General features: G+C 37.5%; 53 protein-coding genes, 1 other RNA gene, 1 pseudogene and 2 other annotated features (1 of these 57 running past the window's edge). Of the genes and pseudogenes, 48 read left to right on the plus strand and 7 right to left on the minus strand.

Features of this window, described 5'->3' with window-relative positions; all coding sequences use genetic code 11:
* Nucleotides 1–129 precede the first annotated feature (129 nt).
* Nucleotides 130–202, plus strand: a sequence feature (ribosomal protein L21 leader region).
* Nucleotides 203–215: 13 nt separating this feature from the next.
* The 7 genes from rplU (at nucleotide 216) to pheA (ending at nucleotide 4,546) form a co-directional block, all read left to right on the plus strand.
* The gene (rplU, locus tag KGI01_RS04325) at nucleotides 216–524 is read left to right on the plus strand and encodes a 50S ribosomal protein L21 (RefSeq protein WP_141273599.1); all 309 of its coding nucleotides are present in this window, start codon (nucleotides 216–218) and stop codon (nucleotides 522–524) included.
* Nucleotides 525–546: 22 nt separating this feature from the next.
* Nucleotides 547–888 carry a ribosomal-processing cysteine protease Prp gene (locus tag KGI01_RS04330; RefSeq protein WP_141273601.1) on the plus strand — a complete coding sequence of 114 codons (342 nt, stop codon included), beginning with the start codon at nucleotides 547–549 and terminating at the stop codon, nucleotides 886–888.
* Nucleotides 889–901: 13 nt separating this feature from the next.
* Entirely contained in the window at nucleotides 902–1,195 is a 294-nt protein-coding gene (rpmA, locus tag KGI01_RS04335; RefSeq protein ID WP_068452291.1) for a 50S ribosomal protein L27, read from the plus strand.
* 160 nt (nucleotides 1,196–1,355) lie between these two features.
* A complete protein-coding gene (locus KGI01_RS04340) occupies nucleotides 1,356–1,892 on the plus strand; it encodes a Spo0B domain-containing protein (protein ID WP_170214725.1) in 537 nt (178 codons plus the stop codon).
* 3 nt (nucleotides 1,893–1,895) lie between these two features.
* Nucleotides 1,896–3,185, plus strand: a complete 1,290-nt coding sequence (gene obgE, locus KGI01_RS04345) for a GTPase ObgE (RefSeq protein WP_141273605.1) — start codon at nucleotides 1,896–1,898, stop codon at nucleotides 3,183–3,185.
* 20 nt (nucleotides 3,186–3,205) lie between these two features.
* Nucleotides 3,206–3,661, plus strand: a complete 456-nt coding sequence (locus KGI01_RS04350) for a transcriptional regulator ThrR (RefSeq protein ID WP_068452300.1) — start codon at nucleotides 3,206–3,208, stop codon at nucleotides 3,659–3,661.
* A 15-nt stretch (nucleotides 3,662–3,676) separates the two neighbouring features.
* The gene (gene pheA, locus KGI01_RS04355) at nucleotides 3,677–4,546 is read left to right on the plus strand and encodes a prephenate dehydratase (protein WP_141273607.1); all 870 of its coding nucleotides are present in this window, start codon (nucleotides 3,677–3,679) and stop codon (nucleotides 4,544–4,546) included.
* A 39-nt stretch (nucleotides 4,547–4,585) separates the two neighbouring features.
* On the opposite strand, the gene KGI01_RS04360 is transcribed toward pheA, so the two are convergent.
* On the minus strand, nucleotides 4,586–5,119 hold the full coding sequence (locus KGI01_RS04360; protein ID WP_141273609.1) for a transcription repressor NadR: 534 nt from the start codon (nucleotides 5,117–5,119) through the stop codon (nucleotides 4,586–4,588).
* 192 nt (nucleotides 5,120–5,311) lie between these two features.
* Here KGI01_RS04360 and ruvA point away from each other — a divergent pair, with 192 nt between their 5' ends.
* The 9 genes from ruvA (at nucleotide 5,312) to KGI01_RS04400 (ending at nucleotide 14,502) form a co-directional block, all read left to right on the plus strand.
* On the plus strand, nucleotides 5,312–5,932 hold the full coding sequence (gene ruvA, locus KGI01_RS04365; protein WP_141273611.1) for a Holliday junction branch migration protein RuvA: 621 nt from the start codon (nucleotides 5,312–5,314) through the stop codon (nucleotides 5,930–5,932).
* Nucleotides 5,933–5,945: 13 nt separating this feature from the next.
* On the plus strand, nucleotides 5,946–6,950 hold the full coding sequence (gene ruvB / locus KGI01_RS04370; protein ID WP_141273613.1) for a Holliday junction branch migration DNA helicase RuvB: 1,005 nt from the start codon (nucleotides 5,946–5,948) through the stop codon (nucleotides 6,948–6,950).
* A 19-nt stretch (nucleotides 6,951–6,969) separates the two neighbouring features.
* Nucleotides 6,970–8,016, plus strand: coding sequence for a tRNA preQ1(34) S-adenosylmethionine ribosyltransferase-isomerase QueA (queA, locus tag KGI01_RS04375; RefSeq protein ID WP_068452317.1), 1,047 nt, complete (start codon nucleotides 6,970–6,972; stop codon nucleotides 8,014–8,016).
* A gap of 3 nt (nucleotides 8,017–8,019) precedes the next feature.
* Nucleotides 8,020–9,165: a tRNA guanosine(34) transglycosylase Tgt gene (gene tgt / locus KGI01_RS04380; RefSeq protein ID WP_141273615.1), complete on the plus strand. Its 1,146-nt coding sequence runs from the start codon at nucleotides 8,020–8,022 to the stop codon at nucleotides 9,163–9,165.
* A gap of 45 nt (nucleotides 9,166–9,210) precedes the next feature.
* A complete protein-coding gene (gene yajC, locus KGI01_RS04385; protein WP_068452329.1) occupies nucleotides 9,211–9,489 on the plus strand; it encodes a preprotein translocase subunit YajC in 279 nt (92 codons plus the stop codon).
* Nucleotides 9,490–9,776: 287 nt separating this feature from the next.
* A complete protein-coding gene (locus KGI01_RS13800; RefSeq protein WP_156422332.1) occupies nucleotides 9,777–9,935 on the plus strand; it encodes a hypothetical protein in 159 nt (52 codons plus the stop codon).
* A 16-nt stretch (nucleotides 9,936–9,951) separates the two neighbouring features.
* Entirely contained in the window at nucleotides 9,952–10,248 is a 297-nt protein-coding gene (locus KGI01_RS04390; protein WP_141273617.1) for a post-transcriptional regulator, read from the plus strand.
* Between the two features lie 169 nt (nucleotides 10,249–10,417).
* On the plus strand, nucleotides 10,418–12,703 hold the full coding sequence (gene secDF / locus KGI01_RS04395) for a protein translocase subunit SecDF (RefSeq protein ID WP_141273619.1): 2,286 nt from the start codon (nucleotides 10,418–10,420) through the stop codon (nucleotides 12,701–12,703).
* A gap of 113 nt (nucleotides 12,704–12,816) precedes the next feature.
* A complete protein-coding gene (locus KGI01_RS04400) occupies nucleotides 12,817–14,502 on the plus strand; it encodes a S8 family peptidase (protein ID WP_170214726.1) in 1,686 nt (561 codons plus the stop codon).
* 86 nt (nucleotides 14,503–14,588) lie between these two features.
* Here KGI01_RS04400 and KGI01_RS04405 read toward each other — a convergent pair whose 3' ends face one another.
* Genes KGI01_RS04405 through KGI01_RS04415 form a run of 3 tightly spaced genes read right to left on the minus strand, consistent with a single transcriptional unit; the run spans nucleotide 14,589 to nucleotide 17,568 of the window.
* Nucleotides 14,589–16,622, minus strand: coding sequence for a pilus assembly PilX N-terminal domain-containing protein (locus KGI01_RS04405; protein ID WP_141273623.1), 2,034 nt, complete (start codon nucleotides 16,620–16,622; stop codon nucleotides 14,589–14,591).
* A 3-nt stretch (nucleotides 16,623–16,625) separates the two neighbouring features.
* Nucleotides 16,626–17,117, minus strand: a complete 492-nt coding sequence (locus KGI01_RS04410) for a type II secretion system protein (RefSeq protein WP_141273625.1) — start codon at nucleotides 17,115–17,117, stop codon at nucleotides 16,626–16,628.
* Nucleotide 17,118: 1 nt separating this feature from the next.
* Nucleotides 17,119–17,568: a type IV pilus modification PilV family protein gene (locus tag KGI01_RS04415; protein WP_141273627.1), complete on the minus strand. Its 450-nt coding sequence runs from the start codon at nucleotides 17,566–17,568 to the stop codon at nucleotides 17,119–17,121.
* A 221-nt stretch (nucleotides 17,569–17,789) separates the two neighbouring features.
* On the opposite strand from KGI01_RS04415, the gene KGI01_RS04420 reads away from it, so the two are divergent.
* From KGI01_RS04420 to dtd, 12 genes are all read left to right on the plus strand, one after another.
* Complete coding sequence (locus KGI01_RS04420) at nucleotides 17,790–19,139, plus strand: VanW family protein (RefSeq protein WP_170214727.1); 1,350 nt, start codon at nucleotides 17,790–17,792, stop codon at nucleotides 19,137–19,139.
* Complete coding sequence (locus tag KGI01_RS04425; protein ID WP_141273631.1) at nucleotides 19,136–20,794, plus strand: GspE/PulE family protein; 1,659 nt, start codon at nucleotides 19,136–19,138, stop codon at nucleotides 20,792–20,794. Before KGI01_RS04420 ends, KGI01_RS04425 begins: the two co-directional genes overlap by 4 nt.
* 16 nt (nucleotides 20,795–20,810) lie before the next feature.
* Nucleotides 20,811–21,854, plus strand: coding sequence for a type IV pilus twitching motility protein PilT (locus tag KGI01_RS04430; RefSeq protein WP_141273633.1), 1,044 nt, complete (start codon nucleotides 20,811–20,813; stop codon nucleotides 21,852–21,854).
* Nucleotides 21,851–23,056, plus strand: coding sequence for a type II secretion system F family protein (locus KGI01_RS04435; RefSeq protein ID WP_141273635.1), 1,206 nt, complete (start codon nucleotides 21,851–21,853; stop codon nucleotides 23,054–23,056). Before KGI01_RS04430 ends, KGI01_RS04435 begins: the two co-directional genes overlap by 4 nt.
* An 88-nt stretch (nucleotides 23,057–23,144) precedes the next feature.
* Nucleotides 23,145–23,591, plus strand: a complete 447-nt coding sequence (locus tag KGI01_RS04440) for a prepilin-type N-terminal cleavage/methylation domain-containing protein (RefSeq protein WP_255314734.1) — start codon at nucleotides 23,145–23,147, stop codon at nucleotides 23,589–23,591.
* An 82-nt stretch (nucleotides 23,592–23,673) separates the two neighbouring features.
* Nucleotides 23,674–25,215 (plus strand): pilus assembly protein PilM, encoded by a 1,542-nt coding sequence (gene pilM / locus KGI01_RS04445; RefSeq protein ID WP_141273639.1) that lies wholly within the window; start codon nucleotides 23,674–23,676, stop codon nucleotides 25,213–25,215.
* Nucleotides 25,212–25,994, plus strand: coding sequence for a hypothetical protein (locus KGI01_RS04450; protein WP_141273642.1), 783 nt, complete (start codon nucleotides 25,212–25,214; stop codon nucleotides 25,992–25,994). Before pilM ends, KGI01_RS04450 begins: the two co-directional genes overlap by 4 nt.
* A 13-nt stretch (nucleotides 25,995–26,007) precedes the next feature.
* Entirely contained in the window at nucleotides 26,008–26,751 is a 744-nt protein-coding gene (locus KGI01_RS04455; RefSeq protein WP_141273644.1) for a prepilin peptidase, read from the plus strand.
* 103 nt (nucleotides 26,752–26,854) lie between these two features.
* A complete protein-coding gene (gene recJ, locus KGI01_RS04460; protein ID WP_141273646.1) occupies nucleotides 26,855–29,191 on the plus strand; it encodes a single-stranded-DNA-specific exonuclease RecJ in 2,337 nt (778 codons plus the stop codon).
* Between the two features lie 7 nt (nucleotides 29,192–29,198).
* Entirely contained in the window at nucleotides 29,199–29,711 is a 513-nt protein-coding gene (locus KGI01_RS04465) for an adenine phosphoribosyltransferase (RefSeq protein WP_068452380.1), read from the plus strand.
* A 177-nt stretch (nucleotides 29,712–29,888) separates the two neighbouring features.
* Nucleotides 29,889–32,084 carry a RelA/SpoT family protein gene (locus tag KGI01_RS04470; RefSeq protein ID WP_141273648.1) on the plus strand — a complete coding sequence of 732 codons (2,196 nt, stop codon included), beginning with the start codon at nucleotides 29,889–29,891 and terminating at the stop codon, nucleotides 32,082–32,084.
* 18 nt (nucleotides 32,085–32,102) lie between these two features.
* Nucleotides 32,103–32,540 (plus strand): D-aminoacyl-tRNA deacylase, encoded by a 438-nt coding sequence (gene dtd, locus KGI01_RS04475; RefSeq protein WP_068452385.1) that lies wholly within the window; start codon nucleotides 32,103–32,105, stop codon nucleotides 32,538–32,540.
* A 51-nt stretch (nucleotides 32,541–32,591) separates the two neighbouring features.
* Here the strand turns inward: dtd and KGI01_RS04480 are convergent, their stop codons facing one another.
* Entirely contained in the window at nucleotides 32,592–34,190 is a 1,599-nt protein-coding gene (locus KGI01_RS04480) for an N-acetylmuramoyl-L-alanine amidase family protein (protein ID WP_141273650.1), read from the minus strand.
* A gap of 246 nt (nucleotides 34,191–34,436) precedes the next feature.
* Nucleotides 34,437–34,680: a binding site (T-box leader), on the plus strand.
* A 75-nt stretch (nucleotides 34,681–34,755) separates the two neighbouring features.
* Here KGI01_RS04480 and hisS point away from each other — a divergent pair.
* From hisS to KGI01_RS04545, 13 genes and pseudogenes are all read left to right on the plus strand, one after another.
* Nucleotides 34,756–36,027 carry a histidine--tRNA ligase gene (hisS, locus tag KGI01_RS04485; protein ID WP_141273652.1) on the plus strand — a complete coding sequence of 424 codons (1,272 nt, stop codon included), beginning with the start codon at nucleotides 34,756–34,758 and terminating at the stop codon, nucleotides 36,025–36,027.
* A 15-nt stretch (nucleotides 36,028–36,042) separates the two neighbouring features.
* The gene (aspS, locus tag KGI01_RS04490) at nucleotides 36,043–37,830 is read left to right on the plus strand and encodes an aspartate--tRNA ligase (protein WP_141273654.1); all 1,788 of its coding nucleotides are present in this window, start codon (nucleotides 36,043–36,045) and stop codon (nucleotides 37,828–37,830) included.
* 278 nt (nucleotides 37,831–38,108) lie between these two features.
* A non-coding RNA gene (ssrS, locus tag KGI01_RS04495) (6S RNA) lies at nucleotides 38,109–38,291 on the plus strand.
* An 89-nt stretch (nucleotides 38,292–38,380) separates the two neighbouring features.
* Nucleotides 38,381–40,180 carry a hypothetical protein gene (locus KGI01_RS04500; RefSeq protein ID WP_141273656.1) on the plus strand — a complete coding sequence of 600 codons (1,800 nt, stop codon included), beginning with the start codon at nucleotides 38,381–38,383 and terminating at the stop codon, nucleotides 40,178–40,180.
* Between the two features lie 221 nt (nucleotides 40,181–40,401).
* Entirely contained in the window at nucleotides 40,402–40,749 is a 348-nt protein-coding gene (locus KGI01_RS04505) for an amidohydrolase family protein (protein WP_141273657.1), read from the plus strand.
* A 69-nt stretch (nucleotides 40,750–40,818) separates the two neighbouring features.
* Nucleotides 40,819–41,541: a GntR family transcriptional regulator gene (locus KGI01_RS04510; RefSeq protein ID WP_141273659.1), complete on the plus strand. Its 723-nt coding sequence runs from the start codon at nucleotides 40,819–40,821 to the stop codon at nucleotides 41,539–41,541.
* A 4-nt stretch (nucleotides 41,542–41,545) separates the two neighbouring features.
* Nucleotides 41,546–41,980 (plus strand): SIS domain-containing protein, encoded by a 435-nt coding sequence (locus KGI01_RS04515; protein ID WP_141273661.1) that lies wholly within the window; start codon nucleotides 41,546–41,548, stop codon nucleotides 41,978–41,980.
* Between the two features lie 153 nt (nucleotides 41,981–42,133).
* On the plus strand, nucleotides 42,134–42,403 hold the full coding sequence (locus KGI01_RS04520) for an HPr family phosphocarrier protein (RefSeq protein WP_068452408.1): 270 nt from the start codon (nucleotides 42,134–42,136) through the stop codon (nucleotides 42,401–42,403).
* 1 nt (nucleotide 42,404) lies between these two features.
* Nucleotides 42,405–44,114: a phosphoenolpyruvate--protein phosphotransferase gene (gene ptsP / locus KGI01_RS04525; RefSeq protein WP_141273664.1), complete on the plus strand. Its 1,710-nt coding sequence runs from the start codon at nucleotides 42,405–42,407 to the stop codon at nucleotides 44,112–44,114.
* A 754-nt stretch (nucleotides 44,115–44,868) separates the two neighbouring features.
* Nucleotides 44,869–45,194: pseudogene (locus KGI01_RS04530) on the plus strand (PTS sugar transporter subunit IIB).
* Nucleotides 45,195–45,829: 635 nt separating this feature from the next.
* Nucleotides 45,830–46,051, plus strand: a complete 222-nt coding sequence (locus KGI01_RS04535; RefSeq protein ID WP_141273666.1) for a hypothetical protein — start codon at nucleotides 45,830–45,832, stop codon at nucleotides 46,049–46,051.
* 12 nt (nucleotides 46,052–46,063) lie between these two features.
* On the plus strand, nucleotides 46,064–46,759 hold the full coding sequence (locus tag KGI01_RS04540) for a glucosamine-6-phosphate deaminase (RefSeq protein ID WP_218026239.1): 696 nt from the start codon (nucleotides 46,064–46,066) through the stop codon (nucleotides 46,757–46,759).
* A gap of 133 nt (nucleotides 46,760–46,892) precedes the next feature.
* On the plus strand, nucleotides 46,893–47,657 hold the full coding sequence (locus KGI01_RS04545) for a tRNA threonylcarbamoyladenosine dehydratase (RefSeq protein ID WP_141273668.1): 765 nt from the start codon (nucleotides 46,893–46,895) through the stop codon (nucleotides 47,655–47,657).
* 483 nt (nucleotides 47,658–48,140) lie between these two features.
* Here KGI01_RS04545 and KGI01_RS04550 read toward each other — a convergent pair whose 3' ends face one another.
* Complete coding sequence (locus KGI01_RS04550) at nucleotides 48,141–49,031, minus strand: MerR family transcriptional regulator (protein ID WP_170214728.1); 891 nt, start codon at nucleotides 49,029–49,031, stop codon at nucleotides 48,141–48,143.
* A gap of 206 nt (nucleotides 49,032–49,237) precedes the next feature.
* Here KGI01_RS04550 and KGI01_RS04555 point away from each other — a divergent pair, with 206 nt between their 5' ends.
* The 7 genes from KGI01_RS04555 to KGI01_RS04585 all read left to right on the plus strand — a co-directional run bounded on the left by KGI01_RS04555 (nucleotide 49,238) and on the right by KGI01_RS04585 (nucleotide 56,841).
* Nucleotides 49,238–50,788 (plus strand): phytoene desaturase family protein, encoded by a 1,551-nt coding sequence (locus KGI01_RS04555; RefSeq protein WP_141273672.1) that lies wholly within the window; start codon nucleotides 49,238–49,240, stop codon nucleotides 50,786–50,788.
* Entirely contained in the window at nucleotides 50,775–51,506 is a 732-nt protein-coding gene (locus KGI01_RS04560) for a carotenoid biosynthesis protein (RefSeq protein WP_141273674.1), read from the plus strand. Before KGI01_RS04555 ends, KGI01_RS04560 begins: the two co-directional genes overlap by 14 nt.
* Nucleotides 51,487–52,095, plus strand: coding sequence for a 1-acyl-sn-glycerol-3-phosphate acyltransferase (locus KGI01_RS04565; RefSeq protein ID WP_141273676.1), 609 nt, complete (start codon nucleotides 51,487–51,489; stop codon nucleotides 52,093–52,095). Before KGI01_RS04560 ends, KGI01_RS04565 begins: the two co-directional genes overlap by 20 nt.
* The gene (locus KGI01_RS04570) at nucleotides 52,089–53,174 is read left to right on the plus strand and encodes a glycosyltransferase family 2 protein (RefSeq protein WP_141273678.1); all 1,086 of its coding nucleotides are present in this window, start codon (nucleotides 52,089–52,091) and stop codon (nucleotides 53,172–53,174) included. The genes KGI01_RS04565 and KGI01_RS04570 overlap by 7 nt, the downstream gene beginning before the upstream one ends.
* Nucleotides 53,171–54,580, plus strand: a complete 1,410-nt coding sequence (locus tag KGI01_RS04575) for a phytoene desaturase family protein (RefSeq protein ID WP_141273680.1) — start codon at nucleotides 53,171–53,173, stop codon at nucleotides 54,578–54,580. Before KGI01_RS04570 ends, KGI01_RS04575 begins: the two co-directional genes overlap by 4 nt.
* Nucleotides 54,581–54,710: 130 nt before the next feature.
* The gene (locus tag KGI01_RS04580) at nucleotides 54,711–55,610 is read left to right on the plus strand and encodes an ABC transporter ATP-binding protein (RefSeq protein WP_141273682.1); all 900 of its coding nucleotides are present in this window, start codon (nucleotides 54,711–54,713) and stop codon (nucleotides 55,608–55,610) included.
* Nucleotides 55,603–56,841, plus strand: coding sequence for an ABC transporter permease (locus KGI01_RS04585; protein WP_141273684.1), 1,239 nt, complete (start codon nucleotides 55,603–55,605; stop codon nucleotides 56,839–56,841). Before KGI01_RS04580 ends, KGI01_RS04585 begins: the two co-directional genes overlap by 8 nt.
* Before the next feature lie 30 nt (nucleotides 56,842–56,871).
* Here the strand turns inward: KGI01_RS04585 and KGI01_RS04590 are convergent, their stop codons facing one another.
* Nucleotides 56,872–57,671, minus strand: the 3' portion of a protein-coding gene (locus tag KGI01_RS04590) for a replication-associated recombination protein A (RefSeq protein WP_141273686.1). It continues 487 nt past the right edge of the window; 800 of the gene's 1,287 nt are visible here — the last part of the coding sequence; the start codon falls outside the window, past its right edge; the stop codon is at nucleotides 56,872–56,874.

Consider the following 57,671-nt stretch of genomic DNA (forward strand, 5'->3'; position numbering starts at 1 on the left):
CCAGAAATTCGCTTTTTTCATACAATAAAAAATATTTTGGTTGTTGTAAATAAAAGAATATACGTTATTATACGAAAGTAACTTGACGACTTTAAAACCGTATGGTATTATTTCATATGTTATGTAGCACCCGTGCTACAACCGCACTGACGAGGTTCAAGTATCTTTTAGATCACCTTTGAAGGCGAGTCTGAGTCTATTGAGGAGGTGCAGTTATGTACGCAATTATCGAAACAGGTGGTAAACAAATCAAAGTTGAAGCGGGCCAAGAAATCTACGTTGAAAAAATCAACGCTGAAGCTGGTGAAGTGGTGACTTTTGACAAGGTTCTTTTCGTTGGTGGTGAAGACGTTAAAGTTGGAGCTCCATTCGTAGCTGGTGCAACAGTTACAGCTAAAGTTGAAAAACAAGGTCGTCAAAAGAAAATTACTGTTTTCAAACTTAAAGCTAAAAAGAACTACCGTCGTAAGCAAGGTCATAGACAACCTTACACTAAACTAGTAGTTGAAGCTATCAACGCTTAATTATTAGTGAGGTGAAAAAGTTATGATTACAGTAGAGATTCATAGTAATGAAAATCGAGAATCATATGGCTTTGAAATTTCAGGACATGCCTATTCAGGTGAACCTGGTCATGATTTAGTTTGTGCAGGCGCATCTGCTATTGCCTTTGGTAGTGCAAATGCGATTGGACAACTACTTCAAATTACGCCGGGAATCGAGCAAGGTGAAGAAGGCGGCTATTTATCAGTCGTTGTGGATCCTGCCGATTTAAGTCCTGAACAAGACGCAAAACTGCAAACAATTCTTCAAACAATGGTAACCCAGTTTTATACGATGGTTGCTAGTTACGGAGATTATATCGAATTAAAATATAAAATGCTGTAGGAGGTGGAACATTATGTTATTGAAATTAGACTTACAGTTCTTCGCATCTAAAAAAGGTGTAGGTTCTACAAAAAACGGTCGTGATTCAGAGTCAAAACGTTTAGGCGCTAAACGTGCTGACGGTCAATTCGCTTCTGCTGGTTCAATTTTATACCGTCAACGCGGTACAAAAATTTACCCAGGTGAAAACGTTGGTCGTGGTGGCGATGATACTTTATTCGCTAAAGTAGACGGCATTGTTAAATTCGAACGTTACGGTCGCGATAAGAAGAAAGTTAGCGTGTATCCTGTAGCACAAGAAGCTTAATTTAAAAGTTAAGGACTGCAGTAATGCAGTCCTTTTTTGTGGTGAAAAAACGGTGTTTGCTTCAGGTGCAAATACCGAATTTTTTTCGCTCAATAGAGAAATTTTCATAAAAAATTGTTATACTAACAACAAGAACATCTCGCTAAAGGAGTGTTTACTTGTGATAGATCAGCCACTATCCGTAAATGAAGTGCTTCGGCACATTCAACATGATTTTTTAAATCAATTACAATTAATCAAAATGAATCTGGCTCTAGACCATGTCGAAGAAGCCAATCAACTTGTTGACCAACTCTCAACAAAATATCAACGATTTTCAATTATAAATGGACTGAAATGTGCGCATTTAATCGAATGGCTTCAGACATGTCAGTGGCGTTTTCCTTCTATAACGATTACAATGGAGAGCGATATTTCCGATAGCGCTCCAGCAGAGTGGGACGTTCCTCTGCGTAATTATTTAGAGAGCTCGCTACAGTCTGTACATGAAACAATCGACCCGTTTGTTGAACAAAATTGTCATATCTATGTGATGTCTACGAAACAAAAAGTGGAGGTTGCAGTCGAGATGAAGGGACATTTTGAAAAAAGCGATTTTTCAATCCCGATTCAATCAGAAGATTTAAGTGTAATCCATGAGGAGTATTCAGATACAGTGTGGCGTTATCGTGTCATAGGAAGTAAGGAGGGAAAGTAAATAATGTTTGTCGATCACGTAAAGATTTATGTTAAAGGTGGCGACGGTGGCGATGGTATGGTCGCGTTCCGTAGAGAAAAATTTGTTCCAAATGGTGGGCCAGCAGGTGGCGATGGTGGTAACGGTGGTGCCGTTATCTTCAAAGTAGATGAAGGACTTCGTACGTTAATGGATTTCCGATTCAAACGTCACTTCAAAGCTGAACCAGGTGAGAACGGTATGAGTAAGAACGCACATGGTCGCGGTGCAAAACCAATGGTTGTTAGCGTGCCACCAGGTACAGTCGTAACAGAAGAAGAAACAGGTCGCGTTATTGCGGATTTGGTAGAGCATGGACAAGAAGCGATTATTGCACGCGGTGGACGCGGCGGGCGTGGTAACTCACGTTTTGCAACACCTGCAAATCCTGCGCCAGAACTTTCTGAAAAAGGAGAGCCAGGACAGGAACTTAATGTTATATTAGAGTTAAAGGTATTAGCTGATGTTGGTTTAGTCGGTTTCCCAAGTGTAGGTAAATCTACTCTACTATCAGTCGTATCTTCAGCAAAACCAAAAATTGGTGCATATCATTTTACAACGATTGTACCAAACTTAGGAATGGTTCAAGTCGGGGATGGCAAATCATTTGCAATGGCTGACTTACCAGGATTAATTGAAGGCGCTTCTGAAGGTGTGGGCTTAGGACACCAATTCTTACGTCATATCGAACGTACCCGTGTTATTGTACACGTAGTTGATATGTCAGCCATGGAAGGTCGTGACCCATACGAAGATTACCTAACGATTAATCGCGAGTTAGAGCAATATAATTTACGCTTAACTGAACGTCCACAAATTGTTGTAGCCAACAAAATGGACATGCCAGATGCAGAAGAAAATTTAGCTGAGTTCAGAAAGAAAGTAGGAGAAGATATTCAAATCTTCCCAATCTCAGCTGTTTCACGTCAAGGTTTACAAGAACTACTTTATGCAGTGTATGAATTACTAGAAGTAACACCTGAGTTCCTACTACACGATGATGAAGAGGAAGAAACAGATGCTACAGTACTTTACAAACATGAAATTAAAGGACCAGATTTCGTTGTAACACGTGACGATGACGGTGCTTTTGTATTAAGTGGTGACACAATCGAACGTCTATTCAAAATGACAGACTTTAGTCGTGAAGAATCAATTCGTCGCTTTGCACGCCAAATGCGTGGTATGGGTGTCGATGATGAGCTTCGTCAACAAGGTGCTGAAAATGGTGATACCGTTCGTATCTTAAAATTTGAATTTGAATTTGTAGAATAAACGATTCAGGGGGGAAAAAGATGAAAAATGTAGCGGATCAAAGATATTATTTAGTTCGTGAAGATGTTTTAACAGATGCGATGCACAAAACGTTGCAAGCTAAACATTTGCTACAATCAGGAAGCGTCTCATCTATCTGGGATGCTGTGAAACAGGTTGATTTATCTAGGAGTGCTTTTTATAAGTATCGAGATGCTGTTTTCCCCTTTCACTCAATTGTTCAAGAACGCATCTTAACAGTGTTCTTGCAATTAGAGGATCGTAAAGGTACATTAGCTAGACTTCTTTCTACAGTTACCGATACACATTGTAATGTATTGACAATTCATCAAACAATTCCGATTCAAGGTAGAGCCAATGTAACATTGTCCTTAGACGTGACTGCAATGGATGTTGATTTAGACGACTTATTACAAAGTCTGAAAAAACTTGATTTTGTTGAATCAGCAGAAGTGATTAGTTCAGGCGCGTTATAAGAGGGGGCTTTTGTGTTGGAATCAAAAGAGTGGGAGAATCGCGTGGCTTATCTAGGCCCAGAAGGTACATTTACGGAGTTGGCGACAAAAGAATTGTTTCCAAACGATTGGACAATCCCTTTTAAGACAATTCCAGAATGTATTGAAGCAGTTGACTCAGGACAAGTCGATCGTGCAGTGGTACCCGTAGAAAATGCTTTAGAAGGTACAGTACCACTGACGATTGATTATTTATTCCATGAGGCAGATTTGTATATTGCGGCAGAGGTATTGTCGCCGATTGAGCAGCATTTAATGGTACATAAAGACCATGCAGCGCATTATAGTGAGATGGAGCGCGTATATTCGCATCCCCATGCCCTTGCGCAGTGTCATAAATTTTTGCATTACCATTATCGTTCTGTACCACTAAGTCAAACGACTTCAACAGCAGCAGCGGCACAATATGTGTCAGAACATCCAGAGAATAATATCGCAGCAATTGCGAATATTGCAGCGGCGAAACAGTATGATTTGGCAATTGTAGAACAGAATATTCATGATTTCCATTTTAATCATACACGTTTCTTTGTATTATCGAAGCGTAATGACCGTATTGAACGTGAAGCGGATCAAGGACCGATTAAAACAACGTTGATGATCAAGTTACCAAATGATCGTTCAGGCGCATTGCATCAAGTGTTATCTGTGTTTGCATGGCGTCAAATCAATTTAAGTAAGATTGAATCTCGCCCACTAAAAACAGGACTTGGTGATTATTTCTTCATCGTTGACTTACTAGAAGACGAGCATGCACCTTTAATGATGGGTGCGATGGAAGAATTGAGAGCGCTTGGCTGTTCGGTCAAATCATTAGGTAGTTACTATACGTATCAGCAAAAATAAAAAACGAGGTTAGAGTGGAAACACTCGCCTCGTTTTTTATTATGCTTCAGGTAATAGATAACCCTTTAGACGTAATTGTTCGATTGCTGCATCTAACTTTTTCTCATCATCAGCTGAAATTACGTGTAGATGAGCACCCTCTGTTAAATTCATTAGAAGGCTTGCTTCAGTTGCGGTCACTTTTTCAATAAATTGTTGTACATCATAACGACTTGATACCATGATGGACGCTGTAATTTCACCATATACGGGATGCTCTACCGTTACGTTTTTAACCGTTACCCCTGCATCAACAAGTGTATTTAGTTCATCTTCTGCTTGTTCCGGTGTATGGAAGCTCGCAATCTCGCGTTCAAACACACGATGATTTGGATGTTCGGACAAATAGATGTAACCTTGACTTGTCGCCATGATTGGCTCGTTTTTTGCTTTTAAGAGCGCCATGTCATTCACAATCACTTGACGCGACACATTTGTTCGTTTCGCAAGTGCTGTCCCTGTGACAGGGCGTTGTTCATTTTTCAGAATCGTAATAATGGCTTCACGACGTTCTTCACCTAATAATTTTTTCATATGATTAACACCTCGATTGAATGCTTTTACGCTGTTAATCATATCATATATTTTTAAAAATGAATCACCTTATAATCGTTCGAAAGCATTCGTGAATTGTGGTATGATAGCTACTATGGGAATGTGTGTTTGTTTTTAGCGCACGACGGATTATGCTATAATGCAAAAGGCTATGAAAAGGAGAATTCGTGTATGTATGATTATATAAAGGGACCTGTTACGCGTGTGACACCCGAATACATTGTAGTGGAGGTGACAGGTGTAGGCTGGCAATTGAATACACCAAACCCTTATGCTTTTCATGTATCAAATGAGGAAATTCAAGTATTTACACATCTAAGTGTAAGAGAAGATGCACAGCAACTATTTGCCTTCACGTCACTTGAACAACGTGAGCTATTTCGTAAGCTGATTCAAGTATCAGGGATTGGACCAAAAGGAGCGCTTGCGATTCTTGCAAGTGGACATCCATCACAAGTAATCACGGCGATTGAACAAGAAGATGAAGCTTTCTTAATTAAGTTCCCAGGTGTCGGTAAGAAGACAGCACGTCAAATGATTCTTGACTTAAAAGGGAAGTTAGATGCATTACTTGAACATGTAGACTTACCGAGTGCAGAGGACGAATTACCGTTATTCGGTGTGAATCCGAATAAACATGAACTTGAGGAAGCGATGCTTGCTTTAACAGCACTTGGTTACTCAGAGCGTGAACTTGCAAAAGTGAAGCCACAACTAGATGAAAATGAGCAATTACATACGACAGAAGCTTATATGAAAGAAGCGCTCAAAATATTATTAAAACAAAAATAGGAGGTGCAGATTGATGGAGGAACGGATTGTATCAGGTGAGTCTACAGAATTAGATGAACAATTAGAACTTTCATTAAGACCTCAAACGCTTGATAGTTATATTGGACAACAAAAAGTAAAAGAGAATTTACGCATCTTTATTGAAGCGGCAAAAATGCGTGAAGAATCGCTCGACCACGCACTATTATTTGGACCTCCTGGACTCGGGAAAACGACGCTTGCGGCAGTTATTGCACATGAGATGGGTGTTAATATTCGTATGACGAGTGGGCCGGCAATTGAACGACCAGGAGATCTTGCAGCTATTTTAAGTTCATTAGAACCGGGAGACGTGTTATTCATTGATGAGATTCACCGCCTACCGCGTGCGATTGAAGAAGTGCTCTATCCAGCGATGGAAGATTTTTGCCTCGATATCGTAGTTGGTAAAGGTCCGACAGCACGCTCTATCCGCCTTGATTTACCACCATTTACATTAGTTGGTGCAACAACACGTTCAGGCGCATTATCTGCACCACTTCGCGATCGTTTTGGTGTATTATTAAGATTGGACTATTATGATGAACCCTCACTTGCCGAAATTGTAAAAAGAAGTGCGGACTTATTTGGTGTTGCAGTTCATGACCAAGCAGCGAATGAACTAGCAAGACGCTCTAGAGGAACACCACGTATTGCGAACCGTCTATTAAAGCGTGTGCGTGATTATGCACAAGTTTTAGGAGACGGAGAGATTACGGTATCACTCTGTCAGACCGCTTTAGAGCTTCTACAAGTCGATCCACTCGGTTTAGATCATATTGACCGCAAATTAATCGAGGGAATGATTGAACGCTTTAGAGGAGGTCCTGTAGGCTTAGATACGATCTCTGCAAGTATTGGTGAAGAATCGATGACGATTGAAGAAATGTATGAACCTTATTTAATGCAAATCGGGTTCATTCAACGAACACCAAGAGGTCGTATGGCCACAGCACTTGCTTATACACATTTCGGATACGCGTATCCAGCAGAAACTTAATGAAAAGAAGGAAGTAACGATGAAACTAGAAGATTTTGATTACGTATTACCAGAAGAATTAATTGCGCAAGTACCACTTGAAAATCGTGCTGCAAGTCGATTGATGGTATTAGATAAAGAAACAGGTGAAGTAGAGCATCATCACTTCCCACATATTGTTGAAGAATTAGAAGCAGGAGACTGCTTGATTTTAAATGATACGCGCGTATTACCTGCTCGTTTAATCGGTGAAAAGAAAGAGACAGGTGCACATATTGAAGTGCTACTCATTAAGCAAACAGCTGATGACGAATGGGAAACATTAGTGAAACCTGCTAAGCGTATTAAAGTGGGAACAGTTGTCACATTTGGTGATGGACTATTAACAGCTGAATGTACAGGTGAGTTAGAGCATGGAGGTCGACTTTTTAAATTTAATTATGAAGGGATCTTCATCGAAATTTTAGAAAAGTTAGGTACAATGCCTCTACCGCCTTATATTCATGAGAAGTTAGATAACCAAGAGCGCTATCAAACTGTTTATTCAAAAGAACTAGGTTCAGCAGCAGCGCCGACAGCCGGTCTGCATTTTACAGATGAAATTTTAGATGCTATTCGTGCAAAAGGTGTACAAGTTGCTTTTGTAACCTTACATGTAGGGATTGGTACATTCCGCCCGGTAAGTGTTGAAACAATTGAAGAACATGATATGCATGCGGAGTTTTATAACTTACCAGCTGAAACAGCTCAAATCATCAATGATACAAAAGCGAACGGTGGACGTGTCATCGCAGTAGGTACAACATCTACACGTACACTTGAAACAGTCGCACAAAATAATAATGGTCAAATTATTGCAGAGTCAGGTTGGTCAAAAATCTTTATCTACCCTGGTTTTGAATATAAAGCAATCGACGGAATGGTTACAAACTTCCACTTACCAAAATCATCATTAGTAATGATGATTAGTGCATTGGCAGGTCGTGAAAACGTACTGAATGCTTATAAAATCGCTGTTGAAAATAAATACCGATTCTTCAGCTTTGGTGATGCGATGTTCATTCGTCCACAAAAGAAAGGAAATTAATTTATGTCAGAACAACCAATTCGCTACGAACTGATTAAAACATGTAAACAAACGGGAGCACGTCTAGGAATTGTGCATACACCACATGGTTCATTTGAAACGCCAGCTTTCATGCCAGTAGGTACACAAGCAACGGTAAAAACGATGGCACCAGAAGAAATTAAAGAAATGGGCGCAGGAATTATTTTAAGTAACACTTATCATTTGTGGCTACGCCCAGGGCATGAGATTATTAAGGAAGCAGGCGGACTTCACAAATTTATGAACTGGGACCGTGCAATTTTAACGGACTCAGGTGGTTTCCAAGTATTCTCATTAAGCGATATGCGCAAAATCACAGAAGAAGGAGTACATTTCCGCAATCACTTAAATGGTAGCAAAATGTTCCTTAGTCCAGAAAAAGCAATGGAGATTCAAAATGCACTTGGCTCAGATATTATGATGGCTTTTGATGAATGTCCTCCATTCCCAGCAACATACGAATACATGAAAGCTTCTGTTGAACGTACTTCTCGTTGGGCAGAACGTTGTTTAGAAGCACATGAACGTCCGCAAGATCAAGGACTATTCGGTATTGTACAAGGTGGAGAATTCGAAGAACTACGTAAACAATCTGCAAAAGATTTAGTCTCTATGGACTTCCCAGGGTATGCAATTGGTGGTTTATCAGTTGGCGAACCAAAACCAATTATGAACCGCATGTTAGAATATACTACGCCATTACTACCTTCGCATAAGCCACGTTATTTAATGGGTGTTGGCTCACCAGACTCATTAATCGATGGTGCGATTCGTGGTATCGATATGTTTGACTGTGTATTACCAACACGTATTGCACGTAACGGTACGTGCATGACAAGCCAAGGACGTGTTGTCGTGAAAAATGCAAAATATGCAAAAGACTTTACACCGCTTGATCCGGAATGCGATTGCTACACATGTAAAAACTATACGAAGGCATATATTCGTCACTTAATTAAGGCAGATGAAACATTCGGTATCCGTTTAACTTCGACACATAACTTGCACTTCTTGCAAAACTTAATGCGTCAAGTGCGCCAAGCGATTCGTGAAGACCGTTTAGGCGACTTCCGCGAAGAATTCTTTGAGCAATACGGATTTAATAAACCGAATGCAAAAAATTTCTGATTCTTGTATAATAATGAATGAGAAAGAGAAAGGGGGAATAGAAGAATGGATTTTGGAGCTTTAGGTAATTTCTTACCATTGATCATTATCATTGCGTTAATGTACTTCATGTTAATCCGTCCAGCGTCAAAGCAGCGTAAAAAAACAGCAGAAATGCAAGCAGCTTTATCACGTGGGAACAAGATTATTACAATCGGGGGACTACATGCAACGATTGATGCAATTGACGATAAAACAGCAGTAGTTGTATTAGAAGACGGTACAAAAATGCGTTTTGAGCGTGCAGCAATTGGTCGTGTTGTAGAAGACGATGCAGCTGAATAATCAGTGTATAAAAGACAGGTTGGGACATAAGTGTAAAAACACTATCCCATATGAGCATAAGAAAAACTGGAATCGCGCTGTGGCGCGGTTCCAGTTTTTCGTTGCGAACGTTAAAACGAAAAGTGAAGTATTTTGTCCCAGACTATTTTTTTGTTTGAATAAATTGGAATTAAAGGTGTAATATAATAAAGATGGTATAAAGGTTATAATAGATAGGTCATGAATCGCTTTTATCTGAAAAATGTGAAATAATAGAATCAACTCATGTTTGAAGGAGCGAATGTTTTATGCCTACAAAAGATGAAAGACCACGAAAGATGGCGGATAGCCAAACCTATGCAAAAGTTTCAAAGTCTGAAAAACGTTTACGCTTTTTAGGTTATGTGATTATGACCATATTAATCGTGGCGATGCTTATTTGGACAGTCCGTGTATTTCTAATGTAGAGGAGGCGCATTTTACATGATGCCATTCGAATCATTGTTTCAGCAGTTGCAAACGGTTTTAAATATGAAGTGTGAAGATTTACAGGCTCAAGGTTTGGAGCAACCGAATCCATCTGCTATATGGCACTATTTTGTTCATCAAAAATGGTGTGATGTGGAATCAGAGGAAGAAATGCATATTCACCAGATGGTCAGTGATTTACTAGCTTTAACAAAACAGCAATATTGTACATATATTGAGCAAACATCATATAAAATGACACCATTTGCTGAATTAGAAGAAGAAGAAATTGCCGCATTGCTCGAAAGTTAGAAAAAATTTACTGAGAAGGTTTGACAGCAGGAAAGCACTGTTTCATAATAGACCTGTTACGAATAACGGTGACAAATTGACGTTATTCCATTATAGTAATAATATATTGGTATTATATTACTGCATTTAAGAACAAGCGATGTGTTAAATGTTCAGGGAGGATTTATACATGAAATTGAGAAGTCGAATTGTTGCTTTCTTCATTGTTGTCATTGCATTATTTGCAACAATGGGAGCGACAACAGAAGGCATCGTAAAGAACATTAATCTAGGTCTTGATTTACAAGGTGGATTTGAAGTTCTTTATCAAGTAGAACCTTTAAAAGGTGCTAAGCCCATTACAGAAAAAGATTTACAAGCCACTGTAACGGCCATTCAAGAACGTGTCAACGTGCTTGGAGTGAGTGAGCCGAGTATTCAAATTGAGAGTGGTAATCGCATTCGTGTGCAGTTAGCTGGTGTTAAAGATCAAGATGCCGCACGAGAATTATTAGCAACACAAGCGAACCTAACATTCCGCGACGTTAATAATAAACTATTATTAGATGGTCGCGATTTAAAACAAGGTGGAGCAAGTGATGGCTTCGATTCTCAAACGAATCAACCAATCGTATCATTAAAATTAAAAGATGCGAAAAAATTCAACGAAATCACAACAGACCTTTCACAACGTGGACCTGGTCAAAACTTAATGGTCATCTGGTTAGATTATCAAAAAGGTGATACGTACGAAAAAGAAGCCAAAAAAGAAGCTGCTGGTCAAAAGCCTAAATTTATCTCAGCTGCGTCTGTACAAAAACCTCTGAACACAACAGATGTTCAAATTTCAGGTAACTTTACTGTACAAGAAACAAAGGATTTAGCAGGTATTTTAAATGCAGGTTCATTACCTGTTCAATTAAAAGAAGTGTATTCAACATCAGTAGGGGCGCAATTTGGTCAAGATGCTTTAAAATCAACAGTACTGGCTAGTATCATTGGTGTTTTAGCTATCTTCGTCTTCATGTTAGTTGTTTACCGTTTACCAGGTGCTATCGCAATTGTGACATTAAGTGTCTTCACATTCATCACATTATGGATTTTAGACATGATTAATGCAGTATTAACATTACCAGGTATCGCCGCTTTAGTATTAGGGGTAGGTATGGCAGTCGATGCGAATATCCTCATGTACGAGCGTCTAAAAGAAGAAATTCGTGTTGGTAAGTCTGTAAAACAAGCGTTCAAAGCAGGTTCGAAAAACTCATTCTCTGCAATCTTTGATGCGAACATTACAACATTATTAGCAGCAGGCGTATTATTCATCTTCGGCGTAAGTACAGTAAAAGGTTTCGCAACAACATTAATCATTACGATCTTAGTCAGCTTCTTAACAGCTGTTTGGGGTACGCGTGTATTACTTGGCTTACTTGTAAACAGTGGTTACTTAGATAATAAGAAAACATGGTTCGGTGTGAAAAAATCAAGTATTCATGGCATTGAAGAAGGCTTTGATACATTAGATTTAAAAACGAAATTCGACCGATTCGACTTCGTTCACACACGTAAGCGTTTCTTCACGATTTCAGCTGTTCTTATTTTAGCTGGTTTAGTCGTTCTTGGAATCTTTAAACTAAATTTAGGAATCGACTTCTCAAGTGGTGCGCGTGTTCAATTACAATCTGAACATAAGTTAACAACACAAGAAGTAGAGAAATTCTTAGATAAAACAGGCTTCCCATCTGAAAATATTGTCATTAGTGGTGACAAATCAGAATATGCAGCTGTTCGTTATGATAAAGACTTCTCAAAAGAAGATGTTCAAAAAATGAACGCAGCCGCAGACAAAGCATTTGGTTATAAAGCTTCTGTAAGTTCTGTATCACCGGATGTAAGTAAAGAGATTGCACGCAATGCGATGTATGCACTGGCCATTGCAGCAGTCGGAATCATTATCTATGTAGCAATTCGCTTCGAATGGCGCATGGGCATTGGGGCAATTGCCTCGCTAATCCATGACGTATTCTTCATGGTAGCGATCTTCAGTCTGTTCCGATTAGAAGTCGATATGACCTTTATCGCAGCGGTTCTAACGATTGTTGGTTACTCCATTAATGATACAATTGTTACGTTTGACCGTATTCGAGAGAACTTACATTGTGCAAAAGTTATTAAAACACCAGATGATTTAGCTGATATTGTCAACAAATCATTACGTCAAACATTAGGTCGTTCGGTTAATACTGTAATGACAGTCATCATTGTTGTTGTATCATTATTAATCTTTGGTGCACCATCAATTGAAAACTTCTCAATCGCGTTACTAATTGGTTTAGTAACAGGTATGTATTCATCTATTTACATCGCAGCACAGATTTGGTATGTATTAAAAGTACGCCAAATGAAAAAGCTTGGCGGTAAAGTGAATGTAGAGAAGAAAAAACGTCAATGGGGTTCAGATGAACCACAAGTATAATATTTAGACTAAAGCACTAGCTTATGAAAATAAGTTAGTGCTTTTTGTGTAGAAAAATATATTCAATTTATCTATCTGATGATATAATTTGGATAGAGGAAGGAGAGATTCAAGTGAAATATACAAAAATTCTAGTCGGCAGTCTCTTTCTAGCATGGCTTGGTTTTCAGCCAATTTCAGCCCATGCCGCAACAGAGGTGGAACACGTATCTGTTTTTTATAAATCAGAAGCAGGGAAGGAACTTGTTTTAGATCAAGCAGAAAACGCAAAAAAATTAGATGCAATTGATGCAGTAGTGGGAACATTTTCAAAAGAAGAAATTAAAAAATTAGAGGCTTCTAAACAAATCGAGGTTGTACATACAGGTACACGAAAATTACGCACACAAGATGTTGGGCTTCCTGTACCATTCGCAAATTTCACAACGAATTGGAACCAACAATTAATTGCCGTTCAAAATGCATGGCAAAAAGGATTGGATGGTCAAGGCGTGAAAGTGGGAATTATCGACTCAGGTATAGCCAATCACACAGCACTTCCAAAAGTTCAACACAAAACGATTATCTCTGACTCAAGTCAGATTACATACGCATCGAGTGCTACATCACATGGTACATTTGTTGCAGGTATTATCGCTGCACAACCAGGAAAAGCGGGCAATGTAATTGGTGTGGCACCCGGTGTTGAATTATATAGTTATAATATTGACGGCAAAGACGGAGCTGATTTAATCGACTTCATGACAGCGATTAATTACGCCATCCAACAAAAAGTCAATATTTTAAATATTTCGATGGGAATCTCTCAAGCAGACTTATTATTACCGAATGAAAAAGTAAGCGACAATCCATTATATATCGCAGTGAAAAAAGCATTGGATGCAGGTGTAATGGTCGTTGCAGCTTCAGGGAATGACGGGAAAAACCAAATTGATTATCCAGCCGCGATCCCAGGTGTTGTAGCAGTGGGTTCAGTTGAAAAGACGAAAAAGTTGTCTTACTTCTCCAATACAGGGAGTGTATTAGACCTTGTAGCACCGGGAACGGATATTACATCACTTGCATACAGTGGCGGTACATCTACCGGCTCAGGTACATCGTTTTCAACACCACATGTGACAGGTTTACTCGCATTATTAAAACAAGCGTATCCAAAAGAATCTGCGAAACAACTAGAAAATCGTCTCTATGCAAATGCAATAGATTTAGGTGTAAAAGGACCTGACGCCATCTACGGTTACGGACTCGCACAATTTCCGTCTAAAATTTTAACAGCGAGTTTACAGCCAGTTGAATCAGCAGCTGCTAAATATGTTCGTGTGAATCAATCCAAAATTAAAACAATCGTTCGAAAAATGAATAATAAAAAAACAGTTCATTATGTAACGGAATTTATACCGCTTTATACCGTTACAAATCAATTAACGAAAGCACAAAAAACAAGCGTTGAAGCATACCGCAAAAAAGTCGGCGCAACGATTATTTCAAGTACTCAAAAATCAAGTCGAATCAAAGCAACGAATTACACAACATTGAAAACGAAAAAAACATCGACATGGACATGGGCAACACCAGTGAAAAAGTCGACAGTTCGTACATCGGCATATGCAGTATATAAAGACGGTGCGAAAGTATCAGGCTTCACCTTCTCAACGAGTGCCTCAGGTAAATATACAAAAGTGAAAACAACGAAAACACTCGCAAAAGGCACGTATTACATGACACTCGATCCGAAAAACGTACGCACAACGAAAAATAAAACAGTGAAACCCGTCATTGTGAAATATGTAGTGAAATAAAAAATCGACTTCGGCATGAGATGCTGAAGTCGTTTTTTTGATATGAGAAAAGAAGAAACCTCGCTAGGAGATTTCTTCTCAATTATTTAAGGATTATTAACCTCTATAGAGCCACCATCAGAGTTTGGTGTTAAAGAGGAGTCGATGGAACCACCACCTGTGGCCCCACCAGTAGAACCGCCGTTGTTAGGAGGTGGTTGTTTGTAGGTGATTTTAGCACCATCAGTTACTTCGATATTCTTACCGATTACAGAACCAAATACAGTAGCACCATTAGAGATTTTCATATCAAACTTAGGTGCAAAAAAATAAGAAGGAGTATTAAGGTTTAAACCACCTATTATTTCTACTTTTTGTAAATTATTAGGTTTTTCTCCTCGTAAAATTATATTTCCTGTGATATTAAAGCCATTTGAAATTTTAATAGAAGAGTTTAAGAAGTCAAAATTTATATTATTATTAAAACCGTCAGTAAACTCTGGTTTGGTTTCACCAATATAATATAAGTTTGTATTTTTACTATTCATTTTAAAAGTGGTTTTTAATCCAACCTCTTTATAAGCATAAAAGTTTATATTTTCAGAGATATTCATAATTAGCTCTTCACCAGCATTTATTAAAATTTTTTCGGAGTAAACTTCTAAATTTTTAGCTGAAGCAATCCCAGCGCGTCCTATTTGAGAAAATTTTCCTTTACTATAAATTGTGACATTTTCTTCAGAGCTTAACTTTGCACTTTCTTTAAAATCTAATTCATCTTTATTAAAAATTTTCACTTCGCCAAGTACTGTTAATTTAGAATTACTAGAAAGAGTAAAGTCATTTTGATTATATAGAGTAAAATCTTTACCAATAGAAAAACTAGCAGGACCAAAGATAGAAAAATTATTTTTATTAAAAATTTCTACTTTACCTTCAGTTTTTATTGAAGTTGAGTTGCTTAATTTGAAGTTTTGAGAATAAAACTTCAAATTGTTCTTTTCAAAATCAATATCACCATTATTAGATTTTTCAAATGTATTGCATACAATGGTGATATTGCCTTTTCCAGATATTTTAATAGATCTATAATCATTAAATATAGCGTTATCAAATACAAAAGTTACATCATTTGAACCGATATTGATATCATTTTTATTAATAAAGTCATTAACAGTTACTTTGTATTTTCCAGATGGTATAGTTTGTAGATTTGGTAGACCACTTTGTACATCAGACATACTTGGTTTTTCAAAAGAACTGTTCGGTAGAGAGAAGTCAGTTATTTTATCCAATGAAATAAATTTTTCTTTGGGAAATTCTGGGATTTTAGGTAATTCAGAATCATTGAAAACGGCATCACCGTTTTTAACTGCAACTGATATATTTTTATAAGAAGTATTTCCACAAGTGTTAGAGTTTTCCCACCATGGACAAGGTTTATAAGTGGTCTTAGAAGTCCCGCCGATATAGTATGCATCACCCGAATTTCCTATAAATGGAAATGTATTACTCGTAGTTTGAGGTTGTGCAAAACCCAGATTTCCTACTATTTTTCCGTTTATGATTGATAAATCCCCCAATGCATGTACAACGTATTTCGATGTGCCAAATTCTTCTTCGGCTGGTTTTTCAGTAATCGCTAAATTATAACTATCCACAGACTGAACTGTTCGTTTCTTTTCGTTCGCCGAGTCTGTTGATTTGATGATTCCTGTTGATGTAATCGTGAATTTAAGTTCAGTTTCTGAAACGGTCATTACTGTTTTCACATTTGCTTTTGCGTTTTTTCGGTTGAAGACATCCGCACCGTATTCAATTGGTTTTAATTGATTTTTAAGTTTATCTTCGGCAACTGTTCGTAATTGATTTAGAAACTGTTCCTTCGTTAATTTTTGATCTTTTATAGATTCAACAAATTTATCATACACATCTTTCGCAATTTTCAATTCCTCTTTCTTCTGATTCAGCCCTGCTTCCGCAATGTAATATGCTGTTTGGTCTTTGTTTTCTTCTTCCGATAATTTCTTCGATGAGCTCGTCGTTGTTAAAATACCGAGTCCGAGTACGGTGACAACGGTAATAACGAGTAGGGCAATGACAAGGGCATAGCCATCATTCGATTTTACATATTTCCGCATCGTTTATCCTCCTCTAGAATAAAGTGTCGTTTCCACTCTTTTATCATTTATATTTTCGATATTTACATAAATACCTTTTGATGTCTTTTCTTTGCCCGCTGCATTATTCATACAGTCTTTTGTACCTACGGAAGGTTCTTCTGTACTTTGAACACAGAATGAACGAATCTTTGTTTGATAAGGTGCGCCATTTTTACTTAATGTATTGCCTGTTTTTGTATAGGTATAGGTCGCAATAACTTTTTCTTGATTATTTTCTTTTGTTTTAAATACAACCTGATAATTTTGAATGTCGACAATTTTTGTTTTTCTAAAATCGCGTGTGATTTCTTTCATAATAAAAGAGAGTTCATTCAAATTCGTTGTATCGTCTACTTGTGATTTATATTCTTTGTTGGAGGAGGTGAGCAAGTTGAATAGAATGGCGCTAACAATCGTCAAAATGACGATGACTGCTAATACTTCGACAAGTGTAAAGCCTTTTTCATTTTTCATATTAATCACCTGCTCTCATAATATTCTCCATCTGTGCTTTCGGATTCACTTTTGGTCGGCACGGATCTGTCACTTTTTTCTGGTCATATACCGATACCATCACATTGCGTAATGTTTTTTCTTTTGAGTTTTCAAACACTTCCACAACGACCACTTCATTTTTATATTTTGTGTAAATCGTCTTAGGTGGATTTGTACAGCTTTTCATTTCATATTGTAATGTAGGTAAGATGGTTTTCATGCTTGCATTAGACGCTTGTTTCGTTGTTGCATAAATCGACTCCATCTCTTGTTGTGCAGTGTATGTAGCGTCAACTGTCTTCTTCGACTCAACCGTTGTTTCTCTGCCTTTAAAGAACAGTGTAAAAAAAGAAATCAAAATGATACTAATTAGTACAAAAGCAGCCAGGACTTCTACGAGTGAAAATCCTTTTTCATTATTATATGGCATCTTAATTCCCCCAACATGTAGTTTCCTAATATATCCTTCTTATTATAATGTGTAATAAAAATATAGTCAAAAAACACTATTCGTTTTCGTATTTTGTCACAAAAAAATTTAAAAATATGCTAATAGTTATGGAAGTTTCCATTTTTTTGAGTTATATTATAATTATTAAAGCAAATATTAGTTATATTTTCCATATAAAAAGCATTCAAAGGAGATTCAACATGAGTCTATTTAAGAGAATCGTCATATTTACGATTTTAGGTACTATGACGCTATTTTCCATACATACATTATCCGTACAAGCGAGTGGGAGTCAGGCGAAAATTGGTCCAGTCGATGTAAGCGGGATGTCGCAAAAAGAGATGCGAAAAGAAACACAGAAAATTGTCGATGTGTGGCAGCAGAACGACATCATCATCCAAATTGGTCGAAATGAAGTGACGGTGTCGGGCGAAGATTTTAATTTTGATGTACAGCAATCGGTCAATAATTTATTGAAAAAGATTGATCAACCATGGTATGACTTTTGGTCTCCTACACCAAGTGCTTCTGTTGACCTAGTGGTGAACGAAACAGAAAAGTTACGTCAAAAGCTACAGCCGATTTTAGGGGACGAAACGGATTTACAGATGAAAGAGTTGCTGAAACAAGTTGCGCTTTTACCGAATCGACCGTTAAAAATTGAACGAAAAGATTTTCCGTTTGAAGAAGGTATTGAAATTTCATCTGCTTCTATCAATTTGAAGGAAGATGAAGTAGAGTCGATTACGCAAATGACGAAAAATGTGAATGGTGTATTAGTGAAGCCAAATCAGGAATTGTCATTCTTCCAACAAGTTGGCGTGCCAGAGAGTATTCGTTTAGGGAGTATTATGGCATCTGCACTTTATCAAAATGCATTACAATCAGGATTTGAAATCGCAGAGCGTCATCAAGCACTCTTACAGCAGAACTATACAGAGCCAGGAATGGAAGCTGTTATTAAACCGTCTAAGCAGTATGATTTAAAGTTCGTCGTGTCACGTGATTCATCGATTAAGATGCGTGCAGAAGTAGAAGGAAATACATTGAATGTGAAGTTTTACATCGCAGCAGGAGAGAAAAAGCCAGATGTAAAAGTATACACAGCAGATGAGGAATCGATTCCGAGTGGTGTGATTTATCGTTATAACGAATCGCTAGGAGCAGGTGTGACAGCGTCTGTTCAACAAGCGAAAGATGGATTAACAATCTCTGTATATCGCCAAATTCGAACAGAGAAGGGCGAAACAAAACGAACGTTAATGAGTAATAATTATTATGCGCCAATCCATGAAGTGATTGAAACGTCGAATGAAGAAGTCATTGTGGAAGAACCAGTGACACAGAATCCGGAAGTGGATAGTTCATTTGAAGTGAATGAAGATACAACAGAAGTACCGACAGAGGACGATGTAGTAGCACCAACGCCACCGCCGAATGAGCCAACAGCAGATGAATTGAAAAATGCGACTGTGGATTATTCAGAAGATGAGGATTATTACTATTACATTTATTCCGTTGAAAAACAGAAGGGTGGGCGTAATCAGTGAAACAAGGAAGAAAGCGACTAGGTGATTTACTTGTCGAAGCAAATGTATTAACGGAAGATCAATTACAACACGCACTAGCAATCAAACAACCGAATGAACGACTGGGTGATGTATTGATTAAGGAGCAGCTCGTAACCGAACAAACGTTAATCGAAGTCCTTGAATTTCAGTTAGGAATACCTCATGTGAACTTGGGGCAGTTCCCTATTGATTCAGAAATCATACAATTAGTACCAAAAGAAATTGCGAAACGTTATTTACTCGTTCCTTTACGAAAAGAGAAAAATAAATTATTTGTAGCGATGGCAGATCCAATGGATTACTTTGCGATTGAAGAATTGCGTATGTTGACAGGGTTCCGTATTGAGCCTTGTATCGCGACAAAACAGGATTTAAATAAAACGATTAGTAAATACTATGAACTACAAGCAACGATGGATGCGGCACTTAGTGATTTAGTTGGCACAACAGAAGAAGATAATTCGGATATTGTGGCAGAAGATTCACCAATTGTTGTACTTGTGAACCAAATCATTAACGATGCGGTTGTACAAGGAGCGAGTGATATTCACTTCGATCCGCAAGATAATGAATTCCGCATTCGTTTTCGTGTAGATGGTATGTTGAAAACAGAACGTTCATTACCGAAAAGTATGCAAAATATGGTCATTGCCCGTTTGAAAATTATGGGGAACTTGAATATTACCGAGAGTCGTTTACCACAGGATGGACGTATTCAAATCCAAGCGCAAATGCGAGCGATTGATATCCGTCTATCGACATTGCCAACTATTTACGGTGAAAAAGTGGTAATGCGTGTATTGGATACGAAGAATGCACAAATCTCAATTAGTGGTTTGAAATTCTCGGAACAGAATCAACAGAAGTTTGAGCGTATGATTCGTAAGCCGAATGGCATCGTTCTTATTACAGGTCCAACAGGTTCAGGTAAATCATCTACGCTATCCGCAACATTGAATGATTTGAATGATGAAGCGCTAAATATTATTACGGTTGAAGATCCGGTGGAGTATCAATTAGAAGGTATTAACCAAATTCAAGTGCGTGAAGAAGTCGGGTTAACATTCGCCGCTGGTTTACGCTCCATCTTACGTCAAGATCCCGATGTCATTATGATTGGTGAGATTCGTGATACCGAGACAGCACAAATGGCGACACGTGCTTCATTAACAGGTCACTTAGTATTTAGTACACTGCATACGAATAGTGCAATTGAGTCGATTGATCGTTTAAAAGATATGGGGATTGAGCCTTATTTGATTACGTCGTCACTTGAAGGCATTGTAGCACAGCGTCTTGTACGTCGTGTTTGCCGAGATTGTGGTCGTACACGTGATGTCACTGCAACAGAACAAGCTGTGTTATTAAAATATGGTTTCCATTCAGCGCAGGTGCATGCAGGAGCAGGATGTCCAGCATGTAATCACACAGGTTATCGCGGTCGAATTGCGCTACATGAAGTATTTGAATTAGATGAAGAAGCCAAGCAACTCATTTTAGCAGGTGCCGCTTCAAATGAAATTTTACAAAATGCGATGAAAAAAGGATATGAGCCACTCGTACATGATGGCTTACAAAAAGCATTGAACGGTTTGACAACCATTGAAGAAGTCATTCGCGTCGTTACAGATTAAGTAGGAGGGTGCAAAGATGTCTAAAGACATGATGGAATTATTAACAAAAGCTGATGAGATGAATGCATCCGATTTACATATTACAGTCGGAATTCCACCTACTTTTCGTGTAAATGGAAGACTACAAGCTTATGGAGAAGAAAAGTTATTACCAGATGATTTAGAGCGTATGGTGAAATCCGTTATTCCTGAATTTCGCCTAGCAGAATTTGAAGAGCGTCGTGAACTCGACTTCAACTACTCACTTCAAAACCGCTGTCGTTTTCGTATGAATGCCTATCATCAACGCAATAGTTTGACGCTTGCTGCACGTAAGATTGACTCAACGATTCCGACGATTGAGCAACTGCATATGCCGCAAGTATTATATCGCTTATGCGAAAAGCCACAAGGACTTATTCTTGTAACAGGTCCAACAGGTTCAGGTAAGTCGACGACACTTGCTGCGATGATTGATTTTATTAATAAGAATCAAGCGAAACATATTATTACATTAGAAGATCCAATCGAGTATTTACACAGTCATCAAAAATCCATTGTCAATCAACGTGAAGTTGGTTCAGATACGAAAAGTTTCGCCAATGGATTAAGAGCGGCACTTCGACAAGACCCCGATATCATCTTAGTCGGGGAGATGCGTGATTTGGATACGATTTCAACAGCGATTACAGCTGCTGAAACAGGTCACTTAGTTATGGCGACGCTTCATACGAGTAGTGCACCGACAACAATCGACCGAATTATCGACGTCTTTCCGCCACATCAACAAGGACAGATTCGTGTTCAATTAGCCAATGTTTTACAAGGGATTGTATCGCAACGTCTATTCCGTCGCATTGATACGGAAGGGCGTGTTGCAGCAACAGAAGTATTAGTTCAAACACCTTCTGTTGCGAATTTAATTCGAAATGATAAAGTTCACCAAATTTCGAATATTATGCAGACATCGCGTTCTCTCGGGATGCATACGCTTGACACATCGATTCAACAATTACTAACGGAGCGAAAAATCGACTTCGAAACAGCGCAAACATTTATGCGTACAGGTGATTTAGGATGACCGTTTATAAATATTCTGGGCGCTCAAAACTTGGTGAACAAAAGAAGGGCTCAGTGGAAGCAGAGAGTAAAACACAGGCAATTGCGAAGATTCGTGATTTAGGTATTAGTCCGCGTGAAGTGAAAGAATCGAGCAGTATTCTCCATCTGGATTTAACGATTGGGAATGCTGTGAAGATGGAGCACTTTGTTATCTTTTGTCGTCAGTTTGCGACCTTGATACGTGCAGGTGTCTCGATTGTCGAGTCGATTCATATCTTAGCGGCACAGACGGAGAGTAAGGCACTGAAAAAAGCACTCTATACAGTAGAGGACGACCTTCGTGCTGGGATTGCCTTTTCAACATCTGCTGTCAAGTTCCCGAAAGTATTTCCTACATTATTCGTCAACATGATGAAAGCAGGGGAAGCGACAGGGAACATGGATGATACATTAGATCGTCTTGCAGGCAGTTATGAAAAGACATTCAAGTTAAAAAAGAAAATTCAATCAGCGATGATGTATCCGATTATGCTCATTATCTTAATTTTAGGTGTCGGTGCATTCATGTTGTTATGGCTTGTACCGCAGTTTACACAGAACTTTGCGAGCTTTGGTGCTGATTTACCACCGATTACTGTATTCGTACTCGGACTGAGTGATGCCCTAAAAGCGTATTGGTGGCTATTCTTAGGCATTCTTATTGCAATCATTGCAGTGTTCAGTTTCTTATTTAAAAACAACAAGCAATTCCACTTTGGTGTCTACTATGTGTTACTGAAAACACCAATTTTCGGACCCGTATTACAAAAGGCTGCGATTGCGCGCATGACACGTACACTTGCTTCGCTCTTTAGTAGTTCTGTACCGATTTTAAATGCACTGACGATTGTGGAGAAGATTTCAGCCAATCCGATTATCGAAAAAGTATTACGTGAGGCGAAGAAATCGCTTGAAAGCGGCAGTTCACTCGCAGAACCATTAGAAAAGAGTTGGGTATTCCCACCCCTTGTAACACAGATGATTCTCATTGGTGAGAAGACAGGTTCACTTGACTATATGTTAGAAAAAGTAGCCGAGTTTTATGAAGATGACGTGGATCGTACGGTGGATGCCCTAAAGTCACTCATTGAACCATTAATGATTGTCTTACTTGCAGGAATTGTCGGCTTCATCGTCGCAGCGATTATGATGCCAATGTTAAGTCTATACGAACAAATCTAAAATAAATATCACCTTGAAGGGAGGTGAACGTACAATGACAAACGAACGTACTTTCAGCAAGGACAAAAAAGAAAGAGGAGGGATTTCATTGAGAAATCTACTAAATAAGAAATTAAAAAATGAAAAAGGTTTAACGCTAATCGAGTTACTAGCTGTTATCGTTATTCTAGCAATCATCGCGTTAATCGCCATTCCAGCAATCGGCAGTATCATCTCGAACTCAAAATCAAAAGCCATCTTATCTGATGCAACAGCAGTTGTAGCAGGTGCTAAGACAGCAATCGCAGATGGTGCATGTTCAGAAGATACAACTAGTGATCCTAGCGTATATACATGTGATAAAGCAGCTTTAGCAAAATATGTAGAAGGTGTAACATTAGCTAGTGGTGACCAAGTTGTAAAAAAAGGTGATGAGTATAAAATTACGTATGAAAATTTTGGAAAACTAAACTCAACTTATAAAAAAGATGCTGGTGTAGATGCTGATAATACAACTACACAAGCTGATATCGCTAAAGCAATGGGCAACAAATAGTAACCAGCCTTTCGTTTAGAAGCCGTCCTTCGACGGCTTCGTGCCGAAGTGTTGGTTTGATTTAGAAAAGTAGGAGGCAATCATGATGAAATTGGGCTCGAAGAAAAAGGTTGCGTTGACATATAATGATTATAAAATCCAATTATTTCAATATCATGAGCAAGATTTAACGAAAGCAATCTTAATTGAGCAAGACTTACCAAAAGACTTGATTCGAGACGGTGCAATTGTTGATGAAGTCGGTGTATTTGAATTAATTAAACAAATTGTAAAAGAATCTAAATTAAAAGGGCAATCGGTTATTTTTACGGTGCCTGATAATGCATTAACGATGCGTAAAGTCGATTATCCACTTGATTTAAGTGGTGCTGCGATTAAAGAATATTTTGAACTAGAGATTGGGCAGTCAGTACATTTGCCATTTGAAGAACCGGTTATTGACGTGGTCGATTTACCAGAAGAGGGACAGGCACTCTTATTTGCGACGAATGGTATCGAGATTCGAAAAATTCAAGGCATTTTATACGATGCGGGATTAAAGCCAGTCGCTGCCGATGCCCGCGCACTAGCGACATTGCGTATGGTAGAACAAATCTTCCCGGAATTTGTGGATCGTATTACGATGACGGTGGCAGTGTCGATTAATGAATTATCGCTATCAATTTATGATAAGGGCGTACTTGAATTCATTCGTTATCATACGATTGAAACGGAATTAGTACAGTGGGAGCCAACAGAAGAAGGCGATCATCTAACATTTACGTATAAGGGAAATACAAGTGAGTATCAAATGGATTTAATGGAAGCATTAGCTGAAATGAATCGTATTATGAACTTCTATCGTTTCTCCATTAATAAAGATCAACAAAATGTCGAACAAGTTATATTACTAGGGGATTGTCCTGAAATTACATACATAAAAAATATGTTAGAGAGTCAGATGGATGTTCCGATTTATACATTGGAAGATAGTCGCGTTAAAGAACAGTTCCCAGCACTACATGCGAGTAATGCGGAAGTAGTCGGCTTAGCATTAAAAGATGAATTATTATCAGCCATTCCAAATATTAACTTACTTCCATCATTCAAAGCTGAAGGTAGTAAGAAAGTATGGATTTGGGGAGCAGCCGTTGTCGTGACAATTTTGATTGCGAGTATTGCGCTTTGGAATGCATCCATCTCGAAAGAAATTAAAGCATTAGAGCAAGAAAAAGCAGCGAATCAAGCGATTGTCGATGATGAAAAAGCAAAAGTAGCAGCTTATGAACAAGAGAAGCAAAATTCATTAGATGCGGCAGTAAAAGTGATTGAACGTCTTGCCTATCCTGTGACGCCGGTCATAGATGCCATTCGAAAAGATTTACAGCCGTATGAATATGAGCTGAACTTTACATTTAGTGCAAATCAAGCGACTGTCGATATTCAATATGAAACATTCACACAGGTCGCAAATTATGTCGATCAGTTACAGACGAATCCGTTATTTACAGATATTAAAGTCACAACAATTGAAGTGAATCCAGTAGAACTACCGAACGCTGCGACGAGTGTACCGCGTCACAAAGCGCAGTTAACACTTGATCTAAACTTAGCCAAATTAATTGAAGGAGAGAAGGAGTCATGAAAAAACAGTTAAACAGACAGCAACTCATTCTCATCCTTCTTGCAATCTGTCTAGTTGGCGGAGTTGGTTATGGTATTTATGCGTATATATTAGAACCAAAATGGTCAGAACGCGATGCCTTAAAAGCTGAAAATGTGCAGTTAGTAGATGAAGCGTCGAATTTACGTATTCAATTGCAGCAAGATCAAAAGAACGCGGAAGCATCAAAAAGAAGCGATGCGGAATTGCGTATGAAAGTACCAAAAAATCGTGATATTAGTCAGTTGATTCGTATGCTAGAGCAGTTTGAAGGACAAACAGCAACAGAAGTGAGCAGTGTCGCATTTAATAACTACGATGCTTCTGCAAAAGATACGCTTCAAGGTGATACATCAAATGAAGAAAATACGTCTGATCCAAATACGCCGACAAAAACAACCGAAGAAGCTGAAAAACAAGTAGAAGATGAGGCGAAAAAAGAGGAAACAGATAAAACCAAGACAGAAACACCAACATCTGACCTTGCTAATGAAGAAATTCTTGGTAACATGGAGTTAATTACTGTGTCGTTCACTGTATCAGGTGAAGATATAGCAGATGTGCGTCAATTTTTACAAAATATCGAGCGCTATCCGCGTTTAATGAAGATTGACTCGGTTGATTATGAGATTGCAAATCCAGAAGCGGCTGTCGAACAGCAAACGACGGATCCAGCAACCAATCCAGAAGATACACCTGCTGAATACCCTGTACAAGCAAACGTACAGATTACGACATTTTATGCAAAAGATCAGGAATAGTAGGTGATGAAGTTTGGAACTGTATTACACAATCGTATTCGCTTTAATCGGGTTAGTATGTGGTTCGTTTTTTAATGTAGTTGGTATGCGCTGGCCAAAAGGGGAGTCGATTATTCGACCAGGGTCGCACTGTGAAAGCTGTCAGACACCTCTTACTGCGCGTGATTTAGTACCTGTTTTTAGCTATCTCTTTTTACGTGGGAAGTGTCGTACATGCGGTGCAACATATGGACCTTTTCACGTCATTATTGAAGCATTAACAGGTATTCTCTTTGCGTATGCTTATGCGCAACTTGGGTTTTCAAAAGAACTGGTTGTAGCACTATTACTGATATCATTATTAGCGATTATTACCGTATCTGATTTACTCTATACGATTATTCAGGACCGCGTATTATTGATTTTTGGTACTTTAATTGCCATCATGCGCATTATTTCACCATTACAACCGTGGTGGGATGCGATCTTAGGTGCTGCATTTGGCTTTAGCTTATTATTGTTACTATCCATCCTATCAAAAGGCGGTATGGGCGGTGGCGATATTAAACTGTATTTTGTGCTGGGATTAGTTTTAGGGCTTAAACTAACATTCCTATCCTTATTCTTTGCAGCACTCATCGGTCTCATCGTCTCCATCATTTTACGACGTGGGTTCGGTAAGACGATTCCATTTGGGCCATCGATTGCGGTGGCAACATTCATCGTTTACTTTCATGGTGAAGCCATTTTTAATTGGTATTTACATCTATTTACATAATTGTAGCGCATCGATTCTTCGGAAAAGATGCGCTCTTTTTATATCAAATGGTATCTATTCGTCCATGACTTTCGTTATAATGAGTAGATGAGGAAGTGAGAATATGACAAATAAAAGATGGCGCATTCAACAGCCAGATGAACAATTAGTGACGTTATTTCAACAAGCTTTACAGTTACCGACACTTGCGGCCAAAATTTTAGTGGCACGTGGCTTTCAAACAGTCGAGGAAGCACAAGCTTTTTTACATATGGATGAACAAGTAGTACACGATCCTTTTCTAATGCATGGAATGAAAGAGGCAGTAGAACGTATTCAACAAGCCATTGAGCAACAACAGTCGATTCTTGTATATGCCGATTACGATAGTGATGGTATTACGAGTGCGACGGTGTTAAAGAGCGCTCTAGTCGAGTTAGGGGCAAATGTTACACATGTGATTCCAAACCGTTTTATCGACGGTTATGGGCCTTCAGAGCGATTATTTAGACAGGCGGCAGAAGATGGTGTTCAACTCATCATTACAGTCGATAACGGGATTGCAGGGAATGGTCCGATTGCTGTTGCAAAAGAACTAGGGTTAGATGTTATTGTGACGGATCACCATGAACCAGCAGGGACGTTACCAGAAGCAGATGTCATCATTCATCCACGTATTCCAGAAGGGCAGTATCCGTTTGGTGAGTTAGCAGGTGTTGGTGTCGCGTTCAAACTAGCGCATGCCTTACTTGGACGATTCCCAGAGCATTTAGTGGAGTTTGTAGCGATTGGTACAGTAGCCGATTTAGTGCCACTGCATGACGAGAATCGCTATTTAGTGAAGCGTGGATTAGAACATTTACAGCGCACACAGCACGTATCGCTACAAGCATTAGCGAAGGTATCGGATGTTGCACTTGAAGAGATTACAGAAGAAACGCTCGGCTTTTCATTCGGTCCGCGCCTAAATGCGATTGGTCGATTAGGTGATGCGACAGAAGCAGTCGACTTTTTAATGACGCAAGATGCCGACACTGCGATGCAAATGGCGACATTGCTTGATGAGAAAAATAAAGAGCGAAAAGATATTGTGGCAAATATGACGAAACAAGCGATTGATCTGGTTGAAAATATCGATGAAATTCGTGACTCACGTGTACTCGTTGTCGCAGAAGAAGGATGGAATCCGGGTGTAGTAGGAATTGTCGCTTCTCGTTTAGTCGAGCGCTATTACAAGCCAACGATTGTGCTTGGTATTGATTTAGAAAAAGGAATTGCGAAAGGTTCAGCACGTAGTATTGAAGGATTTAATATGTATCTAGAACTCGACAAAAATCGCGATATCCTTCCTGCGTTCGGCGGACATCCGATGGCAGCAGGTATGACACTTGCGATGGAAGATGTCGACGAGTTACGTGAACGACTTCATGAGCAGGCAATGGTCTGTCTAACAGAAGAAGACTTGATTCCGATTTTAGAAATTGATGTTCCTGTCGATGTGTCAGAAATTGATGTTTCAGCGATTGAGGCAGTTCGCACACTTGCTCCGTATGGTGTTGGATTTACAAAACCAATGTACGGTATTCCGAAAACGTCGATCCAATCCATGCGTAAAATTGGAGCGAACGAAGACCATGTGAAGATGGAGCTTGGCGATGGTAAACATACATTGGATGCAATCGGTTTTCATAAAGGGTATTTAGCAGATGAATTAACAAAAGGAATCGACTTATCATTTGCGGGCGATTTACAAATTAATGAGTGGAATAATCATAAAAAAGCACAGTTATTAATTTCAGATGTACACACCGATGATTGGCAACTATTTGACTTGCGTGGCGGTAATAAAATTTCAAAATGGCTTCAAAAAATGCCGATTGAAGAAACGACATTTATCGCGTTCAAGCGTGAAACAGTCGACTATTTTACAACACTTATTCCAAAAGAAATTGCGCTTTATGACGAGGAAAAAGAATTATCTACGTACACGTCATATATTGTCTTTTTAGATTTACCAAAGCATGAACAACAAGTGAAGCATATTTTACAAACGGTTCAACCGATGCGTGTGTATGCGCATTTTCATGTAGCGAATTCACACCTATTTGAAGGGATGCCAACACGTGAACAATTCATCTGGTACTATAGTTTTTTGAAAAAACGTCGTGAATTTCATTTACGTCAACATCTAAATGATTTAGCCAAACATAAAGGTTGGAGTCGTGCGATGTTGATTTTCATGACACAGGTGTTTTTTGAGCTGAAATTTGTTACAATAGAGAATGGACTTGCGAAAATTATAGATAATCCAGATAAGCGTGCAATCGAGTCTGCAACGATCTATAAGGAACGCAAGGAACAAGTAGCTTTAGAACAAAAACTCTTGTACGCCCAATATATGGATTTAAGAGATTGGTTAGACTTGTGTAGACAAGAACAATCAGTTTCTGAGGAGGAATAAGGAAACCATGGATTTAAAAAAATACGTAACAGTTGTTGAAAACTGGCCAAAAGAAGGCATTTCATTCAAAGATATTACAACAATTATGGATAATGGCCCAGCTTACAAATATGCGACAGACCAAATTGTTGATTATGCGAAAAAAATGGGTGCTGAACTAATCGTAGGCCCTGAAGCGCGCGGTTTCATTACAGGTTGCCCGGTTGCCTATGCTTTAGAAATTGGCTTTGCTCCTGTTCGTAAACCAGGTAAGTTGCCACGTGAAGTGATTTCACAAGAGTATGACTTGGAATATGGTACAAATACATTAACAATGCATAGTGATGCTGTAAAACCAGGTCAAAAAGTATTAATCGTTGACGATTTACTTGCGACAGGCGGTACAGTAGAGGCTTCAATCAAACTAATTGAACAATTAGGTGGCGAAGTTGTCGGTTGTGCATTCTTAATCGAATTAACAGAATTAAAAGGACGCGAAAAAATCACAGGATATGACATTTTTTCTCTTATGGAATACTAATATTTACGTCTTTTAAAAAAATCCGTTCAAAGAGTTTCGACTTTTTGAACGGGTTTTTCACTATTCGGTGAAGGAGCAAGGAAATTCATGTACTTAACCTTTACAAGATAGGTAGTTATTTTATACAATTATTCTTATATCTTAATCGGTAAATTTATGAAATAGGGTGAGCTGAACATGGCGAAAGATCGAGTGATGACAGTGGAAGAGGTTTTTGAAACGCTTACCTCTTATATGAACGAAGAACATGTGGCATTTGTAAAAAGAGCATATGATTTAGCGGAGGAAGCACATAGAGAGCAATTCCGCAGTTCAGGAGAGCCGTATATTCTTCATCCTATACAAGTTGCAGGTATATTAGCAGAGCTTCAAATGGATCCTGAAACTGTCTCGGCTGGTTTTTTACATGATGTTGTAGAAGATACGAATTATACGCGAGAAGATTTAGTGGAGCATTTTGGTGAAGAAGTAGCGATGTTAGTGGACGGTGTAACAAAGCTAGGGAAAATTAAATATAAATCAAAAAAAGAACAGCAAGCAGAGAACCATCGCAAAATGTTTGTAGCGATGGCGCAAGATATTCGTGTCATCTTAATTAAATTAGCTGACCGTTTGCACAATATGCGTACGTTGAAACATCTACCGATTGAAAAGCAGCGCCGCATTTCAAAAGAAACACTTGAAATTTTTGCACCGCTTGCACATCGTTTAGGGATTTCGACAATTAAGTGGGAGCTAGAAGATACAGCGCTTCGCTATTTGAACCCACAGCAATATTATCGTATTGTGAATTTAATGAAGCGTAAACGTGTTGAACGTGAACAATACTTAAATTCAGTAATGGAAGAAATTGGCGATCAATTAGATGATATTCGTATTGAAGCGGAACTTTCAGGTCGACCAAAGCATATCTATAGCATTTATCGCAAAATGGAGATGCAAAATAAGCAGTTTAACGAAATTTATGATTTATTAGCTGTTCGTATTATTGTAGAGAGTATTAAAGATTGTTATGCAGCACTTGGGATTGTGCATACATTATGGAAGCCGATGCCAGGACGTTTTAAAGATTATATTGCGATGCCAAAACAAAATCTATACCAATCATTACATACGACAGTGATTGGCCCATATGGCGATCCACTTGAAATCCAAATTCGTACGGTTGAGATGCACAATATCGCTGAATACGGGGTAGCAGCGCACTGGGCTTATAAAGAAGGAAAAAGTGTACAGCCGGAACAACAAAATATTGATAGTAAATTATCATGGTTCCGTGAGATTTTAGAATTCCAAAATGAATCATCGGATGCGGAAGAATTCATGGAATCATTAAAATTTGATTTATTCTCTGACATGGTCTATGTATTCTCACCCAAAGGCGATGTATTAGAATTACCAGCCGGCTCTGTACCAATTGACTTTGCGTATCGTGTCCATTCTGAAATCGGTAACAAGACGATTGGTGCGAAAGTAAATGGTAAGATGGTACCTTTAGATACGCCACTACACACAGGTGATATCGTCGAAATCATGACGTCAAAACAGTCGTTCGGCCCATCGCATGATTGGTTGAAAATTGCCCAATCTTCACAAGCAAAACATAAAATTAAGCAGTTCTTTAAAAAGCAGTCGCGTGAAGACCATGCAGAAAAAGGACAGCGCCTAATTGAAGAAGAGATTAAAGCACAAGGCTTCGATCCAAAAGAGGTACTAACGTCAGAAAACTTCAAACGTGTTTGTGAAAAATTGAACTATGCGACAGAAGAAGACTTAATTGCAGCAGTTGGCTTTAATGGTATGACAGCACAACAAGTTGTTAATCGCCTAGCAGAAAAAATCCGTAAACAGCGTGACCATGAAGAACAGATGGAAAAAATCACGAAAGAGATGAACACGCCAAAAGATACGAAGCCAACTGAAACGGGTGTTGTTGTCAAAGGTTTGGATAATCTATTAATTCGTCTATCGCGTTGTTGTCGTCCCGTACCAGGTGATGAAATCGTTGGTTTTATTACAAAAGGACGTGGCGTATCGGTTCACCGAGCAGACTGTCCAAATGTTGCGACAGCAGATGAACAGGACCGCTTAATTGAAGTAGAGTGGAGTCAGGCATTACAACAAGACTCTAAATTATATTCGGTGGATATTGAAGTAACAGGTTACGACCGTCCAGGCTTTATTGCTGAAGTAATGGCAGTTGTATCTGAAACAAAAACATCCATTCTTGCAGTGAATGCACGTGCAAATCGTGATAAGATGGCGACGATTCACTTAACGTTACAAATTCGTGATATTCATCATATGTTAAAAGTAGTTGACCGAATTAAGTCGATTCAAGATATTTATTCGGTACAACGTGTGAATAATTAAGTAGGGAGCTGTTAACAGTTGAAGGTTGTATTACAAAAAGCAAAACAAGCTTCAGTGACAGTAGATGGTCAAATTGTTGGACAGATTAATCGTGGATACGTATTACTTGTTGGTATTACAGCAAGTGATACAAAAGAACAAGTAGAGGCATTGGCGAATAAAATTGTGAAATTACGCATCTGGGAAGATGAAGAGGAGAAGATGAATCGTTCCATTGTTGATGAACAAGGTGCGATTCTATCTATTTCACAGTTCACGCTCTATGCCAACACGAAAAAGGGGAATCGTCCGAGCTTTACAGAAGCTGCACGCCCAGAAATTGCAGAACCTCTATGGCAAGAATTCAACGATACGCTTCGCCGCTTAGGTATGCATGTTGAAACAGGTATTTTTGGAGCGATGATGGATGTTCAATTAACGAATATTGGACCAACAACGATTCTGCTAGAAGCATAATAAAAACGAGGTTTGAGCATATGCCCAAGCCTCGTTTTTTCATACATATTATTATTCACCGAAGTAGTATTCTAATACGCCGTTTGCAATACCTTCTGCAATCGTTGCACGGTATTTATCTGTGTTCATACGTGTTAATTCAGTTTTATTAGAGATAAAACCAAGTTCTACTAATGTAGCAAATACTGTATTTTCACGTAATACCATAACATTTTGGAATTTTGGACCGCGGTCTTTAATACCATTATATTCTTCTTTAAGAGCTTCCATTACATTTTTATGAATTGTACTTGCGAATTCTTTTGAATCGGCTTTGTAATAAAGTGTTTCGATTCCTTCAGCAGCAGGTGTTGCAGAATTATAGTGTAAGCTGATAAATGCATTTGCACCATATTTTGCTGCTGCTTTTGCACGTAAACCTAAATCAGTCACTTTGTCAGAAGAAAGCGCACCTGTGCCTGTACGTGTCATAAACACTGTACCGCCAAGTGATTCGATTTTAGCTTGTACTGCTTTTGCTGATTTTAATGTTAATTCAGCTTCTGTTACGCGTTTACCGTTTAAGTCTGTACCAACAGCACCTGAATCGTTACCACCATGTCCAGCATCAATTACGAATTTTAGGCCTCTTAATGGTTGACTACTTGGATTACCCACTTGATCGATTTTATCTGTTAAAATACTTAAGTCTGTATTGGCAGATACCCAGCCGCGTTTATTGTTGCTGTATTCAATTTCAACCCAGTTATTATTTGATGTACGTAGTACTTTACCTGTGAAGCCAATGCCAATAGATGCTACTTTTGGAGCAGCAACATTTGGCATTTTACGTACATTTAATGAATTACCTTTCATAACAAGGTATGTCGTTTTTGTCACCTTCACTGAAGTGAAAGCGAAACTTGTTGTTGATTTAAAACCATAAGCTGTATGGGCATTAATCCAACCTGTTTTACCTTTGTACGTAACTTGAATCCAATTATTTTTGTTTTCTTTTAGGATCTTTACTTTTGCTTCAAAAGGAACGGTTACACCTAATGATTTGTAGTTTACGCCAGCACCAGAACGAAGTGATAAACCTGTTTGTTCTGTTACATAGAAGTATGTAGTTTTTGCAGGTGTAGAAGATGTAGATGTTTCAGATGATTTAATCGCAGTTAAATATTTAGAAGATACATAACCTGTCTTCGAACCATATTTAATTTTGAACCATGTACCGCTTGTTGCTTGCTTTGTTACGACTGCATTCTTTTTCAACGTGAATACGGTTTTATAATTTGTTGAAGGACCAGAACGGGCATTCAAGCTTGCAGCATTCACCTTGTATTGTGTTGATGTTGCAGAACTTACTGTTACTTTTTTTACTGCCGTTAAGTACTTAGAAGAAACATAGCCAGTCTTTGAACCTGATTTGATTTTAAACCAAGAACCCTTTGTTGCTTGTTTCGTTACGACGGTGTTTTTCTTCAACGTGAAAACGACTTTGTAATTCGTTGAAGGGCCCGAACGAACATTTAAACTGGACGTGTTAACCTTGTACTGTGTCGTTGTTGCGGCAGAACTTGTTGCTGGTAACGCGGTTAAAATTGTTGCAATTAATAGCAACAGAGCGATACCTAATTTTTTACTTTTTTGAATAAAGTTGACCATAATTCTCCTCCTTTCTTACATTGTATATGCTTTAGGTACTAAAAAGCTATAATAACTTTAAAAAAATGTATTTTTAATAATATTTTTTATGTATATATTCAAAATTAGGTAAATAGCTTCACTTTATTGCTCTTTTTATTTAGGGAATTGGAGATTGGTCAGATAAGTCAGTTTATATTTACGTAAATAGATGTTGACAGAAGGTAGGGAAAACTCTATCATATTAGTTAATCTGAAATGAATTATATATCACCTATGACCGAGCAAGTAGTCAACTCTATAGACTGTTTTAGAGAGAAAAAGACGTGGCTGAAATCTTTTTCAATAGTACGAGTAGATGAATAACACTCGAGAGGTTTCTTTTCGAAATGAGCAATCATAGTAGGGGAGAACGGAGTCGGCCGTTATCCGAATTTGAGAGGATTTATATGAGTTTGTATAAATCAACTAGGGTGGAACCGCGGAAGCTTATACAGCTCTCGTCCCTTGCGTAATGCAAGAGGCGAGAGCTTTTTATATTGCGCACAATCATTCAGGCAAAATGAAGTGAAAGGAGTTAAATCGTATGAGTTTTAAAGTACCAAGAGGAACACAAGATATACTTCCAGGTGAAGTGGAAAAATGGCAAAAAGTAGAAGGTGTTATGCGTCATTTAACAAATGTCTATCGTTATCCAGAAATTCGTACACCGATGTTTGAATCAACAGAATTATTCCAACGTGGTGTGGGTGATTCAACAGATATCGTGCAAAAAGAAATGTACACATTCGAAGATCGTGGTGGTCGTTCAATGACGTTACGTCCTGAAGGAACTGCATCGATTTCACGTGCATATGTGGAACACAAGATGTTTGGTAATCCTGACCAACCTGTTAAAGTATCTTATTTAGGACCAATGTTCCGTTATGAACGTTCACAAAAGGGTCGTTATCGTCAGTTCGTTCAATTTGGTGTAGAGGCGATTGGCTCAAAAGACCCGGCAATTGATGCGGAAGTTATCGAATTAGCGATGCGTGTCTATCAAGAATCGGGATTAAAGCATTTAAAATTAGTCATTAATTCACTTGGAGATCAAGAAGTACGTCAAGCGCATCGCCAAGCATTAATTGATCACTTTGCACCACATATTGGAGAATTCTGTTCAGATTGTCAAAAACGTTTAGAGCAAAATCCACTACGCATTTTAGACTGTAAAGTAGATGCAGGGAATCCACTAACTGCTTCAGCTCCTAAACTAACAGATTATTTAAATGAAGAATCTGCCACATATTTTGAACAAGTGAAAATGTACTTAGATGCACTTGGTATTGACTATGTTGTTGATCCAAATTTAGTGCGCGGATTAGATTATTATAATCACACAACATTTGAAATTATGAGTACAGCAGAAGGCTTCGGTGCGATTACAACACTTTGTGGTGGTGGTCGTTACAACGGTTTAGTTGAGGAAATTGGTGGACCTGAATCACCAGGTATCGGTTTTGCGATGAGTATTGAACGTTTATTACTTGCTTTAGAAGCCGAGAACGTAACGCTTGATATAGAAGACGCACTTGATTTATATATTGTAACAATGGACGATGCAGCGAAACTAAAAGCAGTTGAATTTGCAAGTTCATTCCGCGCGCGTGGTATTTCAGCAGATATCGACTATGCAGGTCGTAAGATGAAAGCACAAATGAAAGCAGCGAATCGTCTTGAAGCAAAATATGTGATGGTTTTAGGAAGTTCTGAATTAGAAGAACAAGCTGTCAACATTAAAAACATGGAAACAGGTGACCAAGAAAAAGTACCATTCCATGATGTTGTCAATTACTTATTAACACATAAACAATAATTGGGGGATAAAATAATGGCTACAAGAACACATGAATGTGGCGTACTACGTGCAGAAAACGTAGGCGAACGCGTTGTATTAAAAGGTTGGGTACAATATCGTCGTGACTTCGGTGGATTAATCTTCATCGACTTACGTGACCGTACAGGTTTAACACAGGTTGTATTCACACCAGAAAACTCACAAGAAGCACTAGAGCTTGCTGATTCATTCCGTAGTGAATATGTCATCGAAGTAGAAGGTGAAGTGCGCGCACGTACACCAGAAATGGTGAACCCGAACTTAGACACTGGTGCGATTGAAGTATATGTTGACCGTGTAACATTAATCAACAAAGCAAAAACACCACCATTCCAAATCGAAGATCGTATTCAAGTAAATGAAGATTTACGTTTAAAATACCGTTACTTAGATTTACGTCGTCCAGTGATGTATAACACATTCAAACTACGTTCAGACGTAACAAAAGTGGTACGTAACTTCTTACAAGACGAAGGTTTCCTAGAAGTTGAAACACCAATCTTAACAAAATCAACACCAGAAGGCGCGCGTGACTATCTTGTACCTTCACGTGTACATGATGGTGAGTTCTATGCTTTACCACAATCACCACAATTATTTAAGCAATTATTAATGGTGTCAGGTTTCGAGCGTTACTTCCAAATCGCACGCTGCTTCCGTGATGAAGACTTACGTGCAGACCGTCAACCAGAATTCACGCAAATCGATATGGAGATGAGCTTCTTAGATCAAGAGCAAATCTTAGAAATCAATGAGCGTTTAATTCAAAAAGTAATGAAAGAAGTAAAAGGCATCGACATCCCACGTCCATTCCAACGTATGAAATACGATGAAGCAATGGCACGTTACGGTTCAGATAAGCCAGATGTTCGTTTTGGTTTAGAATTAATTGAGTTATCCGATGTTGTAGATGGTTGTGGTTTCAAAGTATTCGCACAAACTGTTGCAGATGGTAAACAAGTAAAAGGTTTAAATATCAAAGGTGCAAACGACAAATACTCTCGTAAAGACTTGGATGAATTAACAAAATTCGTTGGTCGTTACGGTGCAAAAGGTCTTGCATGGATTAAAGTGACAGAAACAGGTGTTGAAGGCTTAACAGGTCCAATCGGTAAGTTTTTCCAAGACGATTACGGCGTAAAATTAATGGAACGTATGGGTGCAGAACCTGGCGATACATTAGTATTCGTAGCAGATAAGCCAGCAATCGTAGCTGATGCTCTAGGCGCACTTCGTAAAAAATTAGGTAAAGATTTAGAGTTAATCGATGAGTCTAAATTTGCATTCCTATGGATTACAGATTGGCCATTACTTGAGTATGATGAAGAAGCAGGCCGCTACACAGCAGCACATCACCCATTCACTCGTCCATTCGATGAAGATTTAGAATTAATGGATACAGATCCAAGTAAAGTTCGCGCACAAGCATACGATATCGTATTAAATGGTTACGAGCTTGGCGGGGGTTCATTACGTATTTACGAAAAAGAATTACAAGAAAAAATGTTCAAATTACTTGGCTTCACAGAAGAACAAGCACAAGAACAATTCGGTTTCTTAATGGATGCCTTTGAATTCGGCGTACCGCCACATGGTGGTGTAGCATTCGGTCTTGACCGTTTCATCATGCTACTTGCAGGTCGCGATAACTTACGTGACACAATTGCATTCCCTAAAACTGCATCAGCAAGCTGCTTATTAACAGATGCACCTTCTGATGTATCGACTGCACAATTAGATGAATTACACATTCGTGTTAAAACATTAGCAGACGAAGATTAATTAATATATATAAAGAACTTTGGTATGAATTCATGCCAAAGTTCTTTTTTAAAATGTTAGACTGTTAACCACTTACTAAAGTATATACAATATTGTTTTAAAGACATAAAACAGAGAAATAAATAACTACAGTTGAAGTATGAATTTATTTTGAGTTTTTAAAAGGAATTATTTCCCTTTAGTACTTATAGTGATATAATAAAGGAATAAAATGGAACAGATAGAAGATGCTTATGATTTGAAATATACAGATTGCTTATGTTATGTTATCTGTAATACAAATCCTGATGTGTTCGTCACACATACATCAGTTTTAACCGAACACTAATGATAAGGGAGTTTTATATTCTTTAGGAAAAGGTATGTCTTTTCGGAGAACATGATTTTTCTAGAGTGCGAACACCCACCTGCGGAGAGCGGGTTCAAACGATGCATTAATGGACGGCACAATCGGGATTTGTATCTAATGTTGACACATTTCAAAACTCTGATTCCATATTGAATCAGAGTTTTTTTATTTATATTGAATAAATGGGAGGATGTGACTTACGTGGCATACGAAGAATTACTATGTCCTTGTCAGAGTGGCAAGAAAGCGAGTATGTGTTGTTTCGTTAAAAAAAATAATACACTTGAAAAACATTGGACAGCGATTAAAGGTCGAGTTGTTCAAACTTTTCTATCTGAACATCCAACTGAAGAAGAACTGATTGTGCTTCGACAGTGGGTTGGTATAGAGCGTCTTCAATGTTTTAAAGAGCAAATGGATTCTGCCACACTCCAACATTTATTGACGGATCTTTATTTCTTTACTGAGAATCGTTTGGAGTGGGGGTATCATCTAATCGAGCAGATGAAAGCAATTGTCCAACCAAAAACACATGTCATTTTATCTAGTTGGCAAACACCTTATTATTTTGTTGGTCGAATGAAGTCTTTCTATGAAGACTATGTGATTGCCGAACATATTTGGACAGGTGAATGTATCTATTTAGCCGATGTTGATTTGGAAGATCAAGTAGAAGGTAATGTGATTTTAGGGCATATCGTACCAGGTGTAAATGAGCGTTTTTATGGACTACTAAGTAGTGCTATTATTTTAGAAGCTTCTCAAGAGATTTTGTTAGATAGTTGGTTCCATCGCTTCGAACAATCAAAGCATGAAGAATTAGAAGCTTTTTTTAAAGAAAGTTTATTGGATTGTCTATTAGACTTGATTACAGAAAACCCAGTATTGCAACCAGATAAAAAAGAAATGAATGTTGAAGCACTTCAGCTTATTGTTAATTTAGACATGTTATTTCTTGATTTAGATGTAAAGAGTGATCGTTTGACATGTCTATTTTTCAACTATCTCATGGAAGAAAAGCGTATTGAACATGTGCGAAAAAAACAGGCATTAATTGCAGCAGTTCTTGATTTTGGTATGCGTTACGACTTTATTCCACGTGTCATCACGCAAAAAAGACTCGGTACGATTTTTGATGTATCACCAAGTACAATTGCACGTTATAGTAAGAAAATTTCGATGTATTTTGAACAAGATTTTGATGTTTTTATGTTTGATAAAATTCGACAAGCTATTTATTTTGTTGGTACAGACGCAACAATGGATGAATTTAAACAATGGCAAATGGATAAACATTTAGAAAAAATGATTTTTACAAATGATTTAGATGAAAAACGTATGGAAAAAAAGCTTGAACATATTCCATATAAACCAATTAAAAAACATGAAAAAGCACAAAAATATGCATATGAAGCTTTTTTAGAAGATGGCGAACGTAAGAGATATGAACTAGCACGTTTAGCATTAAATTGTGATCCAACTAATCATGATGCTCAAATTATTTTATCGGAATACGAGACAGCTGATGAACGTTTAGCTATTTTGCAAGACTATCCCATTACATTGTTGAACCGCAATCGAATTTATTTACTCAAAATTACATTATTATATCAACAAGGACGTTTTGAAGAAGCGTTAGCCATTTTGTCAGACATTCCATTCAACGAGTTAAGACAGCATACGATGTTGTATTATTTTTATGCGTGCTTACACTTTTTAATTGATCAACCAAAAATTTTAGAAGATTTATTACAAACAGTCATTGAAGACACGGCTTTGTTTAGATGGTTAACATGGGTTTTCATGCTAGCGTACCAATTAGATGAGGGAGATTACGCAATGCAAGCAATTCAAGCAAATCCATTTGTTCAAAAGTATATTGAGATGCAGATGGAACCCTACTCCTTCCCAACACATCAATTTTGTGCAAAAGGTGATCCGAATGAAGCGAAGATGATTCACTTCATTATTCACCCGCTTTTACAAAAAATTCAAAAATAATTTTTAACTAGACAGGTTATCAAAAAAAGCTATTTTAGCAACGATAATCTGTTTTTTTGTTTCATACCAATTATAAAAGGGGAAAGAAGAATTATATAAATGAGTTTTCAAGCTTGTGAAAACACTTTATAAGTGGTATAGACAACTCTACCCAAAAGAAAGTTTTAACAAAGGAGCGGGATAAACATGTTAGCTTTTTATAAAAAATTGGTAAGTCTTTAATGTTTCTGAATGCGACATTACCAGCTGTTGTAATACTAGTACGATTCGGTTCGGATGATATGTTAGGAGATATCGACATTGCATGGGTACAGTATGTAGCTGTTATTATGTTAGCTGCAGGTAATGCGACGGGATTAGCTGTTGACGGTGCAGGCGCCGCGACTTTAGCAGGTAGTGTGCTCACCATAGATGCAGCTCTTAAATATATGAAGCAATTAACAAATTGTACAATGGAAGAACTTGTAGCGATGTCTTCAGCGAATGCAGTACAACAATTGAATGAAACGAATAAAGGAGAAATTCGTGTAGGTGCGGATGCAGATTTTGTCTTGCTAGACAAGACTTGATTGTACAAAAGACTATTAAAAAAAGTAAGGTTGTCTTTGAAGCGCACAAAATGTAAAGGATGATGTATTTTGGTAAATAAAAGTTCACATATTCCAATCTATATCCAAATTGAAGAAGAGCTAAAAAGACGTATCGATTGGGGGGAATATATAGTAGGAGAGCCAATTACTTCAGAAAGAGAATTATCTGTGATTTTTGGTGTAAGTCGTATGACAGTACGACAAGCGATTACAAACCTCGTATTAAATGGCTCATTGTATCGTGAAAAAGGGCGAGGCACTTTTGTATCAAAGCCGAAATTAGAACAGCCTTTAAATGCTTTGACTAGTTTTACAGAAGATATGCGTGCGAGAGGTTTAGTGCCAAGTAATAAATTAATTAAGTTTGAAAAACAACCACCACCATTTGATATAGCAAGAGGCTTACTATTAGAAGAAGGTGAAGAAGTGTATTTCATCGTGCGAATTCGTAATGCGGATGAGCAGCCAATGGCGATTGAACGCACCTATATCCCAGTTAGAGCTTTACCTAATTTAACAGAAGAATCATTTAATGGTTCACTCTATCGCTTAGTAGAAGATACATATGGTTTGAAAATTGGGAACGCTATTCAACAAATGGAAGCTTCTATTGTAGCAAAAGAGGACAGTAAGTATCTTCAAATTGATCCATCTGCGGTTGTATTAATGATCAAACGTATTAGTTATTTAACGGATGGAAGACCGGCTGAATTAGTGCGTTCTTCTTATCGAGCAGATCGCTATAAATTTATTAGTGAAATTCAGAGATGAAAGAATGAACATCTATTTGCAAAAAGGGGCGAATCTTCTTCAAGGACTAGAAGAACAAGAGCAACAAGCAATCGAACAAGCTGCAAATATAATTTATCAGTCTATTGAACAAGGTGGCATTTTACAATTGTTCGGTTGTGGTCATTCGCAATTAATTGCTCAAGGGGCTTATTACCGAGCAGGTGGTTTAGCACCATCTAATGCTGTATGTATTGAACTACTCATGTTGCATAAAGGTGCGGCAATATCTTCAGAAAATGAAAAGGACCTTTCGCGCATCGAAGAATATTGGCCGCATTTTGAATTTCAATCCCATGATGTACTTATTGTTATTTCAAAGCGTGGGAAAAATGCTGTACCGATTGAGATAGATTTAGGAGCAAAACGGTTTGCGTTATGGTCCAGTATCAACTCTTGTAGGTATTACCTCGTTAAATGAAGTCATTGTACGCGTTGTGCAATGACTTCATGATGAAGAAGAGGTTTCTTATTTTTGTAAGTAATAATGTTGAACAACAAGGAAATACAAATGCATTTTATATGAAGCAATATGAACACCGTATTAACTTTTAATTAAATGGAGGTTTTTAGAATGGAAAAACAATATAAAATTACAAGCTCAGAAGGCTTACATGCGCGTCCATGTACACTATTAGTATCAGCGGTCACACCATTCTCATCTGATGTTCAATTAACATATGATGGTCGTTCAGTAAATTTAAAATCAATTATGGGTGTTATGGCATTAGGAATTCCAGCAGATGGAATTATTACGATTTCAGCAAATGGTAGTGATGAAGAAGCCGCGGTAGAAAAAGCAGGTGCAGTAATTCTAGAAGAAGGTATTGGAGTAGAGGTATAGTATGTTGGAGATTAAAGGAATTGGCGTTTCAAATGGTATTGCTGTTGCTAAAGCCTACTGCCTTGTAGAACCAAACTTAACTTTTGATAAGTACGAAATAAAAGATTTTTCAGAGGAAAAAGCACGATTACAGCGCGCAATCGATCTTGCAAAAATCGAGTTAGAGTTGATTCGTAATCACGCTATTAAAAAGTTTGGAAAAGAAAATGCTGAAATTTTCTCTGCACATCTACTTGTTTTACAAGATCCAGAAATGCGTATGGCAATAGAAAGTAAAATTGATAAAGGTATTAATGCTGAAGCTGCACTAGATGAAGTGGCTTCCACATTTATAGCTACTTTCGAATCAATGGATAATGAATATATGAAAGAGCGTGCTGCCGACATTCGTGATGTCTCACAACGTATTCTCGCTAAGCTACTTGAAGTTGATTTACCAGATTTAACCACCATTGCAGAGGACGTCATTATTATTGCGAATGATTTAACACCGTCTATGACAGCACAATTGAACAAACAATTTGTAAAAGGTTTTATAACAGATAATGGTGGACGTACATCGCACTCCGCTATTTTGGCACGTACGCTTGAAATACCTGCGATTGTTGGTACAAAAATTGCGACTACATCTGTTGAACATAATGAAATGGTTGTATTAGATGGTTCAACAGGTATTGCAATCATCAACCCGACACAAGAAGTTGTAAATGAATATGAGCAAAAGAAAGAAGCCTTTGAAGCAGAACAAGCGGCGCTTCGTGCTTATATTGATCAACCGAGTGTAGATCGAGATGGTCATCATGTCGAGATTGCAGGTAATATTGGTCGACCAGATGATGCGGAAGTTGTGAAAGCAAATGGTGGAGATGGTGTAGGTCTATTTAGAACCGAATTTCTATACATGGACCGTAATGATTTTCCGTCCGAGGAAGAGCAGTATATAGCATATAAAACAGTTCTTGAGAAAATGGAAGGGCGTAAGACAGTAGTTCGTACACTTGATATAGGTGGGGATAAGGAACTGAGTTACTTAACGCTTCCAGAGGAAATGAATCCATTCTTAGGATACCGCGCAATTCGTCTATGCTTAGAAGAACGCTCATTATTCCGTGTGCAATTACGTGCATTATTACGCGCAAGTATTCATGGGGATTTAAAGATTATGTTTCCAATGATTGCGACGCTCGATGAATTCCGTACAGCTAAAAACTTTTTGATGGAAGTAAAGGCTGAATTAATTGAGGAGGGATTCGAAGTGTCAAATGATATTGAAGTGGGCATGATGGTAGAAATCCCTTCTGCTGCAGTCATTGCAGATTTATTTGCAAAAGAGGCTGACTTCTTATCGATTGGTACGAACGATTTAATTCAATATACATTAGCTGCTGATCGTATGAACGAAAAAGTATCTTATTTATATCAACCTTACCATCCAGCAATCTTGCGTTTAGTTAAAAATGTAATAGATGCTGCACATGCAAATGGTAAATGGGTTGGCATGTGTGGTGAAATGGCAGGAGACGAGATTGCCATCCCAATCTTACTTGGTTTTGGTTTAGATGAATTCTCGATGAGTGCTTCATCTATCTTACATGCACGTGCTCAAATTTCAAAATTATCAAAAGCTGAAATGAAAAAACATATTGATCATATTTTAACGTTAACGACATCAGCTAGCATCGAAAATTATGTAATTGAAAATTTATTATAAATTAAATAAAAGCTATCTTGAAAATAGGGTAATTGTATCGCTATTTTCGGATGGCTTTTTTTAAAACATCGAGGGGGGTTTTTATAGAAATTTACACTTTACAGTCCATGATTACTATTCAGTAGAAGAAGCAATTTAGCGTTATGTTTTTTCGCATGCCTCTAGTATTGATAAAGTAAGAGATGTTGTATCAATAGAACAGAAATTTATGTTGTCATTTACTAAACCACAAATTAAACAACAACGAAAACGAGAAACGATGCTACGTATTGTAGATGTATATGTTTTTTTACACAACTGACATTACCAAAAAAATATTTCTTTTTATATACAAGTTCTGGGTACATTTGCACTTTGGAATGAAGGTGTTTTTCCTATCCATAAAGGATCTGTTGAGAAATAATAATAAAACCTACTACACGCTTATGGACGATTTTAATCCAATATTTGGCTTCTTTAGTTGCTGGTTATGACCCAATTGAACAACTTCTTTATCGCCAATGTGTACAAGTAGATGGTGAGATTATTTCAGAAATAAATCAACTCTTTCCGAAAAGTAATTGCCTTTTCAATGAGTATTTTAAATAAGGAGAAAATTGGACTATACCACTTAAATTCAAAGCTTTGATAGTATGATTTTATCTAAATGTACCAATGCAATTAATAGTTAAAATGTGAAAAAAGTTGTGGTATATACCAATAAATGCTATGTTCAAATCAAGAAAACGTGTACATTTCAAAGGGGATTTGCACAGTGAAAACGATTATGTTGGTATGCGTAGTAGGGATGAGTACAAATTTACTCGTAACGAAGTGTAAAAAGCAACACAGAGACAAAATATGGAGGCAGATATTTTTGCTATTGCAGAAAATGAAGGAGAAAAAACAATGGACAACAAATCAATTGATGTCCTGTTACTTGGACCACAAGTACGTTACTTAAAATCATCTTTCGATAAAAAGTTAGCAGGTACAGGTATTCCGCTAGATGTTATTAGCATGTCTGACTACGGTATGATGAACGGTGAAAATGTATTAAATCAAGCACTTCATCTAATGAAGAAACTTTGTGAAAATTAAATCGTCACATGTTAGAGTTGACAGTTAAATTTCCACTTTTTACAAGAGAGAAATCCTGTTGTTTTTCATTTAGTTAAAAGTTATTTTGCTAGGCATGCTGGAGTAATGGAAATGGGATTAGAAAAAGTGTCTATTCTATTTTCAAAAGGTTTTAGGGTGATGAAGTTTCGATTATAATAGAGAGTGACGCGTGTATCGCTTTATATGCAGATACACTTCGAAAACTAGGCATTGTACATATTGCAAGAACGAGGACAACTACATATGGTTTAGGTGTCAATCAACAAACGACTTGTACAAGCGGTTGGGGTTATTTGTTTGACGATGAGGGTAGTTGGTTATGACATAGGAGTCCGAGCGTTAAAAGCGATTGTCAAATTATATGACGGATGAGGACCTGAAACGATATTGACAACAAAAGTTTTAAAACATTGTGGTGTTGTAAATGTGCCCGAATTAGTGCATTGTGTTTATTCACAAGAGCATCCACGCACATATACTGTTTCTTAAGTCGATATGTAGAAGAAGCTGCACTTCAAAAAGGTCCAATAGTTAGAGAAATTATTGAGACATCTTGTGCTCAATTTATTGAGGCAGTCCAAGGGTGTCAAAAACAAACAGAATGGCAAAAAGGAATGTTTATTCCCGTTGTACTAATGGGTGGCATTTTTACAAATTTTGAATTATATGAGGAGTTATTGTCAATTGTTATTGCGAAAAAACAATTACCCTATATTTTTATTGCACCAAAAGTCTCGCCCGTTGGAGGTGCGGTCATTGGTGCTTTGCAAAGAATTGAACATACACTCGCTTATACATTCCTTCAACAGTTTTCGCAAGAGTTAAAAACACATTAAAAGGAGTAAACTATGTCAATCAAATTAGAAGTAATTTCGAATTTAGATGAATTATACACAAGAGGTATGGAGCTTTTTAAAGAAGCAAAAGAAAATGGCGCAAAAACATTTGGTTTGGCAACTGGAGGAACGATGATCCCTTTATATGAGAAAATTTGTGCGAGTGATTTAGACTTTTCTACATATGAAAGCTTTAATTTAGATGAGTATGTAGGTTTACCTGCAACACATCCTGAGAGTTATGTATCGTTTATGAAAAAGCATTTATTTAATCAAAAGCCATTTGCAAAATCTATGTTACCAAATGGTGAAGCTAAAGATGCAAAAGCAGAAGCTAAAGCGTATGAACAAAAATTGCAAGCAACAACACTTGATTTTCAACTATTGGGAATCGGAGTGAATGGGCATATTGGTTTTAATGAACCGGGGACGCCATTCAATGCGCCTACACATGTTGTAACATTGACAGAGTCGACACGTGAAGCAAATGCACGCTTTTTCCATTCGGTTGATGAAGTACCAACAGAAGCGATTACGATGGGGATTTCATCTATTCTTCGTGCGAAACAAATTGTACTGATTGCAGTAGGTGAAAAAAAACGCGCTGCACTTGAAGCATTTATTCACGGTGAAAAAACAATCGATGTTCCAGTTACAGCATTACAAGATCATGCAAATGTGATTGTCTTAACTGATTTAACGATTTAAAAAGAATCCAAACAATTCGTTATACGTTCGAGTTGTTTGGATTTTTACTTGCAATTACGTGCGTTACATTGTATATTTTTTTCAGAGTAATTAAGTAGGAATACTTACAAAAAACATATCGGAGTGGGTTATTTTGTTACATCAATTTTCTCGTAATGAGTTAGCAGTGGGTACAGAAGGTATTGAGTTATTAAAAAATAAGACAGTCGCTATTCTAGGTGTAGGTGGCGTAGGTTCATTCGCAGCAGAAGCCATCGCACGTTCTGGAATTGGTCGTATTATTTTAGTGGATAAAGATGATGTGGATATTACAAATATTAACCGTCAGTTAGTCGCATATATGTCAACAATCGGACGCTCAAAATCAGCAGTCATGAAAGAACGTATCGCAGATATCAACCCAGATTGTGAAGTACATGATTTACACATGTTTTATACAGAAGAAACATATGAAGAATTTTTCAGCTACAAGCCAGATTATGTTATTGATGCATCAGATACAGTAATGTATAAGATTCATATTATGAAAGAGTGCTTAAAGCGCGATATTCCAATCATCTCAAGCATGGGCGCAGCGAATAAGATGGACCCAACACGATTCCAAATCGCTGATATTTCAAAAACGCATACGGATCCACTGGCGAAAGTCATTCGTACAAAACTTCGTAAAGAGGGAATTAAAAAGGGCGTGCCTGTTATTTTCTCAGATGAAAGCCCGATTGTGATTCGTCAAGATGTTGTAGGAGAAGTTGGGAATCCAGATGCAGCTATTCGTAAAGCGAAAATGCCACCATCATCTAATGCATTCGTTCCATCATCTGTAGGTTTGATTGCAGCAAGTTGGGTAGTACGTGACATTTTATCACCGATTCATATTGCAACAGTAAAAAATCAATAAATTATAAAAAGTTTTCGACGAATAATTCAAATCGTCGGAAACTTTTTTGATTTACTGTAAATAAGACGAAATAAATTCTTTTTAAGGAAATAAGTGGTACAATTGAACGATATGAGTCTTTAATATTTGTAAAAAAAATTCATAATGAATTAAAAGAATTGTTTTTGGAAATATGATTACATGAAAAAACAATCTTTTTTGTATAATTAAGAAGTATATATAAAATATGTACATATCTTTTGTTTTTTATTTATAACTGAATTAAGGACTAGAGGAATTTAAAAAGTGGTACGTTTTAAAGAGTAAGAATAATGAGATAATGTGCGTGTGGAGCGAAAGTTAGTCGAATAGATAATTGAATAATACGTTATTTTGTATGACACCACTTATTTGAGCAAAGGTTGGACAAAATAGTTTTACATCACTACATACGAAGCAGAAAAAATGTAAATAAAAATCGAACCCTCTAAGAAGATTCGATTTTTAAGAAGTAGTCTTTTTTAATGCAATCCAAATCGGTTCAAGCGTATGTGTAATCGTAATGGTTGTCAAAGGTTTTCTTTCAATCAGTTGATTAGCCCCTGTACCGCCTAAGAAAAAAGTGATTTTTGGACGCTTGTTGGCGAACTCATCCAATTCATATAAATAGTTTGGCTGATCCAACGGTATATGAGTTGTAGCTGATAATAGTACAACAGTTGGGTGTAATTTATCTACAAAGTCCTCGATTGTACCTGCTGCTGGTGAACGTCCAATTAAAAATACGCGATAACCTTTTAATAGAATTTGTAATAGTAGAATATGCAAAGGCAGTTCGTGGTTTTCGTATGGTAAGCAAGCGCCAATCACAAGTGGTGCATTTTTAGAAACAGGGATTTGTTGTTTCACTTCAACAAGATGATTTTGAATAATTGTAGATACGAATTTTTCTTGATATTCGGACCATTGTTTCGTCATCCAACGCCTTCCGACCTCTTGTAAAAAAGGTCGAATAAGTTGTTGCAAGTAAACGGTCAAACCAAGTGTTTGATGAGCTTGATGTAATGTGATGGAAAAAGCTTCTTCATCACATTCTTCTCCGTAGGCGAGTAATTGGTAAAGAAAAGGTTCGACAAGAGAAGGGGTAGATGGTCTTTTTTCAGTTTGCTCAGTTGCATACTGAACAGACTTTTTTAATGAAATTCCTTGTTGCAATTGACTTTGTAATAAACACAAAAACTCTACTTGTTGCTGTGAATACTGACGATAACCATTCTCTAGTCGTGTCGGATGTAAAAAGTCATAGCGTTGTTCCCATTTACGCAATGTTTCTTTTTTAATCCCAGTAATCGCTTCAACGCTAGATATAGAGTAATTTTGAGAAAAATCATCCATAGAATCAACTCCTCTCACAATGAAGTATGTACTAGTCATTATAGACGCTTTTATCACTTTGTCCAACCTTTTGTTAAATAAGGTTTGACAAAAATGAATTAACGGTATAGATTTAATTATGCTTACCAGTATATTTAATGTAGTAGTAATGATATGTAGAAACGTTACAATTACACTTAACTAATCCTTTACAGGGGGAAATATAAATGAAAAAAATTTATGTAGTCGGTGCAGGTCCAGGAGGCCTAACATCAGCCATGTTATTAGCGCATGCAGGATATGATGTAGAAGTATTTGAAAAAGAAAACTTTGTGGGTGGACGTACAAGTTCAATCCAGCTAGGTGAATACACATTTGATCGTGGTCCAACCTTTTTAAATATGATGTACTTAGTACGTGAAATTTTTGAATTAACAGGTCGTACATTAGAAGATTATGTAGAACCAGTCGCATTATCACCTCTTTATGAGTTAGTTTATGCTGACAAGCGTTTTACTGTAAGTTCGGATTACGATCAAATGATTGAAACAATCTCAAAAACCTTCCCAGGTAATGAAGAAGGTTATACACGCTATTTACAAGAGACACATAAAAAATTGGAAGCTCTTGCGCCATTATTACAACGTAAGATGGATAGTGTGACAGATCTTCTAGCCCCAGAAACATTAAAAGCATTACCAGAGTTAGAGTTTGGTAAATCTTTAATGGATAAGCTAGGTAAATACTTTGATGATGAGCAATTACAATTAGCATTCACATTCCAATCGAAATATTTAGGTATGTCACCATGGAATTGCCCTGGTGCATTCTCAATCCTTTCGTACATCGAGCAAGCTTATGGAATTTATCACTTAAAAGGTGGTTTAAACCAGTTAACAAAAGCGATGGCGAAAGTATTGGAAGAACAAGGTGTGAAAATTCATTTAAATACGCCAATTAAAGAAATTGTACAGTATAAAAAGCGCATTGAAGGTATCCGTTTAGAGGATGGACAACTCCTTCATTGTGACGATGTAGTGATCAATGCGGACTTCGGTTATGCTTTAACAAAGCTATTAAATGTACCGAAAAAACGTCAGTGGTCACCACAAAAAATCGAGAAAAAACAATATTCTTGTTCAACATTCATGTTGTATCTAGGAATTGATACACAATATGATTTACAACATCATACAATCCTATTTGCAGAAGATTATCGCAAAAACATGGAAGAAATCTCTGGTACAAAAGTGATTTCAAAAGATATGTCAATCTACGTTCAAAATCCAGTGGTAACAGACGATACGCTAGCACCAGCTGGTAAATCGACATTGTATGTATTAGCACCTGTTCCAAATAACTTCAGTGAGATTGAATGGAATGAAGTGAAGCAACAATACCGTGATTTATTAATTGCAACACTTGAAGAACGTCTTGGTCTAACAGATTTAGCTTCACACATCGAAGAGGAATTAATCTATTCGCCAATCGATTGGGAAGAAAAAATGAATGTGTATAAAGGTGCAACATTTAACCTTGGACACCAATTAAATCAAATGATGACATTCCGACCTCACAATCACTTTGCACCATACGAGAATTGCTGGTTAGTAGGTGGCGGAACGCACCCAGGCAGTGGTCTACCGATCATTATTGAATCCGCACGTATTACAGCGAACTTAATGTTAGAGCGAGATGGACAAAAAACATTCCCAATCAAGCCGCTACCACAAGAATTAGATTATCGTATTACGGAATTGAGTCATGCTAGTTTATAGGCTATATCTAGTTTGGTTTACAATTGGCTGTATCCTCGTTGGATTCAGCCTCATTCCACCATGGTTGGAGTGGGCAAATAGTGTATTCTTAATTCTTGCTGGCTTAATTGCAGTTCGCTATGCAATGCATGCTTTTGGGAATGTAAAAGGTTTACTCATGTCCATCTTTATTTGGATTGTCACGTTCAGTGTGGAAGGATTAAGTGCCTATTTTAATGTCTTTTTTGGTAATTATGATTATACAGATCGTTTTCCACCATTATTATTCGGTGTTCCAATCGGCATAGGGTTTGCATGGATTGTTATGGTTATGGCAGGGCATGCTTTAACGATTCGTCTAAAACATCGTTTTTCTCGTGCTTTCTTTGCGGCTCTCTATGTCGTTCTTTTAGACTTAATTCTTGATCCGGTAGCTTTCGTTGCAAAGGAGTACTGGATTTGGGAGGACAATAGCGCGTATTATGGAATACCAGCGAGTAACTTTATTGGCTGGTTCGTCGTTGCTTTTATTTTACAATTATTATTACCACGTACGCGTAAAAATGAGCCGAACGTCAACATGATTAAACAAATGCGTGTCGTCTTTTGGACAATCGTTATTTTATTTTTATGGATTGCTATTTTATCCAAACTATATTTAGCATTTTTCGTTGGAGTGATTGGTTTTTTACTACTCCAATTTATAAGGGGTGCTGCAAATGATTCGCAAAAAATCTAATTTATTTTTCTTTCAAATTGGTCAGCGCTTCATGATGCGAAGAATGTTTCAAACGATGAAAGTCAATCTGACAACGATTCAAAAACCGTGTATGGTCGTTGTCAATCATAGTAGTTTTTATGATAGCCTCGTTCTTTTTGAATTATTCAAGCGAGGCTATTTGCCTTCAAACATTGTCGCAGGTATGAGTGCAGATGGCTTGAAAAAGTTTCCTTTGTTTAAAGGAATCGGAACTTTTCCTATCTCAAAGCCGATTAAAGTATCTGAAATCAAACAGATGTATGCACTAGCTAAAACGAATACGATTGCACTTTTTCCTCAAGGTGTAGAAGAACATCAGGAAAAGCGACCCTTGACGATTCAATCAGGTATGGACAAAATAATAAGTAAATTCCCTCAACATGGCATCGTTTATATTTCAATTTATTATTCATATACAGACGGTTTAAAAGGTGAAGTAGCTTGTCGGATGGATTATCAACCGGCAAGTAAGCGAACATCGATTCAGGAAGGTATGACATATTATTTAGATTGTTTAAAAGCACAAGTAATTGCAAAAGAAGAAGAAAGGTTTGTACGCTTATGGTAATAACCATACCTTTTTTAATCGGACTTATTTGGCTGATTTTCAATATTCAATTTTTGAAGAAGTTACGAGTAGCGCAACATAATGATTCAAAAATAAGTGTGTTAGTGCCACTTCGAAACGAAGAAACACATGTACATAAATTAATGATGAGTTTGAAAAATGTAACGTATAAAAATGCAGAATTTATCTTATATGATGATGATTCAACGGATCGTACAGCGCAGTTAATCGAAGAGAGATTACATGAAGATACACGCTTTCGCATGATTCGAGGAAAAGCTTTACCAGAGGGATGGCGTGGTAAACCACGTGCATGCCAAATATTAGCAGATGAAGCAAGTGGTGATGTACTCCTTTGGATTGATGCAGATGTAACACTTCAAAAGAAAACATTAGAAGCAGTGGCAACGATGTTTACACAACCGATTGATGCATTAACGGGTTTTCCGCGTTTTAAAGCGAGCAATGTGTTGGAATGTCTGTTAACGCCATTGCTTCATTTTTTTGTTTATTTTCATCTACCCATCGCACTTGCAAATCATCAACGTATGGTAGCGGCAACAGCTGCAAGTGGTGCATTTATTGCGATTCGAAAAGAAGTGTATGAAGAAATTGGTGGACATGCTTCTGTAAAAGATGCGGTAGTGGAGGATGTGGCATTATTTCGCATTTTAAAGCATCATGATAAAAAAGCCATGCTCTATAATATTACCGACTTTGTATTTTGCGCGATGTATGCGAATCGCCAAGAAACATGGCAAGGGTTTCAAAAAAATTGTTTTAGAGGAATTAATCATTCTTATCTAACAGGCATTTTTTTAGTCGTATTCTATTTTCTTTACTTTGTCAGTCCAGTAGGTTTGGCAATTTACGGACTAGTTATGACGGAATATGTATTCTTCGTGCCACTCGTTTGTATTATACTCATGCGTTTAATTAGTGATCTACTTGCGGAAAAATTGAATATTTATACGTTGCTCATGCCTGTTAGTGCAATTGTTTATTGTGTATTACTCATTACAACAATGATTCGAACAGCTAGACAAAAAAATACTTATTGGAAAGGACGTATATTATGAAGCCGACAGCGATTGTTGTGGGTGGCGGTTTAGGTGGTTTAGCGACTGCGCTCACATTAAGTACGCATTATGATGTGAAAATTTTCGAAAAAAATAGTTGGTTAGGTGGCAAGATGCAATCGATTCAACTGGGGGAGCATACATTTGATTTTGGTCCTAACACGCTTACAATGCCACGTTACTTTTGGGATGTGCTAGCGCCTTTTGTACAGCCAAAAGAGGAGCTACCATTTCAGCGAGTAGAACAACCGACTGCACATCGCTTTAAAGATGCCACCATCACATTTACAACAGATGTAGCAGAGATGCAGCGTCAAATTGCGCTTATTGATCCTGTGAGTGCCGAAAATTATCCAGCTTTTATTTTAGAGATTACACGTCTATTTCATCTAAGTGAAAAAGCTTTTTTAAATAAAACATTCTTTAACGTAAAAGATTATACAAAGGCTTCATTAATGAAAAATTTAATGGCAGCACGTCCGTTTCAAACATTAGATGCATTTTTAGGTCACTATTTCCCTAATAAGAAAATTCGACAGTTATTCAATCGCTTTGCGACGTATATCGGTTCTTCTCCATATGAAACACCTGCGACATTTGCGATGATTGCGTATTTTGAGTTAGTTGAAGGAACTTATTTTTTAGAGGGTGGGCCACCGAATATTGCGGCTACATTTGAACGTGTATTACGCGAACAAGGTGTTAAACTTCATGTAAATGAACCAGTTTTGAAATTCGCGATGGACGGCGATACAATTCGCTTTTGCGAAACAGAAAAAGGGCGTTATGAAGCGGATATTTTTGTGAGTGATATGGATTATGATGTCATGCAATCTTTACTAGGTCGAAAAATACCGAAGCGTGAACTTTCAACGTCTGCTTACGTAGAACTCATCGCTTTAAAAGAGCCGGTTGATTTACATCATCATAATGTATTATTTAGTAATGATTATGTAGCTGAATTTAAGACATTACGGGAAGGAAATTATGCGCGTAAGCCGAGTGTCTATGGTTGTTATCCATATGCATCTGATTCGAGTCGATTACCAGCGCTGTTCGTTTTGATTAACGCCCCCGCAAATCTTTATGCCTCACAAGATGGCTTAGTAGAGCAAGTGGATGATGCCCTTCAGAAATGGGGGATTAAAGAAGAACAAATTGCTGAAAGAAAAGCTTTGCCACCGCATTATATTGCGGACACATTTGCTGTTAGACAAGGAGCAATTTATGGACAAGCTTCGAATACATGGAAGGGTAGTTTCTTTAGACCATCGAACCACGATTTGAAACTAGATAACCTTTACTATGTAGGTGGAACCGTTCATCCAGGTGGTGGTTCACCGATTGTTGTAAAAGGTGGCTATGAAGTAGCGAAGCGTATTATACAGGAGCGACAAGAAGTATGATGTATAAAGTGGGATATCGTAGTAAACGGTGTCCTACTTTTTATTTTTTACAACCACGTTGGAAATAAATGAAACTTTTTACTTATTTATTCTGTATAATAAATAGATAACATGAAAAGGAGTGTGTTCCATGACACTAGAAGTGAGACAGGTAACAAAAAAGTATAAAGATTTTGTTGCTGTCAATGCACTAGATTTTACGATTAATGAAGGAGAAGTCTTCGGATTAATTGGTCAAAATGGTGCAGGTAAAACAACGACTTTCCGTATGATTTTAAATCTTCAAGATACGACAGAAGGAACAATTTTATGGAAAGGAAAATCGGTACATAAGCTAGAGCGTGATTTTTTAGGTTATTTACCTGAAGAACGTGGCATTTACCCACAAATGAAAATAGAAGAACAGCTTTACTTTTTCGGTATGTTAAAAGGGAAATCCAAAAAAGAATTAAAGACGGAAATTCAGTACTGGTTAGAACGATTTGAGCTGACAGATAAGCGAAATGATAAAGCAGAGACACTTTCAAAAGGGAATCAACAAAAAGTACAACTGATTGCGAGTTTTATTCATAAACCAGAATTTTTAATTTTGGATGAGCCGTTTAGTGGGCTAGATCCTGTGAATCGTCAGTTATTAATGGATGCGATTTTAGACTTGAAAAAGCAAGGAACGACAATTTTATTTTCAAGTCATCAAATGGATAATGTTGAAGAACTATGCGACCACTTATGTATTTTAAAACGAGGTGTTTCACTTTATACAGGTGGATTACAAGAGTTAAAGGCACTATACGGAAAAATCAAACTGAGCATTCGTACGGCGAAAACAAAACCAGAGCTTGAAGTATTAGAAGGTGTTGAACGTGTGGAACAGACGAGAGATGGTTACACATTATATCTACAAGATGAAAGTTATGGTGAAGCATTATACCAAGCGATTAGTGAAGGTTTCTATATGGACAAATTCAGCATGGACTATTTATCGCTCGATGAAATCTTTAAATTGAAAGTAGGTGCGCCAAATGAATAAACTTGGACTACTCGTTAAGCAACTGTATCTTCAAAAGATTAAGTCGAAGTCCTTTATATTATTAACGCTTTTATATTTAGCAATTATTGCAGTAGCAGTGAACTGGTCAAGTATTAAAGGGATTTTTACAGATGACAATAAGTATGTAACAATCGCACTGGTAGATGATACAAAACTCGATTTAGCAAAGCAATTTCCTTCGGATAAAGAAGTGAAGTTCAAAGTTGTCAAAGAATCGAAAAAAGAAGTAGATGCACTTGTCAAAAAGGAAAAATACGATGCAGCAGTCTATTTAACATCAAAAGATCAACAATTAGCTGTTGAACTTGCAACAGCGAAATCACTGGATTTACAAGTTCAATCTAAAATTGATGCACTTGCTGAAAATGCAGGGAAAGTATATAGTGTACAACAATTAAATTTATCAGCTGAACAGGCAGCGAAAATTTTACAGACGAATACAGTTGTAAAACAAGTCGATTTACAAGAGAAAACATCGAATAAAACAGCTGAAGAAAAGTCAGCAGGGATTCTAATTGCATATATTATGGGCTTTTTAATCTACTTATTCGTCACAAGCTATTTATCAATGATTACAACTGATATTGCTTCTGAAAAAGGTTCTCGTGTATTAGAAGTATTAATGGCGAGTGTTAAGCCATCTACACATCTATTTTCTAAATTAATTGGTGTGTTTTTAACAGGCTTAACGCAAATTGTGATTTTAGCAGTTGGTGCGTATATTCTCATTCAATTCACAGCGAAGAAATCAGTGACAGATAGTTTACAAGAGATGCTCGGCCAACTACCAGCTACTTACTTTATCTATGTTATTCTCTTCTTCTTACTATCAATTATCTTGTTCTTATTAATTGGTGCGCTTGCAGGTTCACTCGTATCAAAGGTAGAAGAAGCTTCGCAAGTAATGATGCCAGGCGTATTCATTATGTTAATCGGTTTTTACGTGATGCTTTCAGGTATTTCGAATCCAGATTCTTTACTTATTAAAGTATTCTCGTATATTCCATTTACATCAGGTATGCTTATGACATTACGTTTAGGTGCGACGGATATTTCAACTGTATCGGTATGGATTTCACTCGCTATTTTATTCGCTACAGTTGCACTACTCTTCACAATTAGTGTGACATTTTATAAACGAAGTGTCCTCACATATAGCTCTGGTGGGATTATGCAAAAAATTAAAACCGTCTTAAAAGTAACGACATAAGAAAAATGAGAAGCAGCGCATGGCTGTTTCTCATTTTTTCTTTTTGAATGATTTTAATTTATCGTAAATGGTAGCCATGCGTTGTTCTTTACCTGCGATAACAGGTGTATAGTATTCGCGTGTTACGAGTTCGTCAGGTAAGTATTGTTGATTCACCCAACCACCGAATGTACCAATTGGTGTGTTATGCGGATATTGATAGCCGACATTTCCAAGTGCTGCTGCACCGCTATAATGTGTATCACGCAAATGCATAGGAATTTCACCTGTTTTACCTGCATGAATATCATGGATTGCGGCGTCAATGGCGCTTATCGCAGAGTTTGATTTTTCAGCGAGGCACATTTCGATGACAGCTTGCGCAAGTGGAATGCGCGCTTCTGGCATACCAAGGCGTTCAGCCGATTGAACAGCTGCTAACACATGTGGTCCGACTTGTGGGTCAGCTAAGCCGACATCTTCATAACTAATAACGAGTAGTCTTCGGTTCACTGCGATTAAGTCGCCATTTTCTAAACAGTGCGCTAAATAATAAAGCGCTGCATTGACATCACTACCGCGAATGGATTTTTGTAAAGCGGATAATAAATTATAAAATTGATCACCTTTCGCATCTCCATATAAACCGATCTTTTCAGCTAGTTGTGCGACTAATTTGTCTGTCACAATTGCCACGTCATCTTCTTCATCAGCAGCGTAGTAAACAGATTCTAATAAATTCAATGCTTTTCGTGCATCGCCATTACCTGCTTTAGCTATTTGGTGAATTTGCTCTTCTGTGATTTGAATGTTATAACGACCAAGACCACGCTTTTCATCTTGTAATGCTT

The sequence above is a fragment of the Kurthia gibsonii genome, from assembly GCF_006539985.1.
Lineage (GTDB): Bacteria > Bacillota > Bacilli > Bacillales_A > Planococcaceae > Kurthia > Kurthia gibsonii.

Bases quoted from the DNA above. Each gene is read 5' to 3' on its own strand.
- KGI01_RS04390 (WP_141273617.1), top strand. From the start codon at position 9,952: ATGATGCCATTCGAATCATTGTTTCAGCAGTTGCAAACGGTTTTAAAT.
- KGI01_RS04465 (WP_068452380.1), top strand. From the start codon at position 29,199: ATGGATTTAAAAAAATACGTAACAGTTGTTGAAAACTGGCCAAAAGAA.
- KGI01_RS13800 (WP_156422332.1), top strand. From the start codon at position 9,777: ATGCCTACAAAAGATGAAAGACCACGAAAGATGGCGGATAGCCAAACC.
- KGI01_RS04350 (WP_068452300.1), top strand. From the start codon at position 3,206: ATGAAAAATGTAGCGGATCAAAGATATTATTTAGTTCGTGAAGATGTT.
- KGI01_RS04585 (WP_141273684.1), top strand. From the start codon at position 55,603: ATGAATAAACTTGGACTACTCGTTAAGCAACTGTATCTTCAAAAGATT.
- KGI01_RS04570 (WP_141273678.1), top strand. From the start codon at position 52,089: ATGGTAATAACCATACCTTTTTTAATCGGACTTATTTGGCTGATTTTC.
- KGI01_RS04420 (WP_170214727.1), top strand. From the start codon at position 17,790: ATGAGTCTATTTAAGAGAATCGTCATATTTACGATTTTAGGTACTATG.
- KGI01_RS04505 (WP_141273657.1), top strand. From the start codon at position 40,402: ATGTTTCTGAATGCGACATTACCAGCTGTTGTAATACTAGTACGATTC.
- KGI01_RS04565 (WP_141273676.1), top strand. From the start codon at position 51,487: ATGATTCGCAAAAAATCTAATTTATTTTTCTTTCAAATTGGTCAGCGC.
- KGI01_RS04330 (WP_141273601.1), top strand. From the start codon at position 547: ATGATTACAGTAGAGATTCATAGTAATGAAAATCGAGAATCATATGGC.
- KGI01_RS04360 (WP_141273609.1), bottom strand. From the start codon at position 5,119: ATGAAAAAATTATTAGGTGAAGAACGTCGTGAAGCCATTATTACGATT.
- KGI01_RS04405 (WP_141273623.1), bottom strand. From the start codon at position 16,622: ATGCGGAAATATGTAAAATCGAATGATGGCTATGCCCTTGTCATTGCC.
- obgE (WP_141273605.1), top strand. From the start codon at position 1,896: ATGTTTGTCGATCACGTAAAGATTTATGTTAAAGGTGGCGACGGTGGC.
- rplU (WP_141273599.1), top strand. From the start codon at position 216: ATGTACGCAATTATCGAAACAGGTGGTAAACAAATCAAAGTTGAAGCG.
- ruvA (WP_141273611.1), top strand. From the start codon at position 5,312: ATGTATGATTATATAAAGGGACCTGTTACGCGTGTGACACCCGAATAC.
- rpmA (WP_068452291.1), top strand. From the start codon at position 902: ATGTTATTGAAATTAGACTTACAGTTCTTCGCATCTAAAAAAGGTGTA.
- secDF (WP_141273619.1), top strand. From the start codon at position 10,418: ATGAAATTGAGAAGTCGAATTGTTGCTTTCTTCATTGTTGTCATTGCA.
- KGI01_RS04550 (WP_170214728.1), bottom strand. From the start codon at position 49,031: ATGGATGATTTTTCTCAAAATTACTCTATATCTAGCGTTGAAGCGATT.
- KGI01_RS04540 (WP_218026239.1), top strand. From the start codon at position 46,064: ATGTCAATCAAATTAGAAGTAATTTCGAATTTAGATGAATTATACACA.
- KGI01_RS04470 (WP_141273648.1), top strand. From the start codon at position 29,889: ATGGCGAAAGATCGAGTGATGACAGTGGAAGAGGTTTTTGAAACGCTT.
- hisS (WP_141273652.1), top strand. From the start codon at position 34,756: ATGAGTTTTAAAGTACCAAGAGGAACACAAGATATACTTCCAGGTGAA.
- KGI01_RS04410 (WP_141273625.1), bottom strand. From the start codon at position 17,117: ATGAAAAATGAAAAAGGCTTTACACTTGTCGAAGTATTAGCAGTCATC.
- KGI01_RS04535 (WP_141273666.1), top strand. From the start codon at position 45,830: ATGTTTATTCCCGTTGTACTAATGGGTGGCATTTTTACAAATTTTGAA.
- KGI01_RS04520 (WP_068452408.1), top strand. From the start codon at position 42,134: ATGGAAAAACAATATAAAATTACAAGCTCAGAAGGCTTACATGCGCGT.
- pilM (WP_141273639.1), top strand. From the start codon at position 23,674: ATGATGAAATTGGGCTCGAAGAAAAAGGTTGCGTTGACATATAATGAT.
- KGI01_RS04580 (WP_141273682.1), top strand. From the start codon at position 54,711: ATGACACTAGAAGTGAGACAGGTAACAAAAAAGTATAAAGATTTTGTT.
- queA (WP_068452317.1), top strand. From the start codon at position 6,970: ATGAAACTAGAAGATTTTGATTACGTATTACCAGAAGAATTAATTGCG.
- KGI01_RS04560 (WP_141273674.1), top strand. From the start codon at position 50,775: ATGCTAGTTTATAGGCTATATCTAGTTTGGTTTACAATTGGCTGTATC.
- tgt (WP_141273615.1), top strand. From the start codon at position 8,020: ATGTCAGAACAACCAATTCGCTACGAACTGATTAAAACATGTAAACAA.
- aspS (WP_141273654.1), top strand. From the start codon at position 36,043: ATGGCTACAAGAACACATGAATGTGGCGTACTACGTGCAGAAAACGTA.
- KGI01_RS04480 (WP_141273650.1), bottom strand. From the start codon at position 34,190: ATGGTCAACTTTATTCAAAAAAGTAAAAAATTAGGTATCGCTCTGTTG.
- ruvB (WP_141273613.1), top strand. From the start codon at position 5,946: ATGGAGGAACGGATTGTATCAGGTGAGTCTACAGAATTAGATGAACAA.
- KGI01_RS04415 (WP_141273627.1), bottom strand. From the start codon at position 17,568: ATGCCATATAATAATGAAAAAGGATTTTCACTCGTAGAAGTCCTGGCT.
- KGI01_RS04450 (WP_141273642.1), top strand. From the start codon at position 25,212: ATGAAAAAACAGTTAAACAGACAGCAACTCATTCTCATCCTTCTTGCA.
- KGI01_RS04555 (WP_141273672.1), top strand. From the start codon at position 49,238: ATGAAAAAAATTTATGTAGTCGGTGCAGGTCCAGGAGGCCTAACATCA.
- yajC (WP_068452329.1), top strand. From the start codon at position 9,211: ATGGATTTTGGAGCTTTAGGTAATTTCTTACCATTGATCATTATCATT.
- recJ (WP_141273646.1), top strand. From the start codon at position 26,855: ATGACAAATAAAAGATGGCGCATTCAACAGCCAGATGAACAATTAGTG.
- ptsP (WP_141273664.1), top strand. From the start codon at position 42,405: ATGTTGGAGATTAAAGGAATTGGCGTTTCAAATGGTATTGCTGTTGCT.
- KGI01_RS04435 (WP_141273635.1), top strand. From the start codon at position 21,851: ATGACCGTTTATAAATATTCTGGGCGCTCAAAACTTGGTGAACAAAAG.
- KGI01_RS04515 (WP_141273661.1), top strand. From the start codon at position 41,546: ATGAACATCTATTTGCAAAAAGGGGCGAATCTTCTTCAAGGACTAGAA.
- KGI01_RS04575 (WP_141273680.1), top strand. From the start codon at position 53,171: ATGAAGCCGACAGCGATTGTTGTGGGTGGCGGTTTAGGTGGTTTAGCG.
- KGI01_RS04430 (WP_141273633.1), top strand. From the start codon at position 20,811: ATGTCTAAAGACATGATGGAATTATTAACAAAAGCTGATGAGATGAAT.